General features: G+C 71.9%; 61 protein-coding genes and 1 pseudogene (2 of these 62 cut by a window edge). 41 read left to right on the top strand and 21 right to left on the bottom strand.

Annotated features, from left to right (window positions below; all coding sequences use genetic code 11):
* The 18 genes from ABEB00_RS14765 to ABEB00_RS14680 form a co-directional block, all read left to right on the top strand.
* A protein-coding gene (locus ABEB00_RS14765; protein ID WP_345620038.1) for a phage major capsid protein crosses the window boundary here: on the top strand, nt 1-814 show its 3' portion. 143 nt of this gene lie to the left of the window's left edge; only the last 814 of its 957 coding nucleotides appear in the window; its start codon lies off the left edge, out of view; its stop codon occupies nt 812-814.
* 119 nt (nt 815-933) lie between these two features.
* The gene (locus ABEB00_RS14760) at nt 934-1,845 is read left to right on the top strand and encodes a glycosyltransferase family 4 protein (protein WP_345620037.1); all 912 of its coding nucleotides are present in this window, start codon (nt 934-936) and stop codon (nt 1,843-1,845) included.
* 10 nt (nt 1,846-1,855) lie between these two features.
* Nucleotides 1,856-2,266 carry a hypothetical protein gene (locus ABEB00_RS14755; RefSeq protein WP_345620036.1) on the top strand — a complete coding sequence of 137 codons (411 nt, stop codon included), beginning with the start codon at nt 1,856-1,858 and terminating at the stop codon, nt 2,264-2,266.
* Nucleotides 2,266-2,637 (top strand): hypothetical protein, encoded by a 372-nt coding sequence (locus ABEB00_RS14750; protein WP_345620035.1) that lies wholly within the window; start codon nt 2,266-2,268, stop codon nt 2,635-2,637. Before ABEB00_RS14755 ends, ABEB00_RS14750 begins: the two co-directional genes overlap by 1 nt.
* 19 nt (nt 2,638-2,656) lie before the next feature.
* Nucleotides 2,657-2,986 carry an HK97 gp10 family phage protein gene (locus tag ABEB00_RS14745; RefSeq protein WP_345620033.1) on the top strand — a complete coding sequence of 110 codons (330 nt, stop codon included), beginning with the start codon at nt 2,657-2,659 and terminating at the stop codon, nt 2,984-2,986.
* Nucleotides 2,983-3,375 (top strand): hypothetical protein, encoded by a 393-nt coding sequence (locus ABEB00_RS14740; protein WP_345620032.1) that lies wholly within the window; start codon nt 2,983-2,985, stop codon nt 3,373-3,375. The genes ABEB00_RS14745 and ABEB00_RS14740 overlap by 4 nt, the downstream gene beginning before the upstream one ends.
* Nucleotides 3,376-3,445: 70 nt before the next feature.
* The gene (locus ABEB00_RS14735; protein WP_345620031.1) at nt 3,446-4,033 is read left to right on the top strand and encodes a phage tail tube protein; all 588 of its coding nucleotides are present in this window, start codon (nt 3,446-3,448) and stop codon (nt 4,031-4,033) included.
* 91 nt (nt 4,034-4,124) lie between these two features.
* Nucleotides 4,125-4,541 carry a hypothetical protein gene (locus ABEB00_RS14730; protein ID WP_345620030.1) on the top strand — a complete coding sequence of 139 codons (417 nt, stop codon included), beginning with the start codon at nt 4,125-4,127 and terminating at the stop codon, nt 4,539-4,541.
* 44 nt (nt 4,542-4,585) lie between these two features.
* Nucleotides 4,586-4,951 carry a hypothetical protein gene (locus ABEB00_RS14725; RefSeq protein WP_345620029.1) on the top strand — a complete coding sequence of 122 codons (366 nt, stop codon included), beginning with the start codon at nt 4,586-4,588 and terminating at the stop codon, nt 4,949-4,951.
* 21 nt (nt 4,952-4,972) lie between these two features.
* Entirely contained in the window at nt 4,973-9,121 is a 4,149-nt protein-coding gene (locus ABEB00_RS14720) for a hypothetical protein (protein ID WP_345620027.1), read from the top strand.
* Nucleotides 9,122-9,130: 9 nt separating this feature from the next.
* A complete protein-coding gene (locus ABEB00_RS14715; RefSeq protein WP_345620026.1) occupies nt 9,131-11,359 on the top strand; it encodes a hypothetical protein in 2,229 nt (742 codons plus the stop codon).
* 65 nt (nt 11,360-11,424) lie between these two features.
* The gene (locus ABEB00_RS14710; RefSeq protein WP_345620024.1) at nt 11,425-12,456 is read left to right on the top strand and encodes a DUF5047 domain-containing protein; all 1,032 of its coding nucleotides are present in this window, start codon (nt 11,425-11,427) and stop codon (nt 12,454-12,456) included.
* Nucleotides 12,453-13,052: a hypothetical protein gene (locus ABEB00_RS14705; protein WP_345620022.1), complete on the top strand. Its 600-nt coding sequence runs from the start codon at nt 12,453-12,455 to the stop codon at nt 13,050-13,052. Before ABEB00_RS14710 ends, ABEB00_RS14705 begins: the two co-directional genes overlap by 4 nt.
* A gap of 9 nt (nt 13,053-13,061) precedes the next feature.
* Nucleotides 13,062-13,649, top strand: a complete 588-nt coding sequence (locus tag ABEB00_RS14700) for a hypothetical protein (RefSeq protein ID WP_345620021.1) — start codon at nt 13,062-13,064, stop codon at nt 13,647-13,649.
* Between the two features lie 64 nt (nt 13,650-13,713).
* Complete coding sequence (locus ABEB00_RS14695; RefSeq protein WP_345620020.1) at nt 13,714-14,436, top strand: peptidoglycan recognition protein family protein; 723 nt, start codon at nt 13,714-13,716, stop codon at nt 14,434-14,436.
* A 2-nt stretch (nt 14,437-14,438) separates the two neighbouring features.
* Nucleotides 14,439-14,795: a hypothetical protein gene (locus ABEB00_RS14690; RefSeq protein WP_345620019.1), complete on the top strand. Its 357-nt coding sequence runs from the start codon at nt 14,439-14,441 to the stop codon at nt 14,793-14,795.
* Nucleotides 14,795-15,220, top strand: a complete 426-nt coding sequence (locus ABEB00_RS14685; RefSeq protein WP_345620017.1) for a hypothetical protein — start codon at nt 14,795-14,797, stop codon at nt 15,218-15,220. Before ABEB00_RS14690 ends, ABEB00_RS14685 begins: the two co-directional genes overlap by 1 nt.
* Nucleotides 15,210-15,569, top strand: coding sequence for a hypothetical protein (locus tag ABEB00_RS14680; protein WP_345620016.1), 360 nt, complete (start codon nt 15,210-15,212; stop codon nt 15,567-15,569). The genes ABEB00_RS14685 and ABEB00_RS14680 overlap by 11 nt, the downstream gene beginning before the upstream one ends.
* Before the next feature lie 74 nt (nt 15,570-15,643).
* Here the strand turns inward: ABEB00_RS14680 and ABEB00_RS14675 are convergent, their stop codons facing one another.
* The 4 genes from ABEB00_RS14675 to ABEB00_RS14660 all read right to left on the bottom strand — a co-directional run bounded on the left by ABEB00_RS14675 (nt 15,644) and on the right by ABEB00_RS14660 (nt 18,134).
* Nucleotides 15,644-15,808, bottom strand: coding sequence for a hypothetical protein (locus ABEB00_RS14675; protein ID WP_345620015.1), 165 nt, complete (start codon nt 15,806-15,808; stop codon nt 15,644-15,646).
* A 1-nt stretch (nt 15,809) separates the two neighbouring features.
* A complete protein-coding gene (locus ABEB00_RS14670; protein WP_345620014.1) occupies nt 15,810-16,436 on the bottom strand; it encodes a hypothetical protein in 627 nt (208 codons plus the stop codon).
* Nucleotides 16,437-16,546: 110 nt separating this feature from the next.
* Entirely contained in the window at nt 16,547-17,068 is a 522-nt protein-coding gene (locus ABEB00_RS14665; RefSeq protein WP_345620012.1) for a hypothetical protein, read from the bottom strand.
* A 103-nt stretch (nt 17,069-17,171) separates the two neighbouring features.
* Nucleotides 17,172-18,134, bottom strand: coding sequence for a PIN domain-containing protein (locus tag ABEB00_RS14660; protein WP_345620011.1), 963 nt, complete (start codon nt 18,132-18,134; stop codon nt 17,172-17,174).
* A gap of 125 nt (nt 18,135-18,259) precedes the next feature.
* On the opposite strand from ABEB00_RS14660, the gene ABEB00_RS14655 reads away from it, so the two are divergent.
* The 4 genes from ABEB00_RS14655 (at nt 18,260) to ABEB00_RS14640 (ending at nt 20,898) form a co-directional block, all read left to right on the top strand.
* Entirely contained in the window at nt 18,260-18,664 is a 405-nt protein-coding gene (locus tag ABEB00_RS14655; protein ID WP_345620009.1) for a DUF6221 family protein, read from the top strand.
* Complete coding sequence (locus ABEB00_RS14650) at nt 18,661-19,674, top strand: site-specific integrase (RefSeq protein WP_345620007.1); 1,014 nt, start codon at nt 18,661-18,663, stop codon at nt 19,672-19,674. Before ABEB00_RS14655 ends, ABEB00_RS14650 begins: the two co-directional genes overlap by 4 nt.
* Nucleotides 19,671-20,147 carry a macro domain-containing protein gene (locus tag ABEB00_RS14645; protein WP_345620006.1) on the top strand — a complete coding sequence of 159 codons (477 nt, stop codon included), beginning with the start codon at nt 19,671-19,673 and terminating at the stop codon, nt 20,145-20,147. Before ABEB00_RS14650 ends, ABEB00_RS14645 begins: the two co-directional genes overlap by 4 nt.
* A 382-nt stretch (nt 20,148-20,529) precedes the next feature.
* Nucleotides 20,530-20,898 carry a helix-turn-helix domain-containing protein gene (locus ABEB00_RS14640; RefSeq protein ID WP_345620004.1) on the top strand — a complete coding sequence of 123 codons (369 nt, stop codon included), beginning with the start codon at nt 20,530-20,532 and terminating at the stop codon, nt 20,896-20,898.
* 207 nt (nt 20,899-21,105) lie between these two features.
* On the opposite strand, the gene ABEB00_RS14635 is transcribed toward ABEB00_RS14640, so the two are convergent.
* Entirely contained in the window at nt 21,106-21,288 is a 183-nt protein-coding gene (locus ABEB00_RS14635) for a hypothetical protein (protein WP_345620002.1), read from the bottom strand.
* A gap of 98 nt (nt 21,289-21,386) precedes the next feature.
* Here ABEB00_RS14635 and ku point away from each other — a divergent pair, with 98 nt between their 5' ends.
* A complete protein-coding gene (ku, locus tag ABEB00_RS14630) occupies nt 21,387-22,283 on the top strand; it encodes a non-homologous end joining protein Ku (protein WP_345620001.1) in 897 nt (298 codons plus the stop codon).
* On the opposite strand, the gene ABEB00_RS14625 is transcribed toward ku, so the two are convergent.
* Together ABEB00_RS14625 and ABEB00_RS14620 are read right to left on the bottom strand one after the other, a co-directional pair.
* Nucleotides 22,280-22,936, bottom strand: a complete 657-nt coding sequence (locus ABEB00_RS14625; RefSeq protein ID WP_345620000.1) for a hypothetical protein — start codon at nt 22,934-22,936, stop codon at nt 22,280-22,282. The genes ku and ABEB00_RS14625 overlap by 4 nt on opposite strands.
* A gap of 126 nt (nt 22,937-23,062) precedes the next feature.
* Nucleotides 23,063-23,401, bottom strand: a complete 339-nt coding sequence (locus ABEB00_RS14620; RefSeq protein ID WP_345619999.1) for a DUF6233 domain-containing protein — start codon at nt 23,399-23,401, stop codon at nt 23,063-23,065.
* Nucleotides 23,402-23,446: 45 nt separating this feature from the next.
* Between ABEB00_RS14620 and ABEB00_RS14615 the strand changes: the two genes are divergently transcribed.
* From ABEB00_RS14615 to ABEB00_RS14605, 3 genes are read left to right on the top strand one after another with little or no spacing between them, the layout of a single operon-like run.
* Complete coding sequence (locus ABEB00_RS14615) at nt 23,447-23,668, top strand: LexA family protein (RefSeq protein WP_345619998.1); 222 nt, start codon at nt 23,447-23,449, stop codon at nt 23,666-23,668.
* Nucleotides 23,665-23,859, top strand: coding sequence for a hypothetical protein (locus tag ABEB00_RS14610; protein WP_345619997.1), 195 nt, complete (start codon nt 23,665-23,667; stop codon nt 23,857-23,859). The genes ABEB00_RS14615 and ABEB00_RS14610 overlap by 4 nt, the downstream gene beginning before the upstream one ends.
* A gap of 21 nt (nt 23,860-23,880) precedes the next feature.
* A complete protein-coding gene (locus ABEB00_RS14605; RefSeq protein ID WP_345619996.1) occupies nt 23,881-24,042 on the top strand; it encodes a hypothetical protein in 162 nt (53 codons plus the stop codon).
* Nucleotides 24,043-24,206: 164 nt separating this feature from the next.
* Here ABEB00_RS14605 and ABEB00_RS14600 read toward each other — a convergent pair whose 3' ends face one another.
* From ABEB00_RS14600 to ABEB00_RS14580, 5 genes and pseudogenes are all read right to left on the bottom strand, one after another.
* Entirely contained in the window at nt 24,207-24,386 is a 180-nt protein-coding gene (locus ABEB00_RS14600) for a hypothetical protein (RefSeq protein WP_345619995.1), read from the bottom strand.
* Between the two features lie 33 nt (nt 24,387-24,419).
* On the bottom strand, nt 24,420-24,686 hold the full coding sequence (locus ABEB00_RS14595; RefSeq protein ID WP_345619994.1) for a GntR family transcriptional regulator: 267 nt from the start codon (nt 24,684-24,686) through the stop codon (nt 24,420-24,422).
* A 598-nt stretch (nt 24,687-25,284) separates the two neighbouring features.
* A complete protein-coding gene (locus tag ABEB00_RS14590; protein ID WP_345619993.1) occupies nt 25,285-25,905 on the bottom strand; it encodes a GntR family transcriptional regulator in 621 nt (206 codons plus the stop codon).
* A 489-nt stretch (nt 25,906-26,394) separates the two neighbouring features.
* Nucleotides 26,395-27,186 (bottom strand): annotated as a pseudogene (locus ABEB00_RS14585) (S1 family peptidase); the annotation flags it as partial.
* Nucleotides 27,187-27,444: 258 nt separating this feature from the next.
* Nucleotides 27,445-28,443: a hypothetical protein gene (locus ABEB00_RS14580; protein WP_345619992.1), complete on the bottom strand. Its 999-nt coding sequence runs from the start codon at nt 28,441-28,443 to the stop codon at nt 27,445-27,447.
* A 213-nt stretch (nt 28,444-28,656) separates the two neighbouring features.
* On the opposite strand from ABEB00_RS14580, the gene ABEB00_RS14575 reads away from it, so the two are divergent.
* On the top strand, nt 28,657-29,163 hold the full coding sequence (locus ABEB00_RS14575) for an SRPBCC family protein (RefSeq protein ID WP_345619991.1): 507 nt from the start codon (nt 28,657-28,659) through the stop codon (nt 29,161-29,163).
* Nucleotides 29,156-30,790, top strand: a complete 1,635-nt coding sequence (locus ABEB00_RS14570; RefSeq protein ID WP_345619990.1) for a phytoene desaturase family protein — start codon at nt 29,156-29,158, stop codon at nt 30,788-30,790. Before ABEB00_RS14575 ends, ABEB00_RS14570 begins: the two co-directional genes overlap by 8 nt.
* Nucleotides 30,791-30,868: 78 nt before the next feature.
* Here the strand turns inward: ABEB00_RS14570 and ABEB00_RS14565 are convergent, their stop codons facing one another.
* From ABEB00_RS14565 to ABEB00_RS14555, 3 genes are read right to left on the bottom strand one after another with little or no spacing between them, the layout of a single operon-like run.
* Complete coding sequence (locus ABEB00_RS14565) at nt 30,869-32,437, bottom strand: FAD-dependent oxidoreductase (protein ID WP_345619989.1); 1,569 nt, start codon at nt 32,435-32,437, stop codon at nt 30,869-30,871.
* Nucleotides 32,434-33,162, bottom strand: a complete 729-nt coding sequence (locus tag ABEB00_RS14560) for a methyltransferase domain-containing protein (RefSeq protein ID WP_345619988.1) — start codon at nt 33,160-33,162, stop codon at nt 32,434-32,436. Before ABEB00_RS14560 ends, ABEB00_RS14565 begins: the two co-directional genes overlap by 4 nt.
* A gap of 55 nt (nt 33,163-33,217) precedes the next feature.
* The gene (locus ABEB00_RS14555; protein WP_345619987.1) at nt 33,218-34,417 is read right to left on the bottom strand and encodes a lycopene cyclase family protein; all 1,200 of its coding nucleotides are present in this window, start codon (nt 34,415-34,417) and stop codon (nt 33,218-33,220) included.
* A gap of 483 nt (nt 34,418-34,900) precedes the next feature.
* Here ABEB00_RS14555 and ABEB00_RS14550 point away from each other — a divergent pair, with 483 nt between their 5' ends.
* From ABEB00_RS14550 to ABEB00_RS14515, 8 genes are all read left to right on the top strand, one after another.
* Entirely contained in the window at nt 34,901-36,205 is a 1,305-nt protein-coding gene (locus ABEB00_RS14550; RefSeq protein ID WP_345619986.1) for a polyprenyl synthetase family protein, read from the top strand.
* Complete coding sequence (gene crtI, locus ABEB00_RS14545; RefSeq protein ID WP_345619985.1) at nt 36,202-37,710, top strand: phytoene desaturase family protein; 1,509 nt, start codon at nt 36,202-36,204, stop codon at nt 37,708-37,710. The genes ABEB00_RS14550 and crtI overlap by 4 nt, the downstream gene beginning before the upstream one ends.
* A complete protein-coding gene (locus ABEB00_RS14540; protein WP_345619984.1) occupies nt 37,707-38,747 on the top strand; it encodes a phytoene/squalene synthase family protein in 1,041 nt (346 codons plus the stop codon). Before crtI ends, ABEB00_RS14540 begins: the two co-directional genes overlap by 4 nt.
* Entirely contained in the window at nt 38,744-39,754 is a 1,011-nt protein-coding gene (locus ABEB00_RS14535; protein WP_345619983.1) for a Rieske (2Fe-2S) protein, read from the top strand. Before ABEB00_RS14540 ends, ABEB00_RS14535 begins: the two co-directional genes overlap by 4 nt.
* A 52-nt stretch (nt 39,755-39,806) precedes the next feature.
* On the top strand, nt 39,807-40,289 hold the full coding sequence (locus ABEB00_RS14530; protein WP_345619982.1) for an MSMEG_6728 family protein: 483 nt from the start codon (nt 39,807-39,809) through the stop codon (nt 40,287-40,289).
* Nucleotides 40,290-40,337: 48 nt separating this feature from the next.
* Nucleotides 40,338-41,231, top strand: a complete 894-nt coding sequence (locus ABEB00_RS14525; protein WP_345619980.1) for an oxygenase MpaB family protein — start codon at nt 40,338-40,340, stop codon at nt 41,229-41,231.
* A 4-nt stretch (nt 41,232-41,235) separates the two neighbouring features.
* Nucleotides 41,236-41,760: a MarR family winged helix-turn-helix transcriptional regulator gene (locus ABEB00_RS14520; protein ID WP_425586488.1), complete on the top strand. Its 525-nt coding sequence runs from the start codon at nt 41,236-41,238 to the stop codon at nt 41,758-41,760.
* 125 nt (nt 41,761-41,885) lie between these two features.
* A complete protein-coding gene (locus ABEB00_RS14515; RefSeq protein ID WP_345619979.1) occupies nt 41,886-43,961 on the top strand; it encodes an MMPL family transporter in 2,076 nt (691 codons plus the stop codon).
* 47 nt (nt 43,962-44,008) lie between these two features.
* Here ABEB00_RS14515 and ABEB00_RS14510 read toward each other — a convergent pair whose 3' ends face one another.
* Nucleotides 44,009-45,496, bottom strand: a complete 1,488-nt coding sequence (locus ABEB00_RS14510; RefSeq protein WP_345619978.1) for an MFS transporter — start codon at nt 45,494-45,496, stop codon at nt 44,009-44,011.
* A 211-nt stretch (nt 45,497-45,707) separates the two neighbouring features.
* Nucleotides 45,708-45,896, bottom strand: a complete 189-nt coding sequence (locus ABEB00_RS14505) for a hypothetical protein (RefSeq protein WP_345619977.1) — start codon at nt 45,894-45,896, stop codon at nt 45,708-45,710.
* Between the two features lie 207 nt (nt 45,897-46,103).
* Between ABEB00_RS14505 and ABEB00_RS14500 the strand changes: the two genes are divergently transcribed.
* Entirely contained in the window at nt 46,104-46,946 is an 843-nt protein-coding gene (locus ABEB00_RS14500; protein WP_345619976.1) for an RNA polymerase sigma factor SigF, read from the top strand.
* A 95-nt stretch (nt 46,947-47,041) separates the two neighbouring features.
* Here ABEB00_RS14500 and ABEB00_RS14495 read toward each other — a convergent pair whose 3' ends face one another.
* The 4 genes from ABEB00_RS14495 to ABEB00_RS14480 form a co-directional block, all read right to left on the bottom strand.
* Entirely contained in the window at nt 47,042-49,111 is a 2,070-nt protein-coding gene (locus ABEB00_RS14495) for an iron ABC transporter permease (protein ID WP_345619975.1), read from the bottom strand.
* Between the two features lie 7 nt (nt 49,112-49,118).
* Nucleotides 49,119-50,099, bottom strand: a complete 981-nt coding sequence (locus ABEB00_RS14490) for an iron-siderophore ABC transporter substrate-binding protein (protein WP_345619974.1) — start codon at nt 50,097-50,099, stop codon at nt 49,119-49,121.
* Nucleotides 50,096-50,953 carry an ABC transporter ATP-binding protein gene (locus ABEB00_RS14485; protein ID WP_345619973.1) on the bottom strand — a complete coding sequence of 286 codons (858 nt, stop codon included), beginning with the start codon at nt 50,951-50,953 and terminating at the stop codon, nt 50,096-50,098. Before ABEB00_RS14485 ends, ABEB00_RS14490 begins: the two co-directional genes overlap by 4 nt.
* Nucleotides 50,954-51,056: 103 nt before the next feature.
* Entirely contained in the window at nt 51,057-51,620 is a 564-nt protein-coding gene (locus tag ABEB00_RS14480; protein ID WP_345619972.1) for an MSMEG_1061 family FMN-dependent PPOX-type flavoprotein, read from the bottom strand.
* A gap of 198 nt (nt 51,621-51,818) precedes the next feature.
* Between ABEB00_RS14480 and ABEB00_RS14475 the strand changes: the two genes are divergently transcribed.
* The 4 genes from ABEB00_RS14475 to ABEB00_RS14460 all read left to right on the top strand — a co-directional run.
* Nucleotides 51,819-52,886, top strand: a complete 1,068-nt coding sequence (locus tag ABEB00_RS14475; RefSeq protein WP_425586487.1) for a FecCD family ABC transporter permease — start codon at nt 51,819-51,821, stop codon at nt 52,884-52,886.
* A complete protein-coding gene (locus ABEB00_RS14470; RefSeq protein ID WP_425586486.1) occupies nt 52,883-53,929 on the top strand; it encodes a FecCD family ABC transporter permease in 1,047 nt (348 codons plus the stop codon). The genes ABEB00_RS14475 and ABEB00_RS14470 overlap by 4 nt, the downstream gene beginning before the upstream one ends.
* A 93-nt stretch (nt 53,930-54,022) precedes the next feature.
* Nucleotides 54,023-54,850: an ABC transporter ATP-binding protein gene (locus tag ABEB00_RS14465; RefSeq protein WP_345619971.1), complete on the top strand. Its 828-nt coding sequence runs from the start codon at nt 54,023-54,025 to the stop codon at nt 54,848-54,850.
* A 35-nt stretch (nt 54,851-54,885) separates the two neighbouring features.
* Nucleotides 54,886-55,137: the 5' end (the start) of an iron-siderophore ABC transporter substrate-binding protein gene (locus ABEB00_RS14460; protein ID WP_345619970.1), read on the top strand. Its footprint extends 762 nt past the window's final position; only the first 252 of its 1,014 coding nucleotides appear in the window; its start codon is at nt 54,886-54,888; its stop codon lies beyond the right edge, outside the window.

The following is a 55,137-nucleotide window of genomic DNA, read 5'->3' as shown; positions in this document are numbered from 1 at the left end:
GACCACGTCGGTGCCGATCCCGCTGGACGTCCCGACGGCCGACTGGGTCGGCCAGGGACAGAAGAAGCCTCTGTCGACGGGCGGCATCGACGTCAAACACATGACGGCGAAGAAGCTCGCCGTGCTCATTCCGGTGGCGATGGAGGTCGCCCGCACGAACACGGCCGGCCTGTACCAGCAGCTCCAGAGCGACCTGCCGACGGCGTTCGCGCGTGCCTTCGACCACGCGGCGATCCACGGCAAGACCATGAAGGGCGCCACCGGCCCGTTCGCCGAGTACCTGGCGATGACGTCGCAGTCCGTCGCCCTGGGTACTTCATCGCAGGGCACCGGCGGCATCTGGGCGGACCTCGTCAAGGGCATGGACCTGGTCATCGACGAGGACTACGACTACACCGGCACGGTCGCGGACCACCGGCTGAAGCCGAAGCTCCTCCTCGCCACGGACACGACCGGCCGGCCGATCCTCGTCGACACACAGACCCCGGGCACGAACATGGCGTCCGCGGGCACACTGATCGGCGAGCCGCTCGCCTACTCCCGGTCGGTGTCGGGCAAGCAGCGCCGCCAGTCCGCGTCGGCGGACACGGGCCTGCGGGCGCTCGGCGGCGACTGGTCGCAGGCGGCCTACGGCGTCGGCATGGACATCACCGTGCGGATCTCCAACGAGGCCACCTACGTCGACGAGGACGGCGGCGTGCACTCCGCGTTCCAGGAGAACCTGGTGCTGATCCTCGCGGAGGCGTACTACGGCTTCGTGATGGGCGACGAGGACGCGTTCGTCAAGTACACCGGCACCCCGAGCGGTTCCTGATGGCGAGGGCTGTCCCGGCTTCCGCGCCGGGCGGGGCAGCCAAGCCCCTGAAGATCGTCGCCAGGGTGCATGCGGCCCCACCGGAGCACAATGCGGGCGCCGAGCACATGCTCGTGTCCATGCTGCGCCCCCTGGTGGAGCGCGGCCACGACGTGTCGATGTGGCTGTCCCGCTACGGCACGGCCCACAAGGAGTACGGGTACCGCGGCATCCAGGTGATTCCGCTGGAGTCGCGGCTGGACTTCCCGACCGCGGTGCGCCGCGCCGACGTGCTGCTGGCGCACCTGGAGACGGTGCCGTCGACAGCATCCCTGGCCCGTGGGTACGGCAAGCCGCTGATCGTGGTCTGCCACAACACGCACCGTCCGACGTTCCGGGATGCCGCGGCGGGCGGCACTGCCCTGGCGGTGTACAACTCGCTGTGGATGGAGCGGGAGGCGGAGCTGTTCTTCGCCGAGTACCCGAAGTCCATCCGGCCCGCCGCGTCGCTGATCGTGCGCCCGCCGGTGTTCGCCGACGAGTACGCGACCAAGCCCGGCAAGGCCATCACGCTGATCAACTGCAACCCGGAGAAGGGCGGCAGGGTCTTCGAGGCCCTCGCCGACCGGATGCCGGACCAGCAGTTCCTCGCCGTGAAGGGCGCCTACGGCGAACAGATCCTCCCCAACCTGCCCAACGTCGAGGTCGTCGACCACGTCCGCGGCGAGGACATGCGGGAGCAGGTGTACGCCCGCACCCGCGTGCTGTTGATGCCGTCGTCCTACGAGTCGTGGGGCCGGGCAGGCGTTGAGGCGCTTGCCAGCGGTATCCCCGTCCTGGCTCACCCGACGCCGGGCCTGTGCGAGTCGCTCGGGGAGGCCGGCATCTTCATCGACCGGGCGGACACGGCCGGCTATGAGGCGGTTCTTCGGAAGCTCGCGGCGCCTGCCGAGTACCGGCTGGCGTCCAAGCGGGCGAAGGCCAGGTCCGCCGAACTCGATCCGGCCGCCGACCTCGCGGCCTGGTGCAGTGCAGTGGAGTCCCTGGCCTGAGGAGGCGACCATGCCTTTCGTCCCTCCCACCTCCGAACAGCTCGGCCTCTACCTGGGGCTCGACGAGATCCAGGGCGACCGCGCCGATCTGCTGCTTGAGTCGGCGGTGGCGCTGTGCGAGACGGTCGTCAAGCCACTCCCGGAGGGCGCGCAGGCCGTGGTTCTGTCGGTCGCCGGCCGGGCCTACGTCAACCCTCAGCAGGTGTCATACGAGACCATCGGTCCGATGTCGGTGCAGCGCCCGTCCGGCTCGGGCGGCCTGTACCTGACGAAGGCCGACAAGTCCGCCCTCAAGTCTCTGGCCGGCCGCGGCGGCGCCTTCACGGTCGACCCGACACCGCCGTCGGCGGACCCGTCGCCGACCTGGCCGATCGGCGACGGCGACTTCGTTGACGAGTTCGAGCCCGGCTGGGGCTACTGATGCCGGCCCCGTACCCGTTTGGGGAAACAGTACGGATCGTCCGCAAGGGCCCCTCGCCGGGGCGTGACCCGCGCGGGCAGCCGCTCCCGGGACCGGACGAGTCGTTCGACGTACCGGGCTGCGGGGTCACCCCGCGTGCGGAGACACCGCAGGTTGGCGGCTCGCAGCAGCAGGACCGGGACACCGTCATCGTCGGCTGGACCGTGTACGCCCCCGCCGACCACCCGGGCATGCCGCTGCGAACCACGGACAAGGCCCGTATCCGCGGCGTCGACTGCGACATCACGGGCGAGCCCGGCGACTGGGGTCGCAGTCCGTTCACCGGCACGCGCGGCGTCGTCCAGTTCGCCGCCGACCGAGTCACCGGCTGACCAGGGGAGGCGATGACCTGTGCCTGCGAGGTTCAAGATGAAGCGGGCGGGTGTCGGGGAGATGCTGCGGATGCCGGGGATGAAGGCGGAGATGCTGCGCCGAGCGGACGTGATCGCGGACGTGGCGGTCGGTCTGTCCCCGGTGGACACGCGCAGCCCGGACCCCGGCCACTACAAACGGTCGTGGGAGACGTCGGCGACGTCCCGGGGTGGTGTGCGGCGAGACCGTGCCGCGGCGACCGTTCGGAACACGGCCCACTACGCCCGCTGGGTGGAGTACGGCACCGAAAAGGTCCGGGCCCACCACGTTCTGCTCAGAGCGGCGCAGATCGGCGGGCGGAACCAGTGACCGTCATCGTCGATATCGAGTTGGAACTCATCACGCGAGGCGTGGCCCGTTTTCCGGATGCCGTGGTCCGCGACGAGTTGGACAACAACCTGCTCAACGAGCTGCCGACGATCCAGATCAACCAGATCCCTGCGGGTGACGACGACGGCGTTCGGCTGGCCCGGATGCTCGTCGACATCGACGTGTACGCCGTGACCCGCGCGGACGCGATCGGCGTGGCCCGGGACGTGCACGTCTGGGTGACGGGCGAGCTACGCGGATCCTCCAGCAGCACCCTGGTCATCGGCCGCACGGGCGCCATCACCTTGCCCGCGATCCGCCCCTACGAGAACACCGCCCTGCGCCGCGTCGGGGCAACCTACGAAATCTTCTGCCACCCGGTCTCCTGACCGGCTTCGGGCCCGCGCCGGACCCAGTTCCCGCCCGTGCGCGGGCTTTCGCATGTCTGGAGACATCATCATGGTTCAGATCACCCGCGCCGCAGATCTGCTGGAGGTCGGCGCTAACGGCGGCGGCTGGACCGCCCCGCTGGGCACGTCCTCTCCCGGGGATCCGGCGATCCAGCCGGGGGCGCCGTGGCTGCCGCTCGGCGCGATCTCCGATGACGGCCTCACCCAGGGCTTCGACGAGGACAGCGAGTCGTTCACTCCGTGGGGCTACACGGCGCCGATCCGCACCACCATCACATCGAGCCTGCGAACGTTCGGTCTGACCGTGTGGGAGACAGGCCGAACCACGGTGCAGTCCTTGCAGTACCGCGTGGACGTCGCCGACCTCACCCCGACGTCCGGCCTCACCACGTTCGCGGAGACCGCATCCCCCAGCCCGGACCGGAGGGCCTGGTGGTTCGTCGTCCTGGACGGCGACTCCTTCCAGCGCGGCTTCTACGTCCCGGCTGGCGAGATCACCGAACGCTCGGACGTCTCGCACAAGCAGGACGAGGTCGCGGGCTTCGAGTGGACGATCACGGCTTACCCGGACGAGGCCGGCAACACGGTCTACCACTTCGACCGGGTGCCCGAAACCGAGGCGTACACCGGTTCCTGAGACGGGTGGACGGGCCGCTGACCGTGGCGCGGGCCCGGCCCGTCCACCTCCCCCCTTCCCTGCCCGCGCCTGAGATGAAGGAGCCCGCGCCGTGGCCGCACCACGCAAAACCACCAGCAGGAAGCCCCGCACCGCCGCGAGGGCCGCCTCCCGGCCGTCCACCAGCCGCACCACCGAACCCGACGCTGGACCGGAGGTCACCCCGGCCGAGGCGCAGGAGATCGAAGCCGAGGGACACTACGTCACCGCCGAACTGTGCGGCGAGGAAGTTCAGATCGTGCCCGCTTCGGCCTGGCGGTCTTCCTGGCAGCGGATGCTGCACCAGGGCGACTTCGACAGCTTCGCCCGCAACGTCTTCAGCCCCGAGGACTACGAGTTCTACCTGGAACTGGACCCGACGATTGCCGAGTTCCTGCAGTTCACCCAGGACGCGGCGGCCAGCATGGGTGAGAGCCTGGGAAACTCGCGTGGACCCGCCACGTCGTCCAGGAGCACGCGGAGGCGGTAGAAGCGGATCTGCTCCGCTACTACAACGGCGTCGACCTCCTCGACGTGCACCGCGGCGAGATGTCGTGGCGGCGGCTACGGGTCCTTATCCAGCACCTGCCGCCCGAGTCCGCGACATGGACCGCACTGCGCAACCAGTTGACACCGGCCGAACTGGCGGCACAGGCGGAGAAGGGCGAGCCCGAGAAGGGTAGCTGGTCGCAACAAGACCAGCTCCTGGCCGCCGTGTATGACCGACTGAGTCAAATCCAATATGTGCTGACCTGCGTCAACACAGAGAAGAAGAGTAAGTGGCCTGATCCTCCGGAGCCGATGCGGCGGCCGGGCGCAGCACCGAAGAAGACTCGGGCGCAGCTCACCGCAAAAAGCGCCGAGACCCTCTTTCAGCTACTGGACATGGGCGCCGCGTAGGGCGCCGGGAGGAGGCTCCCGGTGCCCGCCATCTCCGTCGGATCCGTCGAAGTCGATGTCCTGCCCAACGCCCAGGGTGTCCGGCAGCGCATGCAACGCCAACTCGTCCCGGCTGCGGATGAGGTCGGTGAGGAAGTCGGCCGGGTCATCGGCCGGCACGTCTCCGGCCAGGTCGCTGCTGCCATCCGGGACGGGGTGACGGCCGGCGGCCGGACGGCGCAGGCTCCGGCAGCCCGGCAGGGACAGTCCACGGGCAGCACGTTCGCCCGGTCGCTGCGCTCCACGCTTGAGGCTGCGCTCCGGAACCTGCCCGAGGTGCGGCTGACCGCCAACTCGTCGGATGCAGAACGGGAGATCTACAACATCCGCCGCCAGATCATGGCGTTGCAGGATGCACGGATCGGCATCGACATTTCGTCGGCAGATGCGGTCGCCGCGATCAACCATCTGCAGGAGCGGCTGCAGCGGCTGTCGGCGTCGGATGCCGACGTGGCGATCCGGGTCGACGCGGCCGGTGCAGCGACGACGTTGGCTGCCGTCCAGGCTCAGGTCAACCGCTTGGACGGCCAGAACGCTCGGGTCGATGTGGATGTTCGGTCGGCGGCGGCGAACCTTCATCTGCTGACGACGGCGGCGCTGGCGTTCGGGCCGGCGATCCTCCCTGCCCTGCCGGTGGTGGCGGCCGGCCTGGGGGCGGTCGCCGCGGCGGCGGTGGCTGCCGCGGTCGGCTTTGGGTCGGTCGCTTTGGTCGCGGCCCCCGCGTTCATGCAGATCGGCAAGACGCTGCAGGCGCAGAAGGCTGCTCAGGATGCGGCGACGCAGGCCACGCTGCAGGGTGGACAGGCCGCGTCGCAGGCGGCGTCGCAGGCTCTGCAACTGGAGTCGGCGCAGCAGTCGCTGGCGACGGCGGAACGTAACGGCGCCCGGCAGATCACCCAGGCTCAGGCGCAGGTCAAGCAGGCGAAGCAGGCGGCGGCGGATGCGATCGCCCAGGCGGCGCAGCGCAACGCCGAGGCGGCCCGACGGGTGCGCGACGCTGAGCGGTCTCTCGCGGACGCCCAGCGCGATGCCCGGCGCGCCCAGGAAGACCTGTCCGACGCCCGGAAACTGGCTGCACGCGAGCTGCAGGATCTCAACTCGCAGCTTGCCGGTTCGGTGCTGGACCAGAAGGACGCCGAGCTGGCGCTGAAAGAGGCGGCGGCTGAGCGCGACAAGGTATTGAAGTCGTCGAAGGATCCGCTGGAGCGGGACCGGGCACTCCTCGCCTACGAGCAGGCTGTGCAGCGACTCAAGGACCAGCGCACCGAGACGGCCCGGCTGAAGGAGGAGACTGCCGCCGCGAACAAGGCGGGCGTCTCAGGCTCCGACACCTACAAGTCGGCGCAGGAGCGGGTCGCGGACGCCCAGCAGACGGTCGCCGACCAGACGCGGGCGGTCAAGGACGCCCAGGCCGAGGCTGCACGCACACAGGTGGAGACAGCCCGGCAGGTCGCGGACGCGCAGACCCGTGTGGGGGAGGCCACAGCGAATGTGGCGGTCGCCCAGCAGTCGGCAGCGGACGCGGTGTCCTCGGCGCAGCGGCAGATCGAGTCGGCGTCCATCTCTGCGGCCGGCGGTGTGGACCAGGCGGCGATCGCGCAGGCCAAGTACGACGCGGAGTTGGCGAAGCTTACCCCGTCGGCGCGGAACACGTATGACGCGTTCCTTGACCTGCGGACAGCGTTCTCCGCGTGGTCGAAGGCGCTGCAACCGGCCGTAATGCCGATCTTCACGAAGGCGCTGATCGGGCTGAAGAATAGTCTGCCGGGGCTGACGCCATTCGTAACGGCCGCAGCGACCGCCATCAAGGGTTTGCAGGATCGGGCGTCCGCCGGGTTCAAGAAGCCGTGGTGGCAGGAGTTCAAAGCCGATCTGGAGACGTCGGTCGGCCCGGCGATCACCGGCTTGGGGATCGCCTTCGGTAACGTGTTCAAGGGCATGGTCGGGGTCATTGATGCCTTCTTGCCGAAGATGGATTCGATCTCTGGCAGGATGCAGGGCCTCACGGGCAGGTTCGCCGCCTGGGGGCAGGGCCTGAAGGGCTCGCCGGAGTTTGAGCGGTTCCTGTCGTACAGCTCCCAGATGGCCCCGAAGGTGGGGGACGCGATAGGGAAGATCGCGGGTGCGTTCCTTTCGGTCGGCCAGGCCCTGGGACCGCTGGGCGGCATCTCCCTGACGGTACTGGGCGGCATCGCGCAGGGCATCGGATGGGTCGCGGACCACGCTCCGTGGGCGATCCAGGGGATCTACGGGATCATCTTGGCGATGTATGCGTGGCGGACCGCCATGCTGGTGTGGACCGGCGTGCAGTGGCTGCTGACGACTGCGGTGGCCGCTTATAACGCGGTGATGCTGGCCGGCCCGTGGGGCTGGATCATGTTGGCGATCGTCGCCGTTGTCGGCGCGATCATCCTGTTGTGGAAGAACTGCGAGTGGTTCCGGGACGCGGTGAAGGCCGTATGGAAGGGCATCAAGATCGCCGTTGTCGCGGTGATCGACTGGTTCAAGGGCCCGTTCGCTGACTTCTTCACGAAGACGCTTCCGGCCGTGTTCCGCACGGTCATGGACTGGGTGAAGAACAACTGGCCGTGGATCCTGGGTGCGCTCACGGGCCCGGTCGGTCTCGCCGTGGTGGCAATCATCAAGCACTGGGACGACATCAAGGGCGGCATCTCTGACGCCTGGGGCTGGATCAAAAGGAACGTGCTGGTCAACATTCGGGACTTCTTCACGAAGACGATCCCCGGGTGGGGGACGTTGCTGAAGAACAAGATGGTGGATGCCTTCGATAAGACCGCGAAGGGCATCAAAATCGGCTGGGACAAGATCAAGGGATATGCGCGGGAGCCCGTTGGGTTCGTCGTGGACACGGTGTACAACCGGGGTATTCGAGGCGTCTGGAACAAGGTTGCGGGCGCATTCGGGGCACCCAAGCTGCCCTACTACAAGTTCGCCTCCGGTGGCGTCATGCCCGGCTACACCCCGGGCCGCGACGTGCACGACTTCTATTCCCCGACCGGCGGAGGTCTGTCCCTGTCCGGCGGCGAGGCGATCATGCGGCCCGAGTTCACCCGGGCCGTGGGCTCGGGCTTCGTCCACTCGATGAACGCGCTGGCCAAAAGCCGTGGCGCACAGGGCGTGAAGGCGGCGCTGGCCCCGGTGTTCGGGGGAAGCGCGCCGACATCGACGGACACCTCCCTACGCTACAGCCGAGGCGGCACCTTCCCGGTGCAGCGCTTCGCGGACGGCGGCATCTTCGGATGGATCAAATCGGCAGCCTCGAAGGCGGTGGGTGCCGGTTCTGACGCCTGGAACACCATCAAGTCGGGCGCCTCATGGCTCGGCGACACCCTCGAAGCGTCCGCGCGGGCGGGCGTCAAGGACGTCGTCAACCCACTGCTGCGGCAGTTCCCGGGTATGGACACCGGGTTCGGACAGATGATCCGCCGCATCCCCAACAAAATCATCGACACGTTGTTCGGCTACTCGAAAGAAGCCGACAAACGAGGCGGTGGCGGCCTCGGCGGGCCCCGCATCCAGGCCGCACTGCGCTGGGCGAAAACCCAGAACGGCAAGCCCTACCAGTGGGCAGGCAACGGAAACCCAAGCTGGGACTGCTCGGGTTTCATGTCCGCCATCGAATCCGTCATCCGGGGCCAGAAGCCCCACCGCAGGTGGGCGACGATGGCGTTCTCCGGGCAGGCCGCGCCTCCCGGCTGGGTGAAGAACGGCAACAGCCCGTTCCGAGTCGGCATCACGAACGCCGGCGTCGGCCACACGGCGGGCACCCTCGGCAAAACCAACGTCGAGAGCCGCGGCGGCGACGGCGTCGTCGTCGGCCCCCGGGCGCGCGGGTTCAAGGACTCGCTGTTCGGGTCGTGGTACGGCTTCCAGCCCGGCAAGTACGACAACGGCGGCATGCTCCAGCCGGGCTTCAACCTTGCCTACAACGGGACGGGCCGACCCGAGCCTGTCCTGACCGGGAGCCAGTTCAACGCACTCGCCCAGGGCAGGCAGCAGCAGCCGGTCGTGGTCGAACTGCACGCACAGGAAACAGGCTTCGGCCGTCTCATCGACGTGCGGGTGCAGGAACACGACAAGGCCCTGATCTCCGTCATCAACGCGAGCTGAGGAGGAATCTTGGCGATCCCCGGGAACCTCCTCAGCTCGGCGACGGAGTCGATGGACCCGTCCATCACCGGCTGGTACAGCAAGCTGAATTGCACGATCAGCAAGGGCGGTGGCGGTCGGAACGGCGATGGGTGCCTCGCCGTGAAAAGCGTGGCAGCCGGCGAGACGCAGGCCCGCACCGTCTCCTCCTACCCGGTCACCGCCGGAACGCTGTACCAGGTCTTTGCGGACACGTCGGGGGCCTCCTCCACGGCCGAGCGGATCGGCATCCGCTGGCTTTCTGGCGCGTCCACCGAACTCGGCACCACCTGGTCGCAGTCGACCATGGCAGCGTCCGCGTCCTGGCACCGCGTCTCTGTCGCCGGAGCAGCCCCGGCAGGCGCGGTCAAGGCACAAGTTCTGCTCTCCTCGACCGAGCCGGGGGCGGGGGCCTTTCACTACTGGGAGCAGGTCTACCTCGGCCTGCCCATCCGAACGATAGGCAACCTCTTCCCGTTCACCACGGAATCCAGCGAGGTCGACGCAAGCGGCTGGACCCCCGTCGTCAACGCAGTGGTCTCCCGCCAAGTCCCGGTGATGAGCTGGGCCATCACCAACTACCTGGGCGGCGGCCACGCCCTCGCGGTGACCACCATCGCCTCGGGCAACGCCAGCGCGCAAACCGTCGACCGGCCCACCGTCACCCCCGGCGTCGAGTACCTCGCCTACGCCTACCTTCAGCCACCCGTACTCACCGCCACCGCATGGATAGAACTGCGCTTCCACGACGCTCTGGGAAACCAGATTGCCAGCCAGCGTTCAGTACTCGCCGCGCCGGGCACTGGCATGTACCGGCAGCGCGCCAGCATGACCGCCCCGGCCGGCGCGGCGACCTGCTCACTCGCGGCCGGCCTTGACGGGGCCTCGGCCGGGCAGGTGCTGCGCCTGGAGACCATCGCCGTCACCGTCGCTGTCAGGCCACAGGCAGGCTCCGTCGTCCCCTACGCCGACTCCAGCTTCGAGCAGGGCATCGCAGGCTGGACCGTCGCCACGGGAGTGGCGACGATCGCCCGCAGCACACCATGGAGCACCCCCAACTACTCCGGCGCCTACTCGATGGCCGTCACCTCGGCGACCGCCGGCACCTCCACACTGCGGTCGGCGCGCTTCCCACTGACCGAGGGCGTCAACTGGCGGGCACAGGCCGCCGCCCATCCGGTCAGCGGCTCGTGGACCACCGTCACCACGAGAGTCCGCTGGTACGACGCCGCGAACGCCGACCTCGGCGCCTCGACCGGCACCTCCTGGTCGCTGCCCGGGTCATCCTGGTACGTCCTGCCGTCAGACGCGGTCGCCCCCGCCGGGGCAACGCAGGCTGCTGTAGAGCTTGCCGTTGTGGCGTCGTCGACGGCTTCGGTGCTGTACATCGACGGAGTGTCGCTGTGGCAGGTGCTGCCCCGGACGGCCGTCGAAGCGCAGTCGGAGGGCGGATACATCACGCTCACCCTGCGGGAGCTGCCGGTCGACTACCTGATCAGCGTGTACCGGGTGGGTCCGGACGGAGCCCGGACTCTGGTGCGCGGAGGCAGCGGTCTCATCGAGAGCCAGCCCATCACCTCCGACCTGATGATCATTGAGGATCATGAGGCGCCGATGGGGATACCGGTCTACTACCGCCTGCAGTTCTACAGCGCGGCCGGCGACCCCACCTACTCGCGATCCTCGGATCTTGTGACGCTGACGCTCACGGACATCAACGAAGCGTGGATGAAGGATCCGGGCAATCCGCAACGGAACCTGAAGGTACTGGTGCAGAGGGCCCCGGACTGGCAGCGCCCCGTCGAGCAGGCGTCTTTCATCGTCCGAGGCAGACGCAACAAGATCATTCTGTCGGGGAAGCGGCAGGGACTGGAAGGCGACCTCGCCGTCTGGACCAGATCCGACGCCGAACGGGCCGCGCTGCATCTGTTGCTCGACTCCGGCAACACACTGCTGTGGCAGACCACACCGGGCATGGGCGTCACCGACATGTACGTGTCCGTCAGCGGCATCACCGAAGCCCGCGTCAGCAAACTCGCCCAGGAACCGTGGCGAGCCTGGACCCTGCCCCTGACCGAAGCCGACATGCCGACCGCCGTGGGCATCAATGGCGTCTCTGGCCGGACCTGGCAGGACGTGGTCACCGAGTTCGCGACCTGCACCGACCTGTTGTCCACCTACGCCACCAGCGAGGATCTGCTGCTCGACCGGCGGGGGTGAGCATGTACCCCGTCTCCGACCGGTTCCTGCAAGCCCTCGCCGAGGCGCACACCCCAGTGACATTGGTGGAGCTGTTCCTCACCACCGGAGACGTCATCGAAATCCCGCACACGGGCGGCTCCGTAACCGTCGACCGAACACAGGCCATCCGCCGCACCTGCACCATCACCGTCGCCGACCCGACCCTGATCCCGCGAACTCCAGCCGACGAACTCGCCACCTACGGCGCCCGGCTGCGAATCTCCCGTGGCGTCGACTACGGCGACGGCAGCCCGCCCGAACTGGTACCCCTCGGAGTATTCAGGCTCGACTCGGTCGACGGCGACGTCAACGAAGGCCCAGTAACCCTGAGCGGCAAAGACCTCTCAGCGATCATCATCGACGACAAGTTCACCACCCCCTACCGGGTCGCCGGAACAGTCGTCTCCGCCATCACCGAGCTGATCCAACGCAGCGTCCCCGGCGCCGACGTCATCAACCGCATCACCAACGCCACCATCGGCAGCCGAACATTCGACGTAGAGGCCGACCCGTGGGCCGGCGTGCAGGAGATCGCCGCAGCGGCCGGCGCAGAGTGCTACGCCTCCCCGGACGGCGAGTTCATCCTCGCCACCCTCCCCGACCTACTCGCCGCCGACCCGGTGTGGACGATCGAGGCCACTGAGGGAGGCGTCTACATCTCCGGTAACCGGGCCATGACCAGCGACGGCGTCTACAACGGCGTCCTCGCCCGCGGCGAAAACACTTCCGAGAACTCGCCGCCGGTGCAGTACATGGCCTGGGACACCGACCCGAACAGCCCGACGTACTACAACGGGCCTTATGGCCGCCGGCCGCAGTTCCACTCGTCCTCAACACTCACTACGACGTCCGCCTGCAAACAGGCCGCCGATCTACTCCTGGCCAAGGCGAAGGCACCGAACGCATCCGGCGACATCGCCAGCCTGCCCAACCCCGCGCTCGAACCCGGCGATGTACTGAGGGTGATGCACGAGGACGGGACCCGCGAACTGCACCAGGCCGCAGCGTTCACCGTGCCCCTCGACCTCGGCGGTGACTTCCCGATCTCCACGATCTCGGCGAAGGAGGACGCATGAAACCGGCTCCCTCCATCAACCGGGACCTGGCCGCCGCGCTCGGGCGGAAAGCCCAACGCGTCGGCGCGACCACCCCGTCGGTACGCGGCGCCGACTGGCGGCTCGCCGTTGTCACCGCAGTCGCCGGGGACGGCACGGTCACCGCGGACGGCATTTCCGGCATCCGATGCATGGACAACTACGCCCTGCCCGCTGTTGACGACGTCATCGTCATCGACCAAAACTCGGCAGGGAACTGGCTGGCCTGGGGCCGCACCGCCACCTCGTCCGGCTGGACCACGCTCACCCTGGCCGCAGGCATGGCCAACCCGGGGCACGGCTGGACACCGAGCTACCTGCGAGAAGGCCGCCGGATCTGGCTGCGCGGCCGACTCGGTCCGACGTCCGGGGGGATCGCCGACGGTACGACACTCCTGACCCTGCCAACCGCGATCCGGCCCACCGTATCCGTGGGCTGGGCGGTAGCCCGAGACGCGTCGGTGACGCCCGCCACGCTCCGACTGGAGATCACCTCCAGCACCGGGGCGATGCGCACTTTCCAGTCCACGAACCTGCCGACCTGGGTCGCCCTCGACGGCATCAGCTACACCATCTAGGAGGGGCGCGTGCCCACAACCGACAGCTACGGGCAGGGCACCAGCCTGATCTCTCTGACCGACGCCCCCAGCATCCCCAAGGCCATCGCCGACCTCGCCGACGGCGTCATCCCGCGCGGCGTCATGCGGTTCGCGTCCGCATCCGCCCGCGGCGCCACGATCACCTCACCACAGGAGGGCATGGTCAGCTACCTCCTCGACGTGAACCGGCTGGAGCAGTACAACGGCTCCGCCTGGGTCACGCCGGAACCGTCCCTGGTCAGCGCCACCAGCGGAATCAGTGTCCGCTCCGGGTTTTCCCTCAACGACTTCTACGGCTACCGGCAGGGCCGAGTAACAGTCGTCGACATCTACCTCGCCCGCACGGGATCCACGATCCAGGCCGACGACGGCAACATCATCGACACCGAGTGCGCGACCCTTCCCAGCGGCTGGCGGCCGACACACGACACGATCGCCGGCTGCTACGACACCGGCGTCGTCCACGGCGGCTGGGTCGTCGGCACCGACGGAATCTGCACGCTGCGCACCGCCTCCAACAACCTCTCGACCAACGCGAACCTGCGCATGCACATCACCTGGATCCGCAGCACCTGACCCGCACCCAACCCCGCCCGCGCCCCTGACCGGGGTCTTTTCCATGCCCAGAAAGAGGCCCGCCTTGAATCTCGTCACCCGCTCCCAGCTCGGATGGCCAGCGTCCGCTGCGCCCAGCCAGACCACCACGAAGGGCGTCAAGGTCCATTACGAGGGGGCTCCCGTCTCCACGAAGCTCCTCACCGATCACAACGCCTGCATCGCCGAATGGAAGGCCATCCGAGCCTCCCACCTCGCCAACAAGACCGAGAACTACTCGGACGTCGCCTACAACTATGCGGCCTGCCCCCACGGCTACCTCCTCGAAGGTCGAGGGCTGCGCAAGCGGACCGGCGCCAACGGCAACCAGTCCCTGAACCAGGCGCACTACGCGATCGTCGGCCTCGTCGGCTCCTCCGGGCTGACCGGACCCACCGACGAGATGCTCTCCGCGATCCGCGACGGCATCGACCTGCTCCGCAAGAACGGCGCCGGCAGCGAGATCAAGGGCCACCGCGACGGTTACGCCACCGCCTGCCCCGGCGGCCCCCTCTACGCGTGGGTCCAGAAGGGCGCCCCGCGCCCCACCACCAGCAACGAACCGAAGGAGAACGACGTGGCCATCAGCGACGCCGACGCGGAAAAGATCGCGAAGAAGGTGCTGACCCTGGACGGGGTCATCGACAACCCCAACCCGGCGACCGCCAAGACCAACGGCTACATCTCGCTGGAGACCGCTGTCCGCAACATCGAGACCGTCGTCCGCCGGCTGGAGTCCGCAGTCGCCAAGCTCCCCAAGGAGTCCTGACCATGCGCATCTTCGGCAGAGAGCCGGTCGCGGTCCTCAACACGCTGTCCGCGGCGCTCGGTTTCGTCGTCAGCCTCGGCGTCACGCCCCTGACCGCCGAGACGTCCGCTGCGATCGTCGCCTTCGTGACCGCCCTCCTCGGCGGCATCGCAGCCGCCCGTACCCGACCGATCGCCCCGCAAGCGTTCACTACCGTCGTCGCAGCCGGCGCTGTCCTCGTCGCCGCCTTCGGCTTCGAGGTCTCCCAGGCCACCGTCGGCGCCGTCAACGGTGTCGTCCTCGCCGCGCTCACCCTGCTGACCCGCGTGCAGGTCACGCCCTCCAGCCCGTCGGTGCCGTCCGGGCCGACGGCGGTCTGATGACGTGCCGTGCGGCCCGGAAGTTCGGAAGACGGGGAGCGTTCCTCTTCTCCTTCGGATGCCTCTGGACCCTGTACGGCTTCGGGCAGCTCATGGAGCCACTGCCCGACACGAGCGGCATCCAACTCCTCCTCCACATCCGCCCGCTCGACTGGTGGGCCTGGGGCTGGATCGCCTGCGGCATACTCGCCATCGTGGCCTCCCCCCTCTCCCAGGGCCGCGACTGGTTCGCCTTCCCCGCGCTACTGCTGATCGTGGCGCCGTGGATGTGCTCCTACCTGGTCAGTTGGTGGCCGCTCGGTGACAATCCGAGGGGGTGGGTTACGGCACTGATCTGGGCTGTCGCAGCGGTGCCGGTGATCGTGGTCGCAGGCTGGAGAGAATCACCGCGGCCGGAGAGAGAAGAGCCGCCGCATGACCCCTGACGTGAACACCGTCGCCTCGCTCCTGGGGACGATCGCAACCGGCGGCTTGGCGGCATGGGCCGCCCGGTCTGCGAAGAGAACGACGCGGCAGGAGTCCCGAGACGACTTCCTCGCCGTCACCGAACAGCAGGGCAAGGCCATCCTCCGCCTGGAAGCCCGCGTCCAGCGACAAGAAACAGAGGCGGAGAAACAGCGCGAGAGGATCAGTGACCAGGACGAGGCGATCGGCTGGCTCCTGCACCGCGTCCGCTCCCTGGTCTCGCACATCAAGAAGGCAGGGTTGGAGCCTCCGCCGGCTGAGCCGATGTCGGAGCGGGCCCGCCTTTACATTCACCACATCGACGTGTGAGAGCTGGAGTGCGTATGCCTGAGGCTGTTGAGCGCCCGCCGCGCCGCGACGACACCGCCGCTGACGCCGGCTCCCTAGAACGCCTGGGAGTGCTCGAACCCCAGCCCGTGCCCGAGCCGGCCGCCGACCCGCTCCTGGAGCCGGTGCACGAAGACCCGGGCGAGCCGATACCCGACGATGCCGCATGACGGAACGCCCCGCACCTCCGCTTCGGCGGTAGGTGCGGGGCGTTCCGTCATGTCAGGACGTCAGGCGTTTCTTCAGGTCCGCAGCGTTCGGCCCGCTGTCCGTTGTCGGCATCTCCCACCGGTGGGCGGCTTCGTTGCCGTCGACGTAGATCAGGGTGCCACCCTCCGCCTGCGCCGGGGTCAGGTCGAATGTCTGTGACCGCCACTGCCAGGCGCCGGGCTGAATGGGCTCGGCGTTGCTGTACTTGTCTGGGGTGACGCCGGTCGCGTTGCCGCTGTCCCAGCCGACCATCTCCCCGTCCGGGGCCATCCACTTCCAGCCGCCACCACTGATCGGCGCCACCTCGTCGGCCGCGGCGCCCGTCATCGCCTTGTCCTTCATGGCGACGACGGCGAAGACACCGTTCGCTGGGGTCTCCCCGGTGGCCTCCTTCACGAAGACGACCGTGTCTGGGGTGATCTGCAAGACGCCGATACCGCCGTCGCCCGCAGTCTGGGCTGGGTCGCCGAGCTGCATGCCCTCCTCGACCTGCCCGGCCGTCGGCTGTCCGCTCGGATCGGGTTCCGCAGCCGCGGCCGTCGGCGTCTCCGCAGTGTCGCTGCCCTCGTCGCTGCCCCCGCAGCCGGTGAGTGCGGCTAGCAGTATCACGGCTGTGGCCGCCGTCGCGCGTGCACGCATGGTTCCCCCTGATGTTGAGTGCCGGATCACGGTAGATCGGGCGTGGGGGATCGGGTGGGGCTGTCACCGAGCCGTGACATGGCGACGCCGGACAACGGGCCGTGCGCGAGTCAGGAACCGGCGTCGTGTGACATGCGGGTCATCCCCACTGGGTGCCGCATGGAGAGGCCGCCGGCGTCCCGCACCTCAACCCCCCACCCGGCGGCAGTGAACACACTGCGGAACACCTCCTCGATGCCGTCGCGGTGGGCGGCACTGCGGTCGGCCACACGGACAATGCACCCGTGGTAGGTGTACGAGACCAGCACATCGGCGGGGGAAACCCTGAGGTTCAGATCCTGGACGCCTACCAAGCCCTCCGCGAGAGGGGCGGCGGAGTCACGGATGCAGACGAATGTGTTCATGCAGCCAGTCTCCCGAGACCAGCAGGGGGGCGGGGCCGATTTGCGAGGAAGACGAGAGCCAGAGCCGACGGGCACTGGCCCTCCGCCCGTGTCCCTGCTGTCGCCCGCTCGCTCGGTTGGCAGAGCGTGAGAGTAGAGGAACGCCGCCGGCTCCTCGGCGACGATGTGATCGCCGACATCCACGCCCGGGTCGCTCAGGACGGCGGCTCCGCCCGAGACGATCGACATCCTGCGGCGCATCTTCGCCCGGCCGACATGCCAGCCGCGCGAGGGCGGTAGCGCATAACGTTCCCTTATGCGTTGCGAGTCGGCCCCCAGCGCAGTTGCTACGTCAGGCCGTATCCACCTGCGTCGTCTCGGGAGGGGCCTGCTGTGCGCGGCGCCGAGCCCGCGTGCCATTGCCAGGCTTGTCTTGTGCCGCCCAATCCGGCTCCGGCCCCGGATCCTTGGCAGCGATCTTCGTCACTGTTAGGCCGGCCGCTCGACCACGTGTGTGCTGCCCGGTGTCGCATGTCAATAGCCGAACATCGCGGGCGGCGAGAGCTTGGATAGCCACAGCCCGGTCAATGATCTCATCATCGGCGATCGGGAGGCGAACATGCCCGGGCTGATCAAGGACGATCTCCAGGTTTACCTCGCCGCGCCAGGTGGCGGGCTCCCCGGTGGTGTCCGAGTATCTCAGGATGCCGAACGTTGAGCCGGCGAGCACGCTGTCTAGCAGGCCGAGTGTGTGGGTAGCTCGCCACCTCGCCTGGTGCCTGCCGGCTTCCTTCAAGCCGTCGAGTTCGTCTACCACGGTGATTGGGAAGAGGAGGCGGATAGGTTCAGCCGGAGGCAGCTTGAGCACCCTGTGCAGGTCAACGTCGGCGAGTTTGTCCGCGTTCTGAATGTAGAAGCTTGAGTCGGCCACCACGAACCACTCGCGCTTTCCCCAGCGAGAGATTCGCTGCTCCAGGGAGCTCAAGGCGTCATCGAAAGCCTGAACGCGTTCAGCGAGCTCTAGGGACACCAAGTCGTTGACCATGCCCTCCTGGTGGCTGCCAGCCATCCCTCCGCTGGCGCCAGCCAGCAGAGCTTCGTAGTGACGGGTCAGTACGAGGCGGTCGACGTCGGCTGTGTGGATCTGGCCAGAGAGGCGCCGAGCTGCACCGATCGCCCACCGCAGATACCGGACGAGGCGACTGTAGGCGGGGCCATCGAAAGGGCCCTGCATGTTGTCGACTTCGTTGCGCAGTGTCCTCAGCAGGACGAGGACGTTGTCCCGGTGCACGCCGGGAAGCGGGGTGACGAGCATTGAGGGATTGTGCCAGTGCCGCCACCCCAGGCATGGGTGAATCGATGATCTGACGGGCGCAGCGGTGGCCTCCAGCGCTCTCGATAACATGCCATATCGCGGGCGCAAAAACGGTACAATTAGCCATGGTTGAAGACCTTGTTCAGTGGCTCAGCACGCAACTCGACGGGGACACGTCGCGCGCCATGGAGGCAGCCGAGGAGCTCGGCCCGGAGTGGTACTACGACGACGGCTTCGTACTAGCTCGCCGTAAAGACGACATGGTCGTCACTGGATCGCAGGACTTCCTGGAAGCGGAGCGCGGTCGGTTCGTTGCCGACCACGACCCGGCGCGTGTGCTGCGGGAGATCGACGCCAAGCGGCAACTGCTCGCCCTGCATCGCCAACTTGAGGACGCACAGGAGATGCTCGACTTCTGCGCCATCTGTGACGCCACCGGGAAGTACCCCGAGTACCCGTGCGTGACGCTGCGCCTGCTCGCCCTGCCCTACGCGGACCGGCCCGGCTACCGGGAGGAGTGGAGGCCGTGAGCGACCTCATCCCGCACCAGCCGGACACCACCCCCGCCGTCTACGACGCTGCGACGCTCGCCGTCCTGGCCGCCATGGAAGAAGCAGCCGAGAAGCACCTCGACGCCATCCGCCCCCACAACACCAAACGCGGCTACGCCAACGACTGGGCGCTGTGGACCGAGTTCCACGCGTGGCTCGCAGAGCAGACCGGGCACCCGCTCGCGCTGACCGACGTCACCAAGGGCACGCTCGTCGGCTTCGTGGTCTGGCTCGACACGATCAAACTCGCCGCCCCGACCAGCATCGACCGCAGGATCACCGGGGTCACCGTCACCGCGCGCGGACTCGGCGTTGAAGTCCCCAAAGCCGCCACCGTCGCCGCCCGGCAAGCCCTCAAGCCGCTCAAGAACGACTCCGAACGCATGGCGCGCGGACGAGGCAAAGCAGCCGCCGCCACCCCCGAACAACTCCGCCAGATGAACGCCGCCGTCGCCGACGGACTCGCAGGACTCCGCGACCGCGCCCTCTGGCTCATGGCCTTCGGCATCGCAGGCCGCTCCGCCGAAGTCGCCGCCCTCCGCGCCGAGGCGATCGTCCACGTCAGCCAGGGCCTCGAAGTCCACGTCCCCGCCGTCAAGGGCCGACCGCCCCGGGACGTCGTCGTCGGCTACGGCCGCAACCCCGACACCTGCCCCGTCCGCGCCTGGCTCACCTGGAGCGCCGCCGCAGGCATCACCTCGGGACCCGCCTTCCTGCCCATCACGGTCCACGGCCGCCTCGGTGACCGGGCACTCTCCCCCGAAGCCTGCCGAGAGATCATCGCCCGCAACGCCGAACGCGCCGGACTCGCCGTCCGACTCACCGGCCACTCCATGCGGGCCGGCTTCATCACGGCCTCTAGACGCGCAGGGAAGCGAGAGGAGAAGATCCGCGCACAGTCCGGCCACGCCGACAATAGCCCCGCCTTCTGGGGCTACATCCGCGAAGCCGACAAGTGGACCGACGCGGCGAGCGAGGGAATCCTGTGACCATCTGCTACACGACTGGCGATGCCACGACCCCGCCGGGCACCGGCCCGCGAATCATTGCCCACGTCTGCAACGACGTCGGCGCCTGGGGCCGCGGCTTCGTCATGGCCCTGTCGATGCGCGGGCCGGAGCCAGAGGCCGCCTTCCGGGCCTGGCATCGCAACAGGGCGAGTAACGACTTCGCTCTTGGCGCCCTGCAGTTGGTGCCAGTGCACGACAACCTGTGGGTGGCCAACATGATCGGCCAGCGTGGCATCCGCCGGACTGGCGGGCAGCCGCCCGTCCGGTACGAGGCGATCGACCAGGCGCTCGGCCGCCTCGGTGGAGAGGCTGTTCGGCTGGGGGCGGCGGTGCACATGCCGCGCATCGGCTGCGGGCTTGCCAGCGGACGCTGGGAGGACATCGAGCCACTGCTGAAGAAGCAGCTCACCGCGCGGGGCATCGACGTCACCGTGTACGACCTGCCCGCCTGAGCATGGCAACACCCCCGCAGCCGACTGGCTGCGGGGGTGTTCTGCTGCTACTGGGTTTCGATGGAGAACCCGTCGTGCCCGTTACAGAGGGGATCCGGGCAGTACCAGAGGACGGACACGTCGGGGTCAAGCTTCCCAGCAGCGTCGTCCTGGACGTTACGACTGATGCGACTCAACTTGCCGCACTGAGGGCACGGGCTGTCACGGAGTCGGCGGGCTTCGGACTGTGGGTAGATCGTCTTCGGAGTGCTCATGGTTGGACGGTAAGGGCTTTTCGCTGAGACGTTCCCTCCACTCGACTGACAGCCACCATGCGACACTGGCCGCGGCCCGCCTCGCATCCCCCGTCGAGGTGGGCCTTCTATGCTGCCGGGAGGGTGCTGTGGCTGATGAACTGCGGGAACTGGTGAAAGAGCGGCGTCAAACGCTGGGCCTGTCGTATCAGGGGCTCGCCAACGCGGCAACAGTCGCAGCGCCGGCGGCGGCTGTATCCACTGGCTGGCTGCACAGGCTGGAGACGGGGGAGCCGGTCATCGCACCGAGCGGGCCAACTCTGGCAGCGTTGGCGGCGGGCCTTCGCCTGGATGCGGTCCGGCTCCGCGAGGCGGCTGCTGCGCAGTTCTTCGGCGTGCGCTTGCCGTGGGCGGCATCCGGAGAAGCCGCCGAGGTGGCAGAACTTGTCGAATCCCTGCCTGAGCGTCAGCGCCGGGCGTTGATCGATCTGATCCGAATCATGGCGAAGGACGTCTGACGGGCGGACGTCTGCCATTCTGGTCACGGCCACGCTCGTCTGCTCGCGGGAAACCCGGGCGCCTGAGATCGTGTCGGTTCAGAGCCGGGCGGGCCACGGCAGTGCGGTCCCCGGGGGCCGTCCGATCGGTTGCCGGGCGCCGGAGTAGCTACCCGGCGCACCGCCTTCCGCCCCGTCCTCCATGGTTGAGGACGGGGCGGTCGTGCGTCAGTCGAGTCTGGGCAGCTCCCCGGGCTTCACCGGGACCCGTTGGATGTCCGTCGCCCCGGCCTTCTCCAGCTCGCCTTGCCGGCGTTCGGCGCTAATCTCGTCGTAGGCGACGGCGGACGCCCGCCGGGTGCCGTCGGGGTCGGTCCAGGTGAAACCGTAGCTGCGCATCATGGTGACCATGCGGGCATTGTCGCTGGTCGCACTGACAACGGCGCGGGTGCGGCGTGCCTGCCGCGCCCGTAGGCTGGACGCTGCTCGGGGCCGACAGGAGGTTCGTCATGCCCCGCACGGTCTGGTCCGGCGCCATCAGCTTCGGCCTGGTCACGGTCCCCATCCACGTCCAGTCGGCGACCGAGGACCACTCCATCCGCTTCCACCAGTACCACCTGGCCGACATGGGCAGGGTGCGGACCCGGAAGGTGTGTGAGCTGGAGAACCGCGAGGTGTCCACCTCCGAGATCGGCAAGGGCTACGAGATCGCCCGCGACACGGTGATCCCGATCAGCGACGACGAACTCCGCGACCTGCCCCTACCGACCGCAAAGGCCATCGAGATCGTGGCGTTCGTCCCGCTGGCCTCGGTGGATCCGATCCGGATCGGCGACGGCTACTACCTCGCCCCCGACGGCCAGGTCGCCGCCAAGCCCTACAAGCTGCTCCGCCAGGCCCTCGACCGATCGTCCCGTGTCGCCGTCGCCAAATACGCCTGGTCCGGACGCGAGCGTCTTGGCCTGCTGCGGGTCCGCGACGAGGCGATCGTCCTGCACGCCATGCGCTGGCCCGACGAAATCCGAGACCCGTCCTCCCTGCTCCCCGACCCAGTGGACGTGTCGGAGCAGGAGATCGACGGGGCACTCGCCCTCATGGACACCATGGCCACCGACGACCTGACCGGCTTCCGCGACGAGTACACGGCCGCCCTCTCCGACATCATCATCGCCAAGCGCGAGCACCGGGAGCCGGCGCCCGTCCCCGAGCCGGCCGAGCCGCGTGCGCAGATTGTCGACCTCATGGCCGCACTGAATGATTCCGTGGCCAAGGCGCGCGAGGCCCGCGGCGATGGTGGAGACGCCGACGTCCACGAGATGCCGACGAAGCGGGCCGCGAAGAAGCAGCCGGCCAAGAAGACCGCGGCGAAGAAGACGACCGCCCGGAAGCCACGGCGCGCGTCCTAGCTGTGGCGGGTTGGTTCCCCGGCCCGTACTGCGTGCCGGTCCGCCACCTGCTCCAGCACTGCGTACATCTGCTGGGCACGCTGGCTGCGGCGGCTGCCGAGAGAATTCCGGGATACGGTGAGCAGCAGGATCCAGTGCGCGCCGGTCATCTGCATCCGGCTGGCCGCCCGGACCGCGCGCAGCAGATGATGATTCTCCCGCGCCGCCAATGGGCCACGCGCGGGCGACACCAGCTCCTTCGCCGGGCCCCGCAACGCTTGCCGCAGATGCAGCGGCACCGCCTCCCAGGTCGGATCATCCGCCGCCGGCAGCAGTCGGCCCTGGGCAGGTCCTGACTCGGCGAGGGCCGGTGGTGAGACGGGGGACTGATCACCAGCCAGAGCATCGGCGGCGCAGGTATGGGCCGCTGGCCCGATGTGCGGGCACCCGGGGCAACGCGCCCATCCCGCCTCCTCGACAGCCGTCTGCACTACCGACCGCTCCGGGCCGTACCCCAGGGAGACCAGCTCGTGCGCCAGGCGCAGGCCCTGCACAGCATGCAGGGCGGCTGCCGCAGTGACCTCGTGGCCCTGAGCGAACCACCTGTCGACCTCTGCGTTCTCGCCGCACCCGCAGAAACAGCCCCGAATCCGACTTTCGCTCGTCTCTGTCACGCCCCGTGACCCTAGCGGCACCATGGCCTGTAGCGGCCAGGCCACGCCGACTGCCCTGCACGGCGTGCCTTGTCTGCGGGCCCGGAGAGCGCGCGACCAAGCGGTGCACCGGTTAGCACCCCCCGCTTAACCGTCGATGAAGCCCAGCTCCACGTCGGGCTTGCACGCCGTACACGCCCGCACCCCATCCGCGAGCGCCCGCCATGCTTCGTTCCGGCTGATGCCCTGGCGCCGCTTACCCTTGTTCCAGCAGTCGCCGACGTGAACCTGGACGGGCGGTGAGTCCCGGTTGAGCCCGACCTCCAGTAGCCAGTCCGGCGGCGCCGGCCGGGCGGCCTCACCTCGCCGCTGCTCGGCCTCCTGCCGCTCCTTCGCCGCGATCGCATCACGCACCTCGCCCAGGAGTAGAGCGAGGAACGTCTCCAGGGTGCGGAGTCTCGGCAGGTCAGGCGGAAGATCGGACATGGCTCCAGCTTGCACCAAGATTCGAACAAGGTTTCCACTGGGGGCATGGGCAGAGAGAAGGTCGACTACCTCACCGAACGGCAGGAGCAGATCCTCCACCACATCCGCGCCGCCATCACAGACCGCGGTGAGGCCCCGACCGTCGCTGAACTCGCCGCCGCTCTCGGCATGCGCCCGTCGAGCATCCACTACCAGCTTGGCGAACTCGCGGCGAAGGGCGCCATCACCCGGGAGTCCGGCCGGCCGCGCGGGATCCGGCTCGCATGAGACCCGGCCGCTACCACCTGGTTTTGGCCGCGGCGGGCCGTCCGGCGATGCATGGCTGGTGGGACGACGAGACCGTGGCTCGCCGGAAACTCGCGTCGTGGATCGGGGACTGGGGCGTGTCGGGTTCGAGCATCACCCTCACCGACGAGAAGGCCGGCGAGCGGTTGACGGAGTGGCCCGAGCAGGCGTGACCGTCTGCCATGCTGCCGCCCATGAGCGTCCGCCCGTACCCCAGCCCGGCCCGCGCCTGGCGGCAGATCATGCGCCGGCACCGCTACGACCGGCCCGCCCACCTGCCCGCACCGCCGCAGGGCCCGGTCGGCACCTACGTCCTGTCGTCGCGGCGCCCCGGCGTTGTCAGTGGCCCGTCGTAGGCTGGTCGCATCATCAGCCCATGCTGGCTGCGTGCGCTGAAGCCGCCCCGTCTGATCGGACAGACGGGGCGGGCTGCTGTCTGGGTTGGGGCGGCATCTGAGGTTTTCGCGGGCCTCCGTGAAAACCCCCCTGACCAGGCTTTTTCCTGGTAGCAGGAAAAGGGTCACGCCGCCGCTGTCACGTCCCCTTGCTCGACCTGCCGCAGCTCGTCCAGCAGTCGCCGGTACTCGGCCCGCTGCGCATCCGACAACCGCGTATCCCTGTGCGTGAACAGGGCGCGAATCGCCGCATTCAACTCGGCCGCAGACCGCAGCGGACCCGGCGACGGGGGAGAGGTGGGCATGATCCGAGTCTAGGCGGGCGGTCTGACAGCGGGCTACGGATTCTCGACAGGGGGCTGCCCGACGTAGGTGCCGCGCCCCTGCACCTTCCACACGACCCGCTCGTCAACGAGGACGTCAAGCGCTCGCCGTACCGTCGTCCTGGCGATCCCGTACTCCTGCACCAGCCGGGTCTCCGACGCGATTGGCCGGCCGTCCGCCCAGTCACCTCGGGCGATCCGCGCCTTCAGGATCTCGGCGAGCTGCCGGTACGGGGTAACGGGACCCTCGTGGTCGATCTTAGCGTCCGGATCAATGGCCATGATCTGAAGCTAGGCAAGCCCCTACAGGTCGGCATCTGCAGCTACGTATCGATACGTCGCGAGACAGGGCGATACAAGCAGAGCTAGCCTTGCAATTGCACGGGACCCCCGCGACCGCGCGAACGGCCCGGGGGCATGGCCGACACCCTGGGAGCGTCGACGTGAACGAGCGTAGAGAACCCGCCGCCGATGACGGAAGCGGGCACGCCCCGTTCTTAGGCGCCGGCCGACTCAGCCCGCCACGGGAAGCCTGGGCGGCCTACGTGGGGCACGCCCGCGCGTGTGACCGATGCCGAGACGTCGACCAGCGATGCGAAGAAGCCGGACGGCTATTTCGGGCCTGGGAGAGTGCGGCGCAGACGGGTGTCCGACGACTTGGCGGCTGAGAACTGAGCCGTCAGTGACTACCTTCTGTCACATTTCCACGCTCGCCCGCGAATATGCCGGAACGTTTGGCCAATGCCTGACCTGCGGTGATCCCGTCGCCACCGCACGAACAGATAGTCGAGGAGAATGTAGCGGACACCTTCCGCATCCAACGGACATGGGCTTTACTCAATCAAGACCCGGTGGCCACATTCAGTCACCTGGCATATGCCTACGGCGGGGGAGCGAGACGGATCGACCACCGATCCATCGGCAACAGCAGATCAGCAGTCTCCAGGGGGCGACCATCATGGTCGAAACGAGTACGGGCCACACGGAACACCACAGAGTCCACAAGCAGACCCAAAGCATGCGCCTGCTCGGCCTCAAGCCCCACCGCCCCCACCTCCGCAGTGAACGAGACGTGCGGCCGACGCCGGCCACGCCACCACGACGACACCAGCATCGCCGACCGGCCCCCGGGGTCGAGGCACTCCACCGTCTCGTGCCGCAGCGTCATCCCCGGCTCGACATCGAGGCGCTCGGCCAGCTCCATCGAGGCGACGCACGGGCGGGTATCGGTGATCTCGCTGGAGAAAGGCCACTCGGCATCAGCGTCCGTGAGAGTGCGCATAGCAGGAGGATGCGCCACATACACGGCCCGCCGCCGGTCACCCTCCAAAACGCCAACCCGACGCAGCAGCACGTAAGCGAGCCGCACCGTCTGGGGATGCACACCGAGTTCGGCCGCTAGCTCGGCGCGAGAAGGAAGATCCTGGCCCGGCCGCCACTCCCCGGCAGCGATACGGCGCTGAATGTCAGCAGCGATACGCCGATGACGCGCCTCTGGCATCCCAACCCCTGTCGATCATGACTTGGAGTCAGACGCTATGAGGCGGCTCCAGGGCTTGATATATCCAGAGCTGATCTTTGCCACTGAAGCAACTGAAGAGAGGATTCGACGCCGCGGGGTTCAGGTCTTCGCCGGCGTCGATAGGCCCGCCGCTCGGCCCCCGCACCCCCTTGGTCGGCTGCGCAGCGGGACCGGATACCTGGCAAGTCCAGCCGCGTATCCACCCTGACGAGTGAACCGTTCCCCATGACCGGTGCACGGGGTACTCGTCGAGGAAAGAAGCCGGGCCCGGCTCCCATCCATCGCCCCCGAGGGCGTCCCCAGGGAGCCGGGCCCGGCGCTCTCTTCAGGCGTCGCCGCAGCTAAGTCTGTCACTGGGAAAGAAGTGGGAAATAATCATGCGCACGCATGCCGACGCATGCGTGCAGATGCCTACGCCGTTGTGGCATACGCGCAGCTCATAGCCATTGGTGTCGAGAAACTCGCAGACCCGCTGCCCACGCTGACCCAGGCGTAGTCGTTGTCGGGGAACGACGAGCCCTGGAACGCCCCGACGTACGACCGGTCCCAGCCGCTGACCCCGGCCCCGGCCCCGCCGCAGTGACCGGCCGTGACGAACCCGCCGTGCACCGAGAAGCCGATGGAGCAGCGGACGTTGCCGGTGTAGTAGGGGTCGCCGCCGACCGTGCCGGCCGCGAACGTCTCCGGGGCGGCCGACACCGTCCGTACGGTGACCGGACCGGCCTCGCGGGCCCGTGCCACGAACCGGCGGACATCGTTGTCGTGCCGCTCGTCGGCGACCACGTCGACGACCACGGTGTTGTCCGCCGGCGCGACGTGCCAACTGCTGATGCCCGAGGGCGCGTCCAGGCGGTCCAGGCGCGCCTTGGCCGCGTCCAGCTCGCGGGCGCTGTGCTCGACGGTCCGCACCCGGGCGCCGGTCGCCTCCACCGCCCGTACCGTCGTGGCGGGCGCGTCGGAGGTGACGGCCACGGTGAGCCGGCCGCTCGCGGCGTCGAACCAGGAGCCGCCGAAGGCGCTCGCCGCGGCCCGGCGCGCCTCGGGCTCCAGGCCGGTGGCCCGTTCCTCGGCCGCCAGCCGCTTCTCGGCCTGGGCGGGGGTGAGGCCGAGATCGCGCTGCATGGCCTCCAGGAGGCCGGCCGACACGGGGGCGGGTGCGGGGGAGTCGCTCGCGGCGGCCGGCAGGGAACCGGCCGCCGTCCAACTGCCCGCCAGGAGGAGGGTGGCGAGCACGACGTGCTTGAGTCTGCTGCGTCTCACGGGAGTTGCCCTTCGTCGTTCCAACAAGGTGGGGGCGGAACAACCACGCTTTGAGAGCGCTCTCACATGGGGTCGGGCAGAGCCTAGCCGGACCTTGGTAGGCAGGTCCATGCCAATGCGGGGTACTTCTGCGGGTCACTTCTGTTTCCTTCCGCGGGCCACTTCCGCGGGCTGTTTCGGTGGTCCGGCCCCGTGTCCGGCCCGCGTCCGGCCCGTGTCCGGCCCGTGTCCGGCCCGTGTCCGGCCGGGTCACCCGGGTCAGGTGCGCGGATGCGGGGTGTCGGGACGCAGGTCGCGTTCGGCGAGGATCAGCGACCGTTCGCGTACGCAGTCGGCGTGCACGACCACCTCGCGGGGGTCGAGACCGTCGATGGCGCACTGCACGGCGGCCAGCGCCTCGTCGAACCGCCGCAGCCGCCGCAGGGCGGACGCCTTGCGGAAGAGCGCCTCCGCGCCCGGGCCGTCCGCGAAGGCGGGGGCGCGCAGCAGGTCCAGCATCCGGCGGGGCTGGTCGGGGAGGTCCTCACCGAGCCAAAGGCCGTGGAGCAGGGCGTGCACCACCTTCTCGTCGTGCCCCGCCCGCGCCACCACCTCCGCCAGCAGCGCGAGCCCCGTCGTGCGGGAGCGTCCGAGCAGGGCGAACGCGCGCATCGCGGTGCTGTAGGGGTCCAGGCCGGCGGTGTCGGTCTGCCCGGCCCCGTCGGCCCCGTCGGCCGGGCCTGCCGCGTCGGCCGGGCCTGCCGGGGCCGGACCGCCGGAGGCCGCCGTGCCGGCGTACCCGGTGAGGGCGAAGAACTCCTCGATGGCGGTGCACCGGAAGTCGTAGCGCAGGGTGGTCAGGAAGCAGTGCCACAGGGCCCGCCCGTACGGCTCGCCGGGGTCCGCCGCCGCGACATGGGTGTCGGTCAGGAAGACCAGGGCGCTGTGCCCCTGGGCCCGGGACCGCCACGCCAGATCGCCCGTCACCCGCGCGGACTCCTGCCAGTCCGCCCCGCCGCGCGCCAGCCACCCGGCCGCCTCCCGGGTCCAGTCGCGGCCCGAGGCGGCCTCCTCGGTGACCCGGGCGCGCACCATCGTCCAGCCCCGGTCCCGTCCGCCCGGGCCGCCGTCCCGCAGTACGTGCGCCACCGCGTCGGCCGCCCTGGGCAACCGCCACAGACCGCGCGCGGTGTGCTCGGAGACGGGCGTCCACCCCGGCGGCAGGGCCGTGACCGCCTCGATCGCCTGCCGCAGACCCGGATCCTGTGCCACGGACATCCGGCGGACCTCCTCACCCGGTCTTTCCCGGTCCGCGCGGAAGGCGGCCGGGACGGTGCCTTCCATGTCTGCCGCGCGCGGACGCCCGCGTAACCCCCCGGGCGAAGGACCCGAAGACCCCCGGTTGGCCGGTGGCGGAAGGGGCACTCAGAGCGGAGCGACGGCGTCCGGCGCGGCATCGGCAGGCGTCGGGAGACGGATCTTGGAGGACTCGTGGCAGTGCGTCATCGACTTATCCAGGCGAGCCCGCGGGCGGTGTGGACGGTACTCGCGACGGCCGAGAGCTACGGGGACTGGGTGGTCGGGACCACCGAGGCCACCCCTGGGCGGGGGACGTGGCCGGAAGTGGGCGCCAGCCTCCACTACGAGGTCGGCCTCGGCCCCGTCCGGCTGGCCAACGAGACGGTCGTCAGGCGCTGCGAGGAGGGCACCGCGCTGGAACTGGAGGCCAAGGCCGGCCCCCTCGGCACCGCCCGGATCGCCATCGAGCTGCGGCCCTGGGGCGAGCACTGCCTGGTGATCGTGGACGAGCACCCCCTGCGCGGACCGGGTGGCGCGCTGCACAACGCGGGCGTGGAACTGCTCATCCAGTTGCGCCACCGCACCATGCTCGCCCGGCTGGCCGACCTGTGCGAGACCGTCGCCCAGGACGGGCGCGGCGACGGCGCCCCGGCCGGGCGCGGGCCGGCCGGAGCCGTACCCGGGGCCGGCCGTGCCTGACGCCGTAGTCATCGGCGCCGGACCCAACGGACTGGTCGCGGCGAACCTGCTCGCCGACGCCGGCTGGAGCGTGGAGGTCCTGGAGGAGCAGCCCGAGCCGGGCGGCGCGGTGCGGCACGACAACGGGGTCGACCCGGAGTTCGTCAGCGACCTGTTCAGCTCCTTCTACCCCCTGGCCGTCGCGTCGCCGGTGCTGCGCACCCTCGGCCTGGAGCGGCACGGGCTGCGGTGGAGCCACGCCCCCCACGTCCTCGCCCACCCGCTCGGCGACGGCACCTGCGCGGTCCTCGACCGCGACGTCGACACCACCGCCGCCTCCCTCGACGCCTTCGCGGCGGGGGACGGGGACTCCTGGCGCCGGCTGTACGAGGTCTGGGACCGCTACCGGCCGGACATCCTGAGCGCCCTGTTCACCCCGTTCCCGCCGGTCCGGGCCACCGCCCGGCTCGCCGCCCGGCTCCGCGTCGGAGGCGGGCTGCGGCTGGCCCGCAATCTGATCCTGCCGGTGCGCCGCATGGGCGAGGAGGAGTTCCGGGGCGAGGGCGGACGGCTGATCCTGGCCGGCAACGCGCTCCACGCCGACCTGGCACCGGAGGCCGCCGGCAGCGGCGGCTTCGGCTGGCTGATGTCCATGCTCGGCCAGACGTACGGCTTCCCCGTCCCGGTCGGCGGCTCCGGCGCGCTGACCGCGGCCCTCACCCACCGGCTGCGGGCCCGCGGCGGCACCCTGCGCTGCGGAGAGCGCGTCAGCCGGGTCCTCGTCCGCGACCGCCGCGCCGTCGGGGTGCGGACCGCGGGCGGCGAGACGGTCGCCGCCGGGCGGGCCGTCCTCGCGGACGTGTCCGTGCCCGCGCTGTACGGCGAACTCGTCGACGCGGCCGACCTGCCCGCGCAGCTCCTCACCGACGTACGGCGTTTCCAGTGGGACTTCGCCACCTTCAAGGTCGACTGGGCGCTCGACGGCCCCGTGCCCTGGCGGTCCGAGGAGGCCGCGCGGGCCGGCACCGTGCATCTGGCCGACGGCGTCGACGAGCTGACCCGGTTCGCGGCCCAGATCGCCCGGCGGCTGGTGCCGGACCGCCCCTTCGCCCTCTTCGGGCAGATGACGACCGCCGACGCCACCCGCTCGCCGCGCGGCACCGAGTCGGCCTGGGCGTACACCCACGTCCCGCACGACATCCGCGGCGACGCCGGTGACGAAGGGATCACCGGGAGCTGGGACGCGAAGGACCAGGAGGTCATGGCCGATCGGGTGGAGCGCCAGGTGGAGCGTTTCGCGCCCGGCTTCCGGTCCCTGATCCGGGCCCGCCGCGTCCTGGCCCCGCCGACGCTGCAGGCGATGGACAGCAACCTGCACGGTGGTGCCATCAACGGCGGCACCACCGCCCTCCACCAGCAGCTCTTCTTCCGCCCCGTACCCGGTACCGGGCGGCCGGAGACCGCGCTGCCCGGTCTCTTCCTCGCCTCCGCCGGCGCCCACCCCGGCGGCGGTGTGCACGGGGCGCCCGGCGCCAACGCGGCCCGGGCCGCGCTGCGCCGCCACCGCGGCCCGGGACCGGCCATGCTCCAGCGCGCCCTCACCCGCCGCGACCGCACCGGTGACCGAGGACCGCGCGAGGAGCGATGAGCCGGGGGCGAGGGGCGGCAGGGGTGGCCGGGGCGGCGGGGGCGGCGGGGGCGGCGGGGGTGGGCGAGGGAGGCGAGGTCACCGTCCTCCGCGTCGTCCTGCCGCGGCCGCGCCGCGGGCCAGCGCGCGCAGCAGCGCGGACCTGCCCCCCTCGGGGACCGTCCACACCGTCTCGCCCCGCACGCCCCACCGCTCCAGCAGGGCGTTGGCGGCGAGGAAGCCGGAGGTGGCGGCGCGCTCCATGAGGGCGACCGGCAGACCGGTACGGACCAGGTCGCCGGCGAGGACGAGGGACGGGTCCGCGGTGCGGACGGCGGGCCGGTCGGCGTAGCCCCCGACCGGGAACAGCGGGCAGTCCGCCCGCCATTCGTGCCGGGCGGCGACCACCCGTGCCTCCCGGGTCTCCGGGTACACCTGGTGCAACTGGGCGAGCAGGCGTTTCTCCTCGACGTCCCGGACGGCCCGTTCGGGCAGGGCGTAGGCGTGCAGTTCGACCACCGAACCGCCGGTGCGCGCCGCCCAGCGCGCGGCCTCGCCCTCCCACGCGCAGAGCACACTGACGTTGTCCAGCGTCCCGTAGCCGCTGGTGCCGAGGAAGCCGGGGCGGCCGGCCGCCACCGGCCGGTCCAGCCACAGCCGGGAGACCAGGAACGGCGGGGCGTTGCGCAGCCGCGCCACCCGCTCCCGCCAGCCGGCGTCGCCGAGTTCCGGCGAGCGGCCCACCACCGTCTGCAGGCCGCCGGTGTCCAGCGCCAGTACGACGGCGTCGTGGCGCCGCGTCCCCGAGGCGTCCGTCACCTCGTGGCCGCCGCCGGCGAGGGGACGTACCGTCTCCACCGGCGCCGAGGTGCGCAGTTCGGCGCCGAGCGCGGTCAGCCGGGCGGCCAGCGGGTCCCACAGGGCCTGCGGGAACGGCTCGCGCGGCACGTCGAAGAGCAGGCCCTCGCTGGAGCCGAGGAAGTAGATGTGGAACATCAGCGCCATCTCGGCGGCCGACAGTTCGCGCGGGTCGGCGAAGAAGCTGCGGGAGAACACCTCGAAGGCGAGGTGCCGGGCGGCGGCGGGGAACCGCAGGTCGTCGAGGAAGTCCTGGGCGCTGACCCGGTCCCACCTCCGGTGGACGTCGGCGGTGCGGATGTCCAGCAGGGGCAGGGCCGCGGCCGGCCGCAGCGCGGCGAGGTCTCTCGGACCGAAGCTCGGGCTGAGGGCGACGAAGCCGAGGGCGTTCCACGGGGGCGTGCGCGGCACCCGCCGGAACCCGTCGCGCAGTCCGTCGGCGTGGACCAGCGGATAGTCGGGCAGCCCGGTCAGCATGGACAGCGCGGGGTCGGCGCGCCGCAGCAGGCCCCGCAGGTTGTAGTACTGGCGGAAGAAGGCGTGGAAGCCGCGGCTCATGGTGGCGGAGCTGCCGTCGGGCAGGGTCACCGGCCAGCCGGAGACCCGGCCGCCGAGCACCGGCTCGCGCTCGTGCAGCACCACCCGCACACCGCGCTCCGCCAGTACGGTGGCCGCCGCCAGCCCCGCGATCCCGCCGCCGGCCACCGCCACGGACGGCCGGTCGCCGACGATCCGCTCCAGGCCCGGCCGGGGCGCCAGCGCCCGCGCCCGCCGGTCCCGTCCGGGCGTCCGGGTCCCGCGCCGGTTCACCGGGCACCGCCGAGGACCGCGGCCGGCCGCCGGGCCGCGAAGGTGTGGGTGACCCCGGTCTGCCAGCCCGGCAGGGGCAGCACCCGCACCCCCTCGAACCCCGCGCGTTCCAGCCGCCCGCCGAAGGCCGGCGCGGTGTCGAACTCCAGTACGCTGCGCCACAGGTGACGGTACAGCTCCCGATTGCCGGTGGCCGTGCCGAGCGGCAGCACGACGCCCCGGCAGACCACGTCCCAGATCAGGCGGTCGGCGTGCCGCCCGCCGAGCGCGTAGTCGTGCGCCACGAACCTGCCGCCCGGCACCAGCAGGCGACGCACCGTGCGCAGCACCGGGTCCGGGTCGGCGAGGTTGCGGAACAGGTACGCGGCGAAGACCGCGTCGAACGGGCCCCGCACCCCGGCGTACTCCAGCCCCTCGGCGGCGGCGTGCACGAAACGCACCCCGGGCGGCCAGCTCTTGGCGCGGGCCCGGCGCAGCATCCCCGCCGAGGCGTCGACGCCGATGATCCGCGCCCCGGGCAGCGCCGCCGCGAGCGCCGCCGTCGAGGCGCCCGTACCGCACCCGAGGTCCAGCACCCGTACGGCACCGGCGTCGCGCAGGCCCAGGCGGCGCACGGAGCGGCGCAGTTGGGCGTGGTAGCCGGGGTGGAACGCGATCAGCCGGTCGTAGGTGCCGGCGCCGTGGTCGAACGCGGTGGCCAGCGCGGTGTCGCGCAGCAAGGGCATCGAGGGACTCCAGGGGGAGGGGGCGGGCAGGAAGGGGGCGGCGGAGCGGAAGCGGTCAGGGGGCGGGGCGGCGTGGCAGCCAGGGCAGTTCCGCCGCCGTGCGCAGCATCGGCCAGACGGGGGTGCGCACCCCGACCGCGAGGTCCTCGTGCAGCCGGCTCCGGCCGTCGAGGAAACGCAGCAGCCGCTGCGGCGGCACCCGGTCGAACAGCCGGAAGAACAGGTCGGGACCGTCGACCCGGCCGCTGTCCAGGGCGCGCAGCAGCACCGCGTCCATCAGCCGGGCCCGGGGCGCGTGCGCGGGCGGCGGCACCGGGCGGCGGCCCGCGCGGACGGCCCCGGCGATGGCGTCCGTCTGCCGCTGCACGGCGGCGAAGGTGTACCCGGTGGAGGGCCGGGTCGCCCCGCCCGCCACCCCGATCCGGAAGACCTGCCCGGCGGCCTGCCGGGCGAAGACGGCGTCGGTCATCGGGATCACCCCCTGTTCGGTGGAGAGGATCTCGGCGGCACCGGTGCCGAGGACGCGCCGCGTGTAGTCCTCCAGCGCGAGGTCGTACTCGCCGGCGGTGAGCGGCGCGGGCCCGAACTCGGTGTACTCCACCAGGGCCGTACGGCGTCCGGTGGGCAGCACGTAGCCGAAGGAGAGGCCGTGCGCGGGCTGCCGGGTGCGGAAGTCCATCAGATCGACCACCGCCGGGTCGAAGACCGGCCGCTCGGTGCGGACGAACCAGCCCCGGAAGTGCTGGAGCAGCCGGGTCCGCGCGGCCGGGGGGCGGTGCGGGGGACGGGAGTCGAACACCCAGCGGGCGCGCAGGTCCACGGTGCCGCCGAGGGCGTCGGTCGCCCGTACCTCCACCGTGCCGTCCGGCCGTGAGGCCACCGCGCCGACGGTCGCCGTCACGCGCCGCAGCCCGGTGCGGGACGACAGGTCGTGGTCGACCAGTGCCTCGAAGTCGTCCGAGCGGATCATCTTGTAGCGCAGCGGCGCGATGTGCCGCCGGACCACCGCCCCGTCGGGGCCGCGCACCCGCAGCCACTCCCAGGACGCCGTCACCGCCGCGTCGAACCGGCCCGGGCCCCGCTCCCAGAAGCACCAGGTGCGCCGGGGCGGACACAGGGGGCCGGCCGGCGGGCTGACCAGGGCGACGGAGGGCACCGGCCGCCCGGCGCGGTCCGGTCCGGCCGCCGGCAGCCGGTGCGCCAGCGACAGGCCCGCCGCCCCGGCCCCGACGATCACGATGTCCGCGTCCAGCACGGCCGCCTCCCTTGCGACTTCCGAGTCTCCGTTCCGCGACGGGGTGCCCCCGCGGGCACCGGTCCACGCCGGTTCACACCGGTTTCCGTTCCGGTCCCCTTCCTTCGTCGGTTCCGGTCCCGCGGGCCGTCTACGGGTCCGGGATCTCCCGGCCGGCCGGGCACCCGCTCCGGCGGGAGTATTCCGCCGCGCCGCCCCTCGCGGATGCGCGGCACGCTGGCGGCACCGGTCCCGATGCCCGCCGAGCGGGTGAGCGACGTACATGATCGGACGAAGGCCGCGTGTTGCCGGCCGCGGCCGGGGAACACATGAGGCCGCGTCACCCGTGGGCGCCGCGAGGGTCCCCGGGCCGCGTGGCGGGTTCCGCCGGCGGCCGTCCCCGCGGTCCCGGAACCGGTCGCGGTACCGCCGCATCCGGAACGCCCCGCCGTGCCGAATGACTGACACAGCTCGCTGCCCCGACCGACGACGAGAGGACCCGGGATGCGCCTCAGCAGGGCCGACCACGACTCACGCGGCAGGCGACCGCCCTCGTCGCGGGCCGTAGTGCGCCCCGCCGGCGCGACCCCGCCCGCCCCGCCCGGCCCCGGGCCGCGGAGCGTGGACGCCGATGTGCTCGCCGCCGTCGAGGCGACCCTGGGCGAGATCCTGGCCGAACGGGTCGCGAGCTGCGCGGCGCTCGACCCGCTCTTCGGCGACGACCTCGCCGCCCGGCTCGCCGGTTTCACCCTGGGCGGCGGCAAACGGACCCGGCCGCGACTGCTGTGGTGGTCGTTCCGGGCCTGCGGCGGCCGGGACCAGGAACGGGCCGCCGCCGCGCTGCGGATCGCGGCGGCCCTCGAACTCCTCCAGAGCTGCGCCCTGGTGCACGACGACGTGATGGACGACTCGTCCCTGCGGCGCGGCCGGCCGGCACTGCACACCGCCGTCGCCCGGCAGTACGGGGGCGCCGAGGAGTTCGGCCGGTCCGCCGCCCTCCTCGCCGGCGACCTCGCCCTGGCCTGGGCGGACGACGAGGTCGCCGAGACCTGCCGGCGCACCCCCGGCACCGGCCCCGTACTGGGCCTCTGGCGCGACCTGCGCACCGAGATGGTGGCGGGCCAGTACCTGGACCTGCACGGCCAGCTCACCGCCGCCCGCGCACCGGACCGGGCGGTGCGCGTCGCCTGCCTGAAGAGTGCCCGGTACTCCGTGGAGCGGCCCATCGCGCTCGGCGCCGCGCTCGCCGGGGCGCCGCCGCGGACCTCGGCCGAGCTGAGCGCCGCCGGCCGCTGCGCGGGCGTCGCCTTCCAGCTCCGCGACGACCTGCACGGCGTCTTCGGCCGCCCGCACACCACCGGCAAGCCCTCCGGCGACGACCTGCGCCAGGGCAAGCCGACCTATCTGCTCGCCGTGGCCCGGGTCCGCGCCGAGGCCCGCCGGGACACCGAGGCGCTGGCCGTGCTCGACCTGCGGGTGGGGGACGCCTCACTGACGGAGGAACAGGTGGACGACGTACGCGAGGTGCTGGAGCGCACCGGCGCGCGCGCGGCGGTCGAACGCCGTATCGAGCGGCTGGCCACGCGCAGCCTGCGCCACCTGACGGCGGCGGGCCTGCCCGCCGGCCCCGGCGACCGCCACCTGCGCGATCTGCTGCGCACGGCGGCCGGGGCGCGGAGCCCGGTGGAGGCGCGCGCGGGTACCGGCGCCGCGGCACCCTCGGGTGCCGCGGTCACGGTCGGTGCCGCCGCGGCCGCCGGCCCCCCGCCCCGGACCGTCCTCACGTCGGCCCTGCGGGAGGAGGCGTGAGCGCGCGGACGGTGCGGACGGTGACCGGGCGGACCGATCACGTCGTGGTGGTGGGCGCCGGGCTCGCCGGTCTGTCGGCCGCCCTGCATCTGCTGGGCGCCGGGCGGCGCGTGACGGTGGTCGAACGCGAGGCGCTGCCCGGCGGCCGGGCCGGTCGGCTGGACCGCGGCGGCTACCGCATCGACACCGGACCCACCGTGCTGACCATGCCCGAACTCGCCGACGAGGCGTTCGCGGCCGTCGGCGAGCGGCTGCGCGACCGGGTCGAACTGCTGCCCCTGCACCCCGCCTACCGCGCCTGCTTCGCCGACGGTTCCGCCCTCGACGTGCACACCGACGCGGCGGCGATGGAGGCGGAGGTCGAACGGTTCGCCGGGGCCCGGGAGGCGCTCGGCTACCGCCGCCTGCGGACCTGGCTGACCAAGCTGTACGCCGTGCAGATGCGCCGGTTCATCGACACCAACTTCGACTCGCCGCTCGGCCTGCTCACCCCCGACCTGGCCAGGCTGGCCGCCCTCGGCGGCTTCAGCACCCTCGACGCGCGCATCGGCGGCTTCCTCCGCGACGAACGCCTGAAACGGGTCTTCTCCTTCCAGTCCCTGTACGCCGGTGTCGCCCCGGCCAGGGCACTGGCCGCCTACGCCGTCATCGCCTACATGGACACCGTGGCCGGCGTGTGGTTCCCGCGCGGCGGCATGCACGCCCTGCCCCGCGCCATGGCGGCGGCGGCCGAGAAGGCCGGTGCGCAACTGCGCCTCGGACACGACGTCACCCGGCTGGAGCGCTCCGGCGACCGGATCACCGCCGTCGTCACCGCCGACGCCCGCATCCCCTGCGACGCCGTCGTCCTCACCCCCGACCTGCCGGTCGTCCACCGGCTGCTGGGCCGCCGGCCCCGCCGCCCGCTGCGGCTGCGCCACGCCCCCTCCGCCGTCGTCCTGCACGCCGGCACCACCCGCACCTGGCCGCAGCTCGCCCACCACACCCTCTCCTTCGGCGCCGCCTGGGGGCGGACGTTCGACGAACTGACCCGGACCGGCTCCCTGATGACCGACCCGTCCCTGCTCATCACCCGGCCCACGGCCGCCGACCCCTCGCTCGCCCCCGCGGGCCGGCACCTGCACTACGTCCTCGCCCCCTGCCCCAACACCGACATCGGGCCGGACGCCCGGAGCTGGAGCGACCTCGGGCCCCGCTACCGCGCGCGGCTCCTGCGCACCCTGGAACGCCGCGGCCTGACCGGTATCGCCGCCGCCATCGAGGAGGAGTGCCTGGTGACCCCCGCCGACTGGACCGCCCTCGGCCACGCCGCCGGAACCCCGTTCTCGGTGGCCCACACCTTCGCCCAGACCGGCCCCTTCCGGCCCCGCAACCTGGTACGCGGCACCGCCAACGCGGTCCTGGCCGGCTGCGGCACCACCCCCGGCGTCGGCGTGCCGACCGTCCTGCTCTCCGGGAAACTGGCCGCCGCCCGCGTCACCGGCCGGACGGGCGGCGGCCGATGACCCGCCGCGAACTGGACGCCGCCGGCCTCCACGACCCGAGGCTGCGCGCCGCCTACACCCACTGCCGGCGGCTCAACGCCCGCCACGGACGCACCTACTTCCTCGCCACCCGGCTGCTGCCCGTCGACCGCAGACCGGCCGTGCACGCCCTGTACGGCTTCGCCCGCTGGGCCGACGACATCGTCGACGACCTCCACACCGACGCCACCGCCGAGGAGCGCGCCACCGCCCTGGACCGGCTCGACGCCCGGCTGCGCGCGGCCCTGGCGGCGGGCGGCCCCCGCCCCGGACACCCGGGCGCGGGCGAGCCGGTGGTGCTCGCGGTGGCCGACACCGCCGCCCGGTACGGCATCGAGGCGGCCCACTTCACCGACTTCATGGCCTCCATGCGCAGCGACCTGACGGTCACCGAGTACGCCACCTACGACGAACTGCGGTCCTACACGCACGGCTCGGCCGCCGTCATCGGCCTGCAGATGCTGCCCGTGCTGGGCACGGTGACCCCCCGCGCCCAGGCCGCCCCGCACGCCGCCGCGCTGGGCGTCGCCTTCCAGCTCACCAACTTCCTGCGGGACGTGGGGGAGGACCTGGACCGCGGCCGGGTCTACCTGCCGCTGGACCTGCTCGCCGCGCACGGCGTCGACCGCGGACTGCTGCTGTGGAGCCGGCGCACCGGCCGCCACGACCGGCGGATCACGGCCGCGTTCCGGGCGGCCGAGGACCTCACCCGCTCCGTCTACCGGGAGGCGGCGCCCGGCCTCGCGATGCTGGACCCGGTGGCCCGCCCGTGCATCCGCACCGCCTACGTCCTCTACCGGAACATCCTCGACACCATCTCGGCCGGCGGGCACGCGGTGCTGCACCGGCGGGCCGTGGTGCCCCGCCGCCGCCGCGCGGCCGTCGCGGCCGACGGACTGGTCCGGGCGCCCGCCGCCCGGCTGCGGGCCCGCGCCGCGCACCGGCCGGCCCCGCCCGAGCCCGCGCCGGTCACCCTGCCCCGCCGGGCCGGCGCCGACGACGTGAAGGAGGCCGGATGAGCACCGGAGAGGGCCCGCGCAAGGGCCGCTACCCCCTGCGGCTGCGCCGCCGCCCGCTCCCGTGGGAGCGCCAGCCGCCGACCTGGCGCGCGGCCCGCCCCGCCGTCATCGCCGCCGCGCTGAAACGGGCCCAGGCACGCCCGTCCGGCAACTGGTACGTCGTCGGCGACCGCACGCGGGTGCGTCCCGGCCGCCCGCTCGCGGAAACCGTCGCGGGCGTCGAGGTCGTCGTCTGGCGGGACGCCCGCGGCCGCCTGGTGGGCGGGCCGGGCGTCTGCCCCCACCTCGGCGCCCCGCTCGCGGACAGCCCGGTGCGCTGCGGCACCCTCGTGTGCCACTGGCACGGCCTCGCCCTGAACGGCACCGCGACCGCCGGGTGGGAGCCGCTGCCGGTCCACGACGACGGCGTACTGGTGTGGGTGCGGCTCGACGCGGTGGGCGGCGAGGACCCCACCGACGCGCCCGTCGTCCCCGAGCGGCCCGCCGCGGCCACGGCCCTGCGCTCCGTGTGGCGGGGTGTCGGCGCCTGCGACCCGCAGGACGTGATCGCCAACCGTCTCGACCCGTGGCACGGCGCCTGGTTCCACCCCTACTCCTTCACCGACCTCACCGTGGTCCGGGAGCCCGACGGGACCGACGAGGGCGACCGCTTCGAGGTGGACGTCTCCTTCCGGCTCGCCCGGCGGCTCGTCGTGCCGGTCCGGGCGGAGTTCACCGCGCCCGAACCGCGTACCGTCCTGATGCGCATCACCGGCGGGGAAGGGGCCGGGTCCGTCGTGGAGACCCACGCCACGCCACTGGGCCCGGACGACCGCGGCCGGCCCCGTACCGCCGTCGTCGAGGCCGTCGTCGCCACCTCGGAGCGGCCCGGCTTCGCTCTCGCCCGGCACCTGGCACCGGCCCTGCGACCGGTGCTGAACGCCGCCGCCGGACGCCTGTGGCGGGACGACCTCGCCTACGCCGAACGCCGCCGCCACCTGCGCGACCGCGGTCAGTTCCCCGGCTGAACCGGCCGATCCGCCGGCAGCGGGGCCCCCACCGATCCACCAGGACGAGGCGATGCAGACCTTCCTCCCCCACCCCGGCTTCCTCGACTCCGCCCACGTCCTCGACCGTCAACGCCTCGGCAAGCAGCGGGTCGAGGCGCTCCAGGTGCTGCGCGGCCTCATCGTGCCCGGCTACGGCTGGCGCCACCACCCGGCGGTGAGGATGTGGACCGGGTACGAGGAGGCGCTGGTCCGCTACGGGCTGGACATCTGCCGGGTCTGGCGGGAGCGCGGGCACCAGGACAGTTGCGCGGCCTCCCTGGTCGCCGGGCTCGCCGAGGTCCGCCCCGGCGCCCCGGTGCGCGACCAGGCGGAACTGGCGGACGCCGGCGAGCTGCCGCCGTGGCTCGGCGACGAGGCGTTCCACCTCAGCCACCGCTCCGCACTGGTCCGCAAGGACCCGGAGACGTACACCCCGCTCTTCCCGGACGCGCCCGACGACCTGCCGTACCTCTGGCCGGGCTCGGACCGGGCCCGTGACGGCACGCAGGCATGACGGAGGGACGACGGAGGGACGACGGGGAGACGCGGGCACACTTGACGTATGGGACGTGAGGCGCCCGCGCTCGCCGGAGCGCGGCGGTATCTGGGAACAGCTCTCTTCCGGCGGGTCGCGGGGCCGCAGGGCCCGGCCAACCGCGCCCGCATCCACGACACGGCCGGCCCCCGCTGGTTCGGCCCGGAGCGGCCCATCAGGGTCGTCCACGGCGACGCCTCGATGTTCGTCGGCGGCCTGCGCGCCCTGCTGCTCCAGTCGCTGCACCCGCTGGCCATGGCCGCCGTCGCCGCGCACTCCGGCTTCCGCGGCGACCCCTGGGGACGCCTCCAGCGCACCAGCACCTTCCTCGCCGTGACCACGTACGGCACCGCCGACGACGCCCGGGCGGCCGTCGACCGGGTCCGCGCCATCCACGACCGGGTGCGCGGCACCACGGCGGAGGGCGAGCCGTACCACGCCGCCGACCCCCACCTGCTGACCTGGGTGCACCTCACCGAGACGGACAGTTTCCTGCGCGCCCACGCCCGCTACGGAGCCCGGCCGCTGGACGCGGACGGCTACGACGGCTACGTCCGCGACACCGCCCGGGTGGCCCGCGCCCTCGGCGTGAGCGACCCGCCGCTCACCCGGCGCGAGCTGACCGCGCGACTGGCGGCGTACCGGCCCGAACTGCGCGCCACCGCCGAGGCCCGCGCCACCGCCCGCTTCCTCCTGCTCCACCCGCCGCTGCCGCTGCCCGCCCGGCCCTTCTACACGGTGCTCGCCGCCACCGCGGTGGCGAGCCTGCCGCCGTACGCGAGCGACCTGCTGGGCGTCCCCCGCCTGCCGCTCGCCGAGAAACTCGCCGTGCGCCCGGCCGGGCACGCCCTGACCCGCACCATCCGCTGGGCGATGACCCCGCCGCCGCCACCCCGGGCGAAGGACGCTTCTATAGGCTGACGGCGTGGCGAGCGAGGACCGGGACGGCCGGGGACGACAGCGGCGGACGGGCGAGGCGGCGGGGCCGGCCGGGGAGCCGCCCGCCGGCCCCGACCTGTACTCCTTCGCCGTGCACCTGCGCAGGATGAACGGCGAGATCAACCGGCTGGTGCACGGGTTCGCCGGCGACCACGGACTGCACGCCACCGACGTCCAGGCGCTCGCCGCGATCCTCGACGCCGAGGAACCGATGACACCGGGGCGGCTGCGTGCGCACCTCGGCCTGACCTCCGGCGCCGTGACCGCCTGCGTGGACCGGCTGGAGCGGGCCGGACACATCCGCCGGGTACGGGAGTCCGCCGACCGCAGGGTCGTCCATCTGTACTACGCCGCCGGCGCCAGGGCTGCGGCCCGCTCCCACTTCCGGCCGCTCGCCCAGGCGACCGAGGCCGCCCGCACCCGGTTCAGCGAGGACGAACTCTCCGTCGTGCTGCGTTTCCTGGCCGCGCTGAACGAGGAGATGTCGGGCCTGCGACCCCTTCAGCGCTGAGCCGCCCGGCGGTGCATCCACGCACCGGGCGGGGGGAGAAGGAAAGGTGTCGTCTACGATCACGGCAGAACTATCTCGATGATTGAGATTGTTTTTCATCGAGATACATCGACTCATGGAGAGCCATGCCCGCCACCTCGCGCCGGACCCGCTGGGTCCGGCTGCTCCTGCCCGCCCTCCTGCTGATCGCCTGGCTGGGCGTCGGCGGCACCACCGGACCCTTCGCCGGACGCCTCGGTGAGGTCGCCACCAACGACCAGGCCGCCTTCCTGCCCCGCAGCGCCGAGTCCACCGAGGTGATCGACGAGCAGAAGGCGTTCCAGCAGGACGAGACGCTGCCCGCGATCGTCGTGTGGACCGCCGACGGCGGCACACCGGTGCCCGAGCGGCGGCAGGCGGCCACCGAGGCGCTCGCCTCGCTCTCGGACGCCCCCGGCGTGGCCGGGCGCGTCTCGCCCGCGGTCCTCTCCGAGGACGGCGAGGCGCTCCAGGGCGTCGTCCAGTTGCGGCCCGACCTCGGGGACGGACTCGCCGGCGCCCTCGACCGCATCCGGGCCGCCGCCGAGCAGGTCCCCGGCACCGAGGTCGGCATCGCCGGACCCGCCGCCAGCCAGGCCGACCTGTCCGACGCCTTCGCGGGCATCGACGGACTGCTCCTCGGCGTGGCGCTGCTGGCCGTCCTCGTCATCCTGCTGCTCGTCTACCGCAGCCTGCTGCTGCCCTTCGTCGTCATCGTCGGCGCGGTCTTCGCACTCGGTGTGGCCTGCGCGATCGTCTACGTCCTCGCCGACCACGACGTGGTCCGGGTCGACGGCCAGGTCCAGGGCATCCTGTCCATCCTGGTGATCGGCGCCGCCACCGACTACGCGCTCCTGCTGACCTCCCGCTTCCGCGAGGAACTCGCCCGGCGCGAGGACCGCTTCACCGCGATGCGCGCCGCCCTCAAGGAGTCCTGGGGCGCCGTCGTCGCCAGCGCCGCGACCGTCGCCCTCGGCCTGCTCGCCCTGCTGCTCAGCGACCTGACCAACAACCGTGCCCTCGGCCCGGTCGGCGCCATCGGCATCGGCTGCGCCGTCCTGACCACCCTGACCTTCCTGCCCGCCGTCCTCGTCCTGCTCGGCCGCGCCGCCTACTGGCCGGCCAAGCCGCGCTCCGCCGAGGAGGGGCACGGCATCTGGCAGCGGGTCGCCGCCCTGGTGGACCGCGCCCCACGCAAGGTCTGGGCGGTCTCGCTCATCGGCCTGCTGGCCGCCGCCGCCTTCGCACCCGGCCTCGCCTCCAGCGGCGTACCGCTGGACGAGACCTTCGTCGGCGAGGCGCGGTCCGTCGAGGCGCAGCGCACCCTCGGGGAGCACTTCCCCGGCGGTTCCGGCAACCCCGCCGTCGTCCTCGCGAACGCCGACCGCCTGGACCGGGTGGTGTCGGCGGCCGAGGACACCGACGGCGTCGCCTCGGCGGCCGCGGTGACCGCCTCGGGCCGGCCCGGCGGGGGCGAGCCGCTGACCGTCGACGGCCGGGTACGCGTCGACGTCACCCTGAGCGCCGCCGCCGACAGCGACGACGCCAAGGACACCGTGGCCCGGCTGCGCGCCGCCCTGCACGCCGTGCCGGACGCGGACGCCGAGGTCGGCGGCTACACCGCCCAGAGTTACGACACCCTGCGCACCGCCGAACGGGACCGCACCCTCATCGTCCCCGTCGTCCTCGCCATCATCTTCGTCATCCTCGTGGCGCTGCTGCGCTCCCTGCTCCTGCCGGCGCTGCTGGTGGCCACCGTGGCGCTGAACTTCCTCGCCACCCTCGGCGTCTCCGCCCTGGTCTTCCCGCACGTCTTCGGCTTCACCGGCACCGATCCGTCCGTGCCGCTGTACGGCTTCGTCTTCCTGGTCGCCCTGGGTGTGGACTACAACATCTTCCTGATGTCACGGGTGCGGGAGGAGTCCCTGCGGCACGGCGTGCGCCAGGGCATCCTGCGCGGCCTGGTCACCACCGGCGGGGTGATCACCTCCGCGGGGGTGGTGCTCGCCGCGACCTTCGCCGCGCTCGGCGTGATCCCGCTGGCGTTCCTGGCGCAGATCGCCTTCATCGTCGCCTTCGGTGTCCTGCTCGACACCCTGGTCGTACGGTCCCTGCTGGTGCCCGCGCTCGCCCGGGACATCGGCCGCCCGGTGTGGTGGCCGGGCCGGCTGAGCCGCCGCTGAGCCGCCGCTGAGGCACCGCGCCCCCTCTCCGGCTCGTCCGGGGAGGGTCAGCGCGTCGCGGAACGCTCCTTGGCGAAGTCGTACAGCTCCTCGGAGGTGGTGATCAGCTCCCGCTGCTCCGCGCGGGAGCCGACCATCGGCTGCGAGCCGTGCAGCGGCACCTGGGCGCTCTCGGGGAGGAACCGGACCGTGACCAGGCCGATGACGCCGGCCACCATCAGGTAGTACGCCGGTACCAGGTCGTCGCCGGTGGCGTTCACCAGCGCCTCGGTGAACAGCGGGGTGGTGCCGCCGAAGGCGGCGACGGCGAAGTTGAAGCCGATGCCCATGGCCGCGTAGCGCACGGCGGTCGGGAACAGCGCGGGCAGCGTGGCCGCGCTCGGGGCGGCGAAGCACGCCAGCAGGGTGGACAGCAGCAGCACCCCGAGGACCGGGCCCGCGGTGCCGTCCGCCTTGAGCAGCAGGAAGGCGGGCACGGCCAGCAGGATCATCGCGATCGCGCCGACCGCGTACAGCGGGCGCCTGCCGACCCGGTCGCTGAGCCGGCCGAGGAAGGTGATGAGCACGACGATCCACACCATGCCGATCAGGACGAGGACGTCGGCGAAGCCGCTGGAGCGGTTCAGCGTCTCCGTCTGATACGTCGGGAGATAGCCGGTGACCATGTAGTTGGTGACGTTGTACAGGAGCACCAGGCCCATGCAGATCAGCAGGGCCCGCCAGTGCTCCTTGACGATCGTCCGGAACTCGCCGCCCGCCGTCTTCTCGGCCATGTTCTTCTCGTGCGCGTCCAACTGCTGCTGGAAGGCCGGGGACTCCTCCAGCTTCAGCCGCATGTACAGGCCGATCACGCCCAGCGGACCGGCGATCAGGAAGGGCAGCCGCCAGCCCCAGGAGAGCATCTGGTCGTCGCTGAGCGCCAGGTTGAGCACCGTCACCAGCGCGGAGCCCAGGGCGTAGCCGACGAAGGTGCCGAAGTCGAGCCAACTGGAGAGGAAGCCGCGCCGGCGGTCGGGGGAGTACTCGGCGACGAAGGTGGTGGCGCCGCCGTACTCGCCGCCGGTGGAGAAGCCCTGGACCATCCGGGCGAGCAGCAGCAGGACCGGGGCGGCGATGCCGATGGTGTCGTAGCTCGGGATGAGGCCGATGACGAAGGTCCCGAGCGCCATCATGATCATGGTGGTGGCGAGCACCTTCTGGCGGCCGATCCGGTCGCCGAGCGGGCCGAAGACCAGCCCGCCGAGCGGCCGGACCACGAAGGCGGCGGCGAAGGTCGCGAACGAGGAGAGGAGCTGGGCGCCCGGTGAGGCGCCGGGGAAGAAGACCTTGCCGATGGTGGCCGCGAGATAGCTGTAGACCCCGAAGTCGAACCACTCCATGCAGTTGCCGAGCGCGGAGGCGCCGACGGCGCGCTTGAGCAGGGGCCGCTCGACGACCTGGACGTCCTTCTCGCTGAAGCCCCCTCGGTTCCGGTGCAGCCTGCGGGTCAGCTCGTCCCGGACCTGGCCGGGCATGTTCGCGACCGCTTTCGGCATCCTGCCCCGGCCCCGTGGGCCTGACCGGCCGTCGGGCTTGGCCTCCACCACGCCGCCGCCTTTCCGTTCTCCGTCACTGTGTTCTTCCGTCACCGCGCTCGCCTGAGCGATTCTGTGCCGCACTGATCGTCCGGCGCACGCCAGGGGCTGCTGCCCAGGTAGGTGCGTTGTACACGAACTCTCGGTGTGGGGCGGGACACGACACGCCTGGTCAGGGCGTGGGAAAGGCGGGGCGGGCGGCGTCCGGCGGCGCTCGGGGGCGATGGCGCTCGACCGCGGTGTCCGGGCGGGCGCGGGTGCGGGGGACCTCCGGCCGGTCGGCGCGGGTGCCGCCGATCAGGTGGCGGATCGCCGCGGTCGGCAGCCGCACCGTCCGGGCGGCGGGAGTGATCCATCTCACTGTTCATGCCGCCGAAGCCGACCGAAGCCGCTGGTGGACGGCCGCGACGCCGTCGCGCCCGTCAACTTGCCCTATTTGTCCGATAAGTTAGCGGCAAAAGGCAGGCGTGTTCGGCAGAAGTGGGGGTAGGCGAGGTCTTGTCGGCCCCGGTGGGCAGGCGATTTTTACCGGACGACGACTAGGGAGGGCCCCACGATGACGGCGGCGATGACAACGCGGAAGACGGACGTCGACACGGAAACGGTCCGGCTGCCCACGGTCGCCGACCCCTCGAAGGTCGCGCCGAAGGACGCCCGTGAACTGTCCCGGCTCTTCTTCGATCAGCTCGCGGTACTGGAGGAGGGCACTCCCGAGCACCAGTACGCGCGCAACACCCTGATCGAGATGAACATGTCCCTCGTGCGCTACGCGGCCTCCCGCTTCCGCAGCCGGGGTCCGGAGGAGCGCGAGGACATCGTCCAGGTCGGCATGATCGGTCTGATCAAGGCGATCGACCGGTTCGAGCTGACCCGCGAGGTGGAGTTCACCTCCTTCGCCGTGCCCTACATCGTCGGCGAGATCAAGCGCTTCTTCCGGGACACGTCCTGGGCGGTGCACGTGCCGCGCCGCCTCCAGGAGGCCCGGGTCGAGCTGGCCAAGGCCACCGACGAGCTGCGCAGCCGGCTGGGCCGCACCCCGACCGTCCGGGAGCTGGCCGAGCTGATGAGCCTCACCGAGGACGAGGTCGTCGAGGCCCGGCTGGCGTCCAACGGTTACAACTCCTCCTCGCTGGACGCCGCGCTCGGCGGCGGCGAGGACGGCGAGACCGTGCTCGCGGACTTCATCGGCACCGAGGACGCGGCGCTGGAGCTGGTGGAGGACTTCCACGCGCTCGCCCCGCTCATCGCCCAGCTCGGTGAGCGCGACCGGCAGATCATCCACATGCGGTTCGTGGAGGAGCTGACCCAGGCCCAGATCGGCGAGCGGCTCGGCGTCTCCCAGATGCACGTCTCGCGCCTGCTGTCGCGCACCCTGGCCAAGCTGCGTGAGGGCATGCTGACCACGAAGTGACGCACCACCCCGGAAACCCCCGCGCCGCCGAGGCGGCGCGGGGGTTTCCGGGTTTTCGGGTGTGCGGGGTTCCGGACTTCCGGGGTTCCTCCGGCTCAGCGGCGGCTGCGGACCAGCAGGTAGAGGAAGTACGGCGTGCCGATCACCGCCGTCATCAGGCCCGCGCCGAGCTGCGCCGGGGCGATCACCGTGCGGCCGAGCAGGTCGGCGGCGCAGACCAGGGTGGCGCCGAGCAGCATCGCGACCGGGACGACCCGGACGTGGCGCCGGCCCACCAGGGCGCGGGCGGCGTGCGGTGCCACCAGGCCGACGAAGCCGATGGTGCCCGCGCAGGCGACCGCGGTCGCGCTGAGCAGCACGCTCACCACGAGGAAGCCCAGGCGGCCCGCGCCCAGCCGCAGACCGAGCAGCCGCGGGGTGTCCTCGTCCAGGCTGACCAGGTCCAGCTCGGTGCGCCGGGCCACCGCCACGACGGTGCCCACCACCAGGACCAGCGCGACCGGCAGCACGTCGGGCATGGTCCGGCCGTAGGTGGAACCCGACAGCCAGGTCAGGGCCTTCGCCGAGTTGAACGGGTCGGTGAGCACGATCAGCAGACTGATGAGCGCGGTGGTCCCGGCGGCGACGCCGATACCGACCAGGACGAGCCGGTTCTGCCGGAAACCACCGCGCGCGGCGAGACCGAAGACCAGGACGGCGGTGACCGCCGACCCGGCGAGCGCCGAACCGGCCAGGCCCCACGACCCGGCGGCGGGCACCGAGGTCACCAGGATCACGGCACCGAGCGCGCCGCCCCCGGTGACACCGAGGACGCTCGGCTCGGCGAGCGGGTTGCGGGTGACGGCCTGCACCAGCGTGCCGGCCAGGGCCAGCGCGGCCCCCGCGCCGAGCGCCGCCAGGACCCGGGGCACCCGGGTGTCCAGGACGAAGGAGACGCTCTGCCCGGCCCGCCCCCGCGTCCAGTTGACGACGTCGCCGAGGAGCAGCTTGCTGTCGCCGATCAGGACGGCGGCGATCGTGACGCCGACGAGGGCGGCCACCAGGACGGCCACGGTGGTCACGAACGCCGTACGGCCCGGGATGCGCAGCCGGTCCGGGGCGCCGGCCTCGCCCGTGTCCCGTACCCGCATCGCCATCGAGACCAGGAACACCGCGCCGACCAGGCTGGTGACGACGCCGGTGGGCACGGCCACCGCCCGCTCGGAGGAGACCACCGCCCGCAGCAGGACGTCGGAGCCGAGCACCAGGGCCGCGCCCGCCAGGCCCGCCAGCGGCATGGCCGCGCGGGACTTGGCGAAGCCCCGGAACCGGCGGGCGAGCGGACGGACCAGGGCGGGCGCGCACAGGCCGACGAAACCGACCGGCCCGGCGAGGGTGACCGCCGCGGCGCAGAGCAGCGTCGCCATGACGACCACCGTGACGCGGGTGGCCCGCACCGGGACGCCGAGGCCGCGCGCGGCGTCGTCGCCGAGGGCGAGCGCGTCGACCCGGCGGGCCGTCAGCAGCAGCCCGGTGACGCCGGCCAGGGCCACCGGCAGCATCTGCACGACGCCGTCGAAGCCGTTCTGGCCGATGCTGCCCTGGTTCCACTGGTAGAGGCCCTCGGTCTGCTCGGGGAAGAGCAGGATCAGCCCCTCCGTCACGGACATCAGGCCCAGCGTCAGCGCGGTGCCGGCCAGGACCAGCCGGACGGTGCCGGTGCCGAGGCCGGACAGCCCCAGCACGACGGCCGCCGCCGCCAGGCCGCCGACGAAGGCGACGCCGGACGAGGCGAGCAGCGGCACCGAGACGCCGGACGCGCCGAGCAGCCCGAGTGCCAGGTACGAACCGGCGTTGACCGCCAGGGTGTCGGGGGCGGCGAGCACGTTGCGGCTGACCGCCTGGAGGACGGCGCCGGCCATGCCGAGGACGACGCCGACCAGGACGCCGGCCGCCATCCGCGGCAGCCGGGAGGCGACCACCACGGAGGCGTCGGACGGATCGGACCGGCCGGTGAGCGCCTTCCACACCTCGGACGCGCCCACGGCGGCCGTGCCCTGGGTGAGGTCGAGGACGGCGAGGACGGCGACCAGGAGGACGAGCACGGCCGTCACCGCGGCCGCCCCCGGCCGCGAGGAGGCGGCCGACGGCGGACGGGTGACGGGCTTCGGCACGGTGACGGCCACGGCCTCGCTACTTCGTCAGCGCGTCGACGACGGCGTCGATGTACGCCTCCATCGACCCGGGACCGCCGAACATCCAGATGCCGTCGGGCAGCCGGTGCACGTCGCCGGCCTTCACGAACGGCAGGGACTTCCACACCGAGTTCTTGGTCAGCGCGCCGTCGAACGGCGTCGCGGCCTCGTCCTCGTCATTGCCGAGGTAGGCGAACTGGACGTCCTCCGGCAGCTTGGTGAGCCCCTCGACGTCGGTGGAGCCGAGACCGTAGGCCTTGTCGCCCTTGACGGTCCAGGCGTTGTTCAGGCCCAGTTCCTCGTTGACCTCGCCGAGCAGGGAGGTCTTCGTGTAGGGGCGGACCGAGACCTGGTTGGAGGCGACCCAGCCGTCGGCGAAGGCGATGTCCGTGCCGTCCTGACCGGCCGCGGCGAGGGCCTTCCTGCCCTCGGCGACCTTGGCCTCGAAACCGGTGCGGAGCGTCCTGGCCTTGTCGGTGGTGCCGGTGGCCTCGGCGATCAGGTCGACGTTCTCCAGCATCTGGTCGATCTGGCCGGAGCCGTCGGCGGAGGTCACCGCGAGCACCGGGGCGATCCTGCGGAGCTGCTTGAGGGCGGCGGGCGCCAGGTCGCTGGTGGCGACGATCAGGTCGGGGGAGAGGGAGGCTACGGTGTCCATGCTCGGCTCGCCGCGGGTGCCGATGTCCTTGGGCTTGTTCTTCAGCGGGACCGAGGAGTCCCAGGTGCCGTAGCCCTTGACGTCGGCCACGCCGACGGGGTCGACGCCGAGCGAGACGAGGGACTCGACGACGTTCCACTCGGTGGCGACGACCTTGGTGGCCGGGCCGTCCAGCTTCACCTTCGCGCCGGTGCCGTCCGTGACCGTCAGGGCCGAGGAGGACTTCTCGGCCTTGTCGGCGGCCGGTTCGGTGGTGCCGCAGGCGGTGAGGGTGAGCGCCGCGGCGGTGAACGTGGCCGCGGTGAGGAGCGTGCGTCTCATGAGGTGGTGCCGAGCCTTTCGCGTCGGGTGTGGTGGCGGCCGATCGGGCGGGTGCGCAGCCGGCCGGTGAGCGGGTCGGTGTCGACGTCGATCCGGATGCCGTAGACGTCGGTCAGCCGCTCGGGCGTGAGCACGTCCTCGGGCACTCCCTCGGCGACGATCCGGCCCGCCCGGAGCAGGGCGATGCGGTCGGCGACGGCCGCCGCCTGGTCGAGGTCGTGCAGGACGACGCCGACGGCGATGCCGTGGTCGTCGGCCAGGTCGCGGACGAGGTCGAGGAGTTCGACCTGGTAGCGCAGGTCGAGATAGGTGGTCGGTTCGTCCAGCAGCAGGACACCGGTCTCCTGGGCGAGGCAGCTCGCCAGCCAGACGCGCTGCAACTGCCCGCCGGAGAGGTGGTCGGCGCCGCGCCCGGCCAGCTCGGTGACGCCGGTCAGGGACAGCGCCCGGTCGACCGCGGCCGGACCGTCCGGGTCGCTGCGGCCCCAGCGGCCCCGGTAGGGGTAGCGGCCGAACTCGACCACATCGCGCACGGTCAGGCCGCTGGGCGTGGGCCGGCCCTGGGTCAGCAGGGAGACGTACCGCGAGAACTCACGGGCCGTCAGCGCCAGGCCGTCGGTGTCGGTGTCGATCCTGAGCGCGCCGCCCCGGGCGCGCTGCAGCCGGGCGACGGCGCGCAGCAGTGTCGACTTGCCGCTGCCGTTCGGGCCGACGAGGACGGTCACCTCGCCGGGCCTGAGGTCGACCGCGGCACCGTGGACGACGTCGACGCCGTCGTAGGCCACGGTCACGTCCGTGGCCGACAGCTCATGACCGCGCAGTCGGGAGGCGGTCGCCCCTTCACCTGATCTCACAAGGTGGAAGGTTAGCCTAACCTAATTACTGCTGGTGCCGCCGGGTGCGGGCAGGTTCCCGGGGCCGCATAGCCGCCCGGCGCACCGCCGCCGGTTCACCGGCTCAACTCGCCTGCCACGTCTCGGGGTTCCACAGTCCCGCGCGGTTGAGGGAGGCGGGGCAGTGCAGGTAGATCTCGTCGATGTCCAGCACCAGCGCCAGGGCCGGGCGCTTGCCGTCGCGGGCCATCGCGTCGAAGAACGGCGCGTCGGTGAGGATGCGGGCCCGGCCGTTGATCCGCAGCACCTGCTTGCCGCCCGGGACCAGGTACAGCAGGCCGGCGTGCGGGTTCTGCAGGATGTTGTGGAAGCTGTCCCCGCGCCGGTTGCCCGCCCGGTCCGGCAGTGCGACGGTGCGGGGGCCCAGGACGTGGGTGAAGCCGGGGGCGTCGCCGCGCGGGGAGACGTCGCAGTTGCCGCCGGTGTCGGAGGTCGCCAGCAGGCAGAACGGCGAGCGGGCGACGATGTCCAGGTCGCCCTCGGTGAGCGCGTCGTGGACCTTGTCGATCACCACGGGCCAGGGTTCGCCCAGCACCTCGCGCAGCTCCTCGCCGGAGGTGAGCGCGACCCAGCCCTCGTCGCTGACGGTGTCCGGCCGGTCCCCGGCGATGTCGATCGTGTGCGGCAAGGCCGACTCCCAAGCTGTGCTGATCCCACGGGTGGTTGCACAAAGAACAATATCTGATGTTAGGTTCGCCTTACCTTTGAACCGGAGGTGGTCGATCCGCTCAGGCCGGTCACCCTCGTGCACCACCCAAGGAACTCCACCCATGCGCCCAGTCCCTCCCCGCCGACCGCAGCGCCCCCGGCGGCGCCCGGCCCCGCGGTGAACACCACCGTCGCCACCGGGCAGGAAGGCGGGGCCGCGCCCACCGCGACCACGCACCGCCGGCCCGGCGCCGCGGCCCTCACGACGGGGCTCGTCCTGCTGGCCGTACTGCTGCTCGCCTCCGTGGTCCTCAGTCTGGCCGTCGGCTCGGGCGACGTCCCCTTCGGCGACGTCGTGCACGGCGTCCTCGACCCGGACCCGTCGGTACGCGCCCAGCTCGTCGTCCAGGAGGTACGCGTCCCGCGCACCCTGGCCGGCCTGCTGGCCGGCGCCGCGCTGGGCCTGGCCGGCACCGTGATGCAGGGCGTCACCCGCAATCCGCTCGCCGACCCCGGACTGCTCGGCATCAACGCGGGCGCGGCCGTCGCCGTCGTCTTCGCCATGAGCGTGCTCTCGCTGACCGCGCCCGAGCAGTACATCTGGTTCGGCTTCCTGGGCGCCTGCCTGGCGGCCGGACTCGTCTACGGCGTGGCCGGCCTCGGACGCGAGGGCGCCACCCCCGTCAAGCTCGCCCTGGCCGGTGCCGCCGCCACCGGCCTGCTCGTCTCGCTCACCGACACCATGCTCCTCACCGACAGCGAGACCTACGACCAGTACCGGTTCTGGCAGGTCGGCGCGCTCGACGGCCGCGAACTCGACGTCCTCCTCCAGGCGCTGCCCTTCGTCCTGGCCGGCGCGGTCCTCGCCCTGGGCATGGGGCCCCGGCTCAACGGCCTCGCCCTCGGCGACGACATCGCCCGCGCCCTGGGCCAGCGCGTCGGCGTGGCACGGCTGGTGGGCGCGGTCAGCGTGGTCCTGTTGTGCGGGGCGGCCACCGCCATCGCCGGACCGATCGGCTTCGTCGGTCTGGCCGTGCCGCACGCGGTACGGATGTTCACCGGCCCCGACCACCGCTGGGTCCTGCCCTACAGCGCCCTGCTCGCCCCCGTCCTGCTGCTCGTCGCCGACGTCGTCGGACGGGTCGTGGCACCTCCCGGCGAGATCCAGGTCGGCGTGGTCACCGCCGCCCTCGGCTGCGTGCCGTTCATCCTGCTCGTCCGCCGGCGTGGGAAGGCCGACCTGTGAACGCCCGCACCGCCGAGGCCGCCGCGCGGATCGGCCGGCTCCGACACCGGCGCGCGGCCCGCTTCACCGGCGTCTGCACAGTCCTGGCGCTGGTCGCCCTGGCGGCCCTGGTGCTCTCCCTCACCGTCGGCGACATCGAGGTCCCCCTCACGGACGTCCTCGCCGTCCTCACCGGGCGGGGCGACGCGGGCACCTGGTTCATCGTGGGGGAACTGCGGCTGCCCCGGGCCCTGCTCGCCCTCCTCGTCGGCTGCTGCTTCGGCCTGTCGGGGGCGGTCTTCCAGGCCCTGCTGCGCAACCCGCTGGCCAGCCCCGACGTCATCGGCGTCAGCTCCGGGGCGAGCGCCGGAGCCGTCCTGTCGTCCATGGCGTTCGGCCTCAGCGGCCTGGCCATGTCCGGCGCCGCCCTGGCCGGCGCGCTCCTCGCCGGCACCGCCATCTACCTGCTGGCCTGGCGCGGCGGCGTCAGCGGCGGCCGGTTCGTGCTCATCGGCATCGGTGTCGGCACCGGACTGATCAGCCTGCGCTCCTACCTGATGACCCGCGCGGAGGCCACCGAGGCCGCCAACGCCTTCGTCTGGCTGACCGGCAGCCTCAACGGCCGCTCCTGGGACCAGTTCTGGCCCCTGCTCGGCTGCGCCCTCGTCCTGGTGCCGCTCACCCTGGCCGCCTCCCGGGGCCTCGGGGCGCTCCAGCTCGGCGACGACGCGGCCGGCGGCCTCGGCGCCCGCGTGGAGCACAGCCGCCTCGCCCTGCTGGCGAGCGCCACCGCCCTGGTCGGGGTGGCGACGGCGGCGGCCGGACCCATCGGGTTCGTCGCCTTCGTCTCCCCGCCGATCGCCCGCCGCCTGGTGCCCGGCCAGGGCGCCGCCCTGGTGCCGTCCGCGCTGACCGGCGCCGCGCTGGTCTGCCTGGCCGACTTCGCCGCCCAGCACCTGCTGCCGCACACCCAGTTGCCGGTGGGCGTGGTGACCAGCATCGTCGGGGCGCCGTACCTGCTGTGGCTGCTGGCCCGCGCCAACCGGGTCGGACGGGGCGGCTGACCGTGCCCCCGCCGCCCCGAACACCCCTCACCCCGTCACCCCGCACGTCCCTCACCCCCGCCGCCCCGCAACCGTCCGAACCAGGAGAACCCGGTGTCGTCCCAGCACACCCTTCAGGCCCGTGACCTCGGTCTCGGCTACGGGGAGCGAGAGATCGTCTCCGGTCTCGACGTCGACCTGCCGCCGGGCCGCCTCACCGTGATCGTCGGCCCGAACGCCTGCGGCAAGTCCACGCTGCTGCGTGCCATGGGACGGCTGCTGACCCCCACCGCCGGCACCGTGCTCCTGGACGGCAAGGACATCCACCGCACCTCCACCCGCGAGGTCGCCGCCTGCCTCGGCATGCTGCCGCAGACCCCGGTGGCCCCGGACTCCATCACCGTCGCCGACCTCGTCGGCCGGGGCCGCTACCCGCACCAGGGCTGGTTCCGCCGCTGGACCGCCGCCGACAGCGAGGGCGTCGCCGCGGCGATGCTCGCCACCGACGTCCTCGACCTCGCCGACCGGTCCGTGGACGAACTCTCCGGCGGCCAGCGCCAGCGGGTGTGGATCGCCATGGCACTCGCCCAGCAGACCGACATCCTCCTGCTCGACGAGCCCACCACCTACCTCGACATCAGCCACCAGCTCGACGTCCTGGACCTGCTCACCGACCTCAACCGCGAACGCGGGGTCACCCTCGCCGTGGTCCTGCACGACCTCAACCTGGCCTGCCGCTACGCCGACCACCTGATCGCCATGAAGGCCGGTCGCGTGATCGTCGAGGGCACGCCGTCCGAGGTCGTCACCGAGTCCCTCGTCCAGGAGGTGTTCGGGCTGCGGTCGACGGTGATCGCGGACCCGGCCTCCGGCACCCCGATGGTGGTCCCGCTCGGGCGGCACCACGTCCCTTCCTCCTCCTCTTCCCCCTCCGCGCGGTGAACCACCGCGCGGTGTCCAGCACCGAAGGAACCCCCATGTTCAGACAGTCATCCACTCGCCGTCCGTGGCGCCTGGCCGTCCCCGCGCTCACCCTCGCCCTGCTCGGCTCCCTCGCCGCCTGCGGCGGCTCCTCCTCGGACGACTCCGCCGCCGCCGGCGCCCCGGCCAAGGCGTCCGGCGCCTTCCCGGCGAAGGTGGCCACCAAGTTCGGCACCGTCACGGTGGACAAGAAGCCCGAGCGGGTCGTCGCGCTCGGCTGGGGCGACGCCGAGACCGCCCTCGCCCTC

Source organism: Streptomyces ziwulingensis (assembly GCF_039542605.1).
In the GTDB taxonomy this organism is placed as follows: Bacteria; Actinomycetota; Actinomycetes; order Streptomycetales; family Streptomycetaceae; genus Streptomyces; species Streptomyces ziwulingensis.
The sequence above is the reverse complement of the archived record's forward strand: the minus strand, read 5'-3'. Positions and strand labels throughout refer to the sequence as shown.

Bases quoted from the DNA above. Each gene is read 5' to 3' on its own strand.
- ABEB00_RS14490 (WP_345619974.1), bottom strand. From the start codon at position 50,099: ATGAGACGCACGCTCCTCACCGCGGCCACGTTCACCGCCGCGGCGCTC.
- ABEB00_RS14660 (WP_345620011.1), bottom strand. From the start codon at position 18,134: ATGCTCGTCACCCCGCTTCCCGGCGTGCACCGGGACAACGTCCTCGTC.
- ABEB00_RS14675 (WP_345620015.1), bottom strand. From the start codon at position 15,808: ATGACGGAACGCCCCGCACCTACCGCCGAAGCGGAGGTGCGGGGCGTT.
- ABEB00_RS14500 (WP_345619976.1), top strand. From the start codon at position 46,104: ATGACAACGCGGAAGACGGACGTCGACACGGAAACGGTCCGGCTGCCC.
- ABEB00_RS14550 (WP_345619986.1), top strand. From the start codon at position 34,901: ATGCGCCTCAGCAGGGCCGACCACGACTCACGCGGCAGGCGACCGCCC.
- ABEB00_RS14560 (WP_345619988.1), bottom strand. From the start codon at position 33,162: ATGCCCTTGCTGCGCGACACCGCGCTGGCCACCGCGTTCGACCACGGC.
- ABEB00_RS14750 (WP_345620035.1), top strand. From the start codon at position 2,266: ATGCCGGCCCCGTACCCGTTTGGGGAAACAGTACGGATCGTCCGCAAG.
- ABEB00_RS14760 (WP_345620037.1), top strand. From the start codon at position 934: ATGCTGCGCCCCCTGGTGGAGCGCGGCCACGACGTGTCGATGTGGCTG.
- ABEB00_RS14690 (WP_345620019.1), top strand. From the start codon at position 14,439: ATGCGCATCTTCGGCAGAGAGCCGGTCGCGGTCCTCAACACGCTGTCC.
- ABEB00_RS14635 (WP_345620002.1), bottom strand. From the start codon at position 21,288: ATGGTCACCATGATGCGCAGCTACGGTTTCACCTGGACCGACCCCGAC.
- ABEB00_RS14610 (WP_345619997.1), top strand. From the start codon at position 23,665: ATGAGACCCGGCCGCTACCACCTGGTTTTGGCCGCGGCGGGCCGTCCG.
- ABEB00_RS14595 (WP_345619994.1), bottom strand. From the start codon at position 24,686: ATGGCCATTGATCCGGACGCTAAGATCGACCACGAGGGTCCCGTTACC.
- ABEB00_RS14705 (WP_345620022.1), top strand. From the start codon at position 12,453: ATGAAACCGGCTCCCTCCATCAACCGGGACCTGGCCGCCGCGCTCGGG.
- ABEB00_RS14515 (WP_345619979.1), top strand. From the start codon at position 41,886: ATGCCCGCCACCTCGCGCCGGACCCGCTGGGTCCGGCTGCTCCTGCCC.
- ABEB00_RS14620 (WP_345619999.1), bottom strand. From the start codon at position 23,401: ATGTCCGATCTTCCGCCTGACCTGCCGAGACTCCGCACCCTGGAGACG.
- ABEB00_RS14615 (WP_345619998.1), top strand. From the start codon at position 23,447: ATGGGCAGAGAGAAGGTCGACTACCTCACCGAACGGCAGGAGCAGATC.
- ABEB00_RS14540 (WP_345619984.1), top strand. From the start codon at position 37,707: ATGACCCGCCGCGAACTGGACGCCGCCGGCCTCCACGACCCGAGGCTG.
- ABEB00_RS14680 (WP_345620016.1), top strand. From the start codon at position 15,210: ATGACCCCTGACGTGAACACCGTCGCCTCGCTCCTGGGGACGATCGCA.
- ABEB00_RS14670 (WP_345620014.1), bottom strand. From the start codon at position 16,436: ATGCGTGCACGCGCGACGGCGGCCACAGCCGTGATACTGCTAGCCGCA.
- ABEB00_RS14735 (WP_345620031.1), top strand. From the start codon at position 3,446: ATGGTTCAGATCACCCGCGCCGCAGATCTGCTGGAGGTCGGCGCTAAC.
- ABEB00_RS14605 (WP_345619996.1), top strand. From the start codon at position 23,881: ATGAGCGTCCGCCCGTACCCCAGCCCGGCCCGCGCCTGGCGGCAGATC.
- ABEB00_RS14535 (WP_345619983.1), top strand. From the start codon at position 38,744: ATGAGCACCGGAGAGGGCCCGCGCAAGGGCCGCTACCCCCTGCGGCTG.
- ABEB00_RS14685 (WP_345620017.1), top strand. From the start codon at position 14,795: ATGACGTGCCGTGCGGCCCGGAAGTTCGGAAGACGGGGAGCGTTCCTC.
- ABEB00_RS14755 (WP_345620036.1), top strand. From the start codon at position 1,856: ATGCCTTTCGTCCCTCCCACCTCCGAACAGCTCGGCCTCTACCTGGGG.
- ABEB00_RS14580 (WP_345619992.1), bottom strand. From the start codon at position 28,443: ATGTCCGTGGCACAGGATCCGGGTCTGCGGCAGGCGATCGAGGCGGTC.
- ABEB00_RS14525 (WP_345619980.1), top strand. From the start codon at position 40,338: ATGGGACGTGAGGCGCCCGCGCTCGCCGGAGCGCGGCGGTATCTGGGA.
- ABEB00_RS14655 (WP_345620009.1), top strand. From the start codon at position 18,260: ATGGTTGAAGACCTTGTTCAGTGGCTCAGCACGCAACTCGACGGGGAC.
- ku (WP_345620001.1), top strand. From the start codon at position 21,387: ATGCCCCGCACGGTCTGGTCCGGCGCCATCAGCTTCGGCCTGGTCACG.
- ABEB00_RS14590 (WP_345619993.1), bottom strand. From the start codon at position 25,905: ATGCCAGAGGCGCGTCATCGGCGTATCGCTGCTGACATTCAGCGCCGT.
- ABEB00_RS14665 (WP_345620012.1), bottom strand. From the start codon at position 17,068: ATGTCGATCGTCTCGGGCGGAGCCGCCGTCCTGAGCGACCCGGGCGTG.
- ABEB00_RS14510 (WP_345619978.1), bottom strand. From the start codon at position 45,496: ATGCCGAAAGCGGTCGCGAACATGCCCGGCCAGGTCCGGGACGAGCTG.
- ABEB00_RS14530 (WP_345619982.1), top strand. From the start codon at position 39,807: ATGCAGACCTTCCTCCCCCACCCCGGCTTCCTCGACTCCGCCCACGTC.
- ABEB00_RS14600 (WP_345619995.1), bottom strand. From the start codon at position 24,386: ATGCCCACCTCTCCCCCGTCGCCGGGTCCGCTGCGGTCTGCGGCCGAG.